Annotated in this window: 41 protein-coding genes and 2 pseudogenes; 13 read left to right on the forward strand and 30 right to left on the reverse strand. The window is 48.4% G+C overall.

The features are described 5' to 3' along the window. Positions 1-517: 517 nt before the first annotated feature. From H6G21_RS22420 to H6G21_RS22485, 15 genes and pseudogenes are all read right to left on the reverse strand, one after another. Positions 518-1,699: a glycosyltransferase family 4 protein gene (locus H6G21_RS22420; RefSeq protein ID WP_199307391.1), complete on the reverse strand. Its 1,182-nt coding sequence runs from the start codon at positions 1,697-1,699 to the stop codon at positions 518-520. Positions 1,700-1,756: 57 nt separating this feature from the next. Next, positions 1,757-3,667, reverse strand: a complete 1,911-nt coding sequence (asnB, locus tag H6G21_RS22425) for an asparagine synthase (glutamine-hydrolyzing) (protein WP_190576205.1) — start codon at positions 3,665-3,667, stop codon at positions 1,757-1,759. Between the two features lie 131 nt (positions 3,668-3,798). Then, positions 3,799-4,245: a hypothetical protein gene (locus H6G21_RS26100; RefSeq protein WP_199307392.1), complete on the reverse strand. Its 447-nt coding sequence runs from the start codon at positions 4,243-4,245 to the stop codon at positions 3,799-3,801. Positions 4,246-4,483: 238 nt separating this feature from the next. Next, positions 4,484-4,669 (reverse strand): annotated as a pseudogene (locus H6G21_RS26385) (glycosyltransferase); the annotation flags it as partial. Positions 4,670-4,696: 27 nt separating this feature from the next. Next, positions 4,697-5,569 (reverse strand): methyltransferase domain-containing protein, encoded by an 873-nt coding sequence (locus H6G21_RS22435; protein ID WP_190576207.1) that lies wholly within the window; start codon positions 5,567-5,569, stop codon positions 4,697-4,699. 92 nt (positions 5,570-5,661) lie between these two features. Then, complete coding sequence (locus H6G21_RS22440) at positions 5,662-6,894, reverse strand: O-antigen ligase family protein (RefSeq protein ID WP_190576210.1); 1,233 nt, start codon at positions 6,892-6,894, stop codon at positions 5,662-5,664. 231 nt (positions 6,895-7,125) lie between these two features. Continuing rightward, complete coding sequence (locus H6G21_RS22445) at positions 7,126-8,124, reverse strand: glycosyltransferase family 2 protein (RefSeq protein WP_190576214.1); 999 nt, start codon at positions 8,122-8,124, stop codon at positions 7,126-7,128. A 4-nt stretch (positions 8,125-8,128) separates the two neighbouring features. Continuing rightward, on the reverse strand, positions 8,129-9,268 hold the full coding sequence (locus H6G21_RS22450; protein WP_190576216.1) for a glycosyltransferase family 4 protein: 1,140 nt from the start codon (positions 9,266-9,268) through the stop codon (positions 8,129-8,131). Between the two features lie 18 nt (positions 9,269-9,286). Next, positions 9,287-10,219, reverse strand: a complete 933-nt coding sequence (locus H6G21_RS22455; protein WP_190576217.1) for a glycosyltransferase family 2 protein — start codon at positions 10,217-10,219, stop codon at positions 9,287-9,289. 336 nt (positions 10,220-10,555) lie between these two features. Continuing rightward, positions 10,556-11,509, reverse strand: coding sequence for a glycosyltransferase family 2 protein (locus tag H6G21_RS22460; RefSeq protein WP_190576219.1), 954 nt, complete (start codon positions 11,507-11,509; stop codon positions 10,556-10,558). Between the two features lie 105 nt (positions 11,510-11,614). Next, the gene (locus H6G21_RS22465; RefSeq protein WP_190576223.1) at positions 11,615-12,691 is read right to left on the reverse strand and encodes a glycosyltransferase; all 1,077 of its coding nucleotides are present in this window, start codon (positions 12,689-12,691) and stop codon (positions 11,615-11,617) included. Between the two features lie 66 nt (positions 12,692-12,757). Beyond that, on the reverse strand, positions 12,758-13,582 hold the full coding sequence (locus H6G21_RS22470) for an FkbM family methyltransferase (protein ID WP_190576225.1): 825 nt from the start codon (positions 13,580-13,582) through the stop codon (positions 12,758-12,760). Between the two features lie 127 nt (positions 13,583-13,709). After that, complete coding sequence (locus H6G21_RS22475) at positions 13,710-14,963, reverse strand: glycosyltransferase family 4 protein (RefSeq protein WP_190576236.1); 1,254 nt, start codon at positions 14,961-14,963, stop codon at positions 13,710-13,712. A gap of 67 nt (positions 14,964-15,030) precedes the next feature. Further along, positions 15,031-16,368 (reverse strand): oligosaccharide flippase family protein, encoded by a 1,338-nt coding sequence (locus H6G21_RS22480; protein WP_190576238.1) that lies wholly within the window; start codon positions 16,366-16,368, stop codon positions 15,031-15,033. A gap of 145 nt (positions 16,369-16,513) precedes the next feature. Continuing rightward, positions 16,514-17,137 carry a hypothetical protein gene (locus H6G21_RS22485; protein WP_190576240.1) on the reverse strand — a complete coding sequence of 208 codons (624 nt, stop codon included), beginning with the start codon at positions 17,135-17,137 and terminating at the stop codon, positions 16,514-16,516. A gap of 738 nt (positions 17,138-17,875) precedes the next feature. Between H6G21_RS22485 and H6G21_RS22490 the strand changes: the two genes are divergently transcribed. Continuing rightward, entirely contained in the window at positions 17,876-18,613 is a 738-nt protein-coding gene (locus H6G21_RS22490; RefSeq protein ID WP_190576243.1) for a cytochrome c biogenesis protein CcdA, read from the forward strand. Positions 18,614-18,775: 162 nt separating this feature from the next. Further along, complete coding sequence (locus tag H6G21_RS22495) at positions 18,776-20,161, forward strand: cytochrome c biogenesis protein (RefSeq protein WP_190576245.1); 1,386 nt, start codon at positions 18,776-18,778, stop codon at positions 20,159-20,161. A gap of 38 nt (positions 20,162-20,199) precedes the next feature. On the opposite strand, the gene H6G21_RS22500 is transcribed toward H6G21_RS22495, so the two are convergent. After that, positions 20,200-22,266, reverse strand: coding sequence for a cation:proton antiporter (locus H6G21_RS22500; RefSeq protein ID WP_190576248.1), 2,067 nt, complete (start codon positions 22,264-22,266; stop codon positions 20,200-20,202). A gap of 482 nt (positions 22,267-22,748) precedes the next feature. Between H6G21_RS22500 and H6G21_RS22505 the strand changes: the two genes are divergently transcribed. Further along, the gene (locus H6G21_RS22505; protein WP_190576250.1) at positions 22,749-23,618 is read left to right on the forward strand and encodes a lipid kinase; all 870 of its coding nucleotides are present in this window, start codon (positions 22,749-22,751) and stop codon (positions 23,616-23,618) included. A 283-nt stretch (positions 23,619-23,901) separates the two neighbouring features. Here H6G21_RS22505 and glmS read toward each other — a convergent pair whose 3' ends face one another. Together glmS and H6G21_RS22515 are read right to left on the reverse strand one after the other, a co-directional pair. After that, a complete protein-coding gene (gene glmS, locus H6G21_RS22510; protein ID WP_190576252.1) occupies positions 23,902-25,794 on the reverse strand; it encodes a glutamine--fructose-6-phosphate transaminase (isomerizing) in 1,893 nt (630 codons plus the stop codon). A gap of 653 nt (positions 25,795-26,447) precedes the next feature. Continuing rightward, positions 26,448-27,200 carry an MBL fold metallo-hydrolase gene (locus H6G21_RS22515; protein WP_347278057.1) on the reverse strand — a complete coding sequence of 251 codons (753 nt, stop codon included), beginning with the start codon at positions 27,198-27,200 and terminating at the stop codon, positions 26,448-26,450. 272 nt (positions 27,201-27,472) lie between these two features. Between H6G21_RS22515 and H6G21_RS22520 the strand changes: the two genes are divergently transcribed. The 3 genes from H6G21_RS22520 to H6G21_RS22530 all read left to right on the forward strand — a co-directional run bounded on the left by H6G21_RS22520 (position 27,473) and on the right by H6G21_RS22530 (position 31,185). Next, positions 27,473-28,957 carry a site-2 protease family protein gene (locus tag H6G21_RS22520; RefSeq protein ID WP_190576254.1) on the forward strand — a complete coding sequence of 495 codons (1,485 nt, stop codon included), beginning with the start codon at positions 27,473-27,475 and terminating at the stop codon, positions 28,955-28,957. 162 nt (positions 28,958-29,119) lie between these two features. Then, complete coding sequence (locus H6G21_RS22525; protein ID WP_190576256.1) at positions 29,120-30,439, forward strand: ATP-binding protein; 1,320 nt, start codon at positions 29,120-29,122, stop codon at positions 30,437-30,439. Between the two features lie 164 nt (positions 30,440-30,603). Further along, on the forward strand, positions 30,604-31,185 hold the full coding sequence (locus tag H6G21_RS22530) for a hypothetical protein (protein ID WP_190576259.1): 582 nt from the start codon (positions 30,604-30,606) through the stop codon (positions 31,183-31,185). Positions 31,186-31,671: 486 nt separating this feature from the next. Here the strand turns inward: H6G21_RS22530 and H6G21_RS22535 are convergent, their stop codons facing one another. Next, positions 31,672-32,637 (reverse strand): PatU, encoded by a 966-nt coding sequence (locus H6G21_RS22535; protein ID WP_190576261.1) that lies wholly within the window; start codon positions 32,635-32,637, stop codon positions 31,672-31,674. Positions 32,638-32,649: 12 nt separating this feature from the next. Then, positions 32,650-33,837: a heterocyst differentiation protein HetZ gene (gene hetZ / locus H6G21_RS22540; RefSeq protein WP_199307393.1), complete on the reverse strand. Its 1,188-nt coding sequence runs from the start codon at positions 33,835-33,837 to the stop codon at positions 32,650-32,652. Between the two features lie 108 nt (positions 33,838-33,945). Between hetZ and H6G21_RS22545 the strand changes: the two genes are divergently transcribed. After that, positions 33,946-34,452: a hypothetical protein gene (locus H6G21_RS22545; protein ID WP_190576263.1), complete on the forward strand. Its 507-nt coding sequence runs from the start codon at positions 33,946-33,948 to the stop codon at positions 34,450-34,452. Between the two features lie 285 nt (positions 34,453-34,737). On the opposite strand, the gene H6G21_RS22550 is transcribed toward H6G21_RS22545, so the two are convergent. Continuing rightward, a complete protein-coding gene (locus tag H6G21_RS22550) occupies positions 34,738-35,217 on the reverse strand; it encodes a GNAT family N-acetyltransferase (RefSeq protein WP_190576266.1) in 480 nt (159 codons plus the stop codon). 399 nt (positions 35,218-35,616) lie between these two features. Between H6G21_RS22550 and H6G21_RS22555 the strand changes: the two genes are divergently transcribed. After that, a complete protein-coding gene (locus H6G21_RS22555) occupies positions 35,617-37,029 on the forward strand; it encodes an MFS transporter (RefSeq protein WP_190576267.1) in 1,413 nt (470 codons plus the stop codon). 60 nt (positions 37,030-37,089) lie between these two features. On the opposite strand, the gene H6G21_RS22560 is transcribed toward H6G21_RS22555, so the two are convergent. The 6 genes from H6G21_RS22560 to H6G21_RS22585 all read right to left on the reverse strand — a co-directional run bounded on the left by H6G21_RS22560 (position 37,090) and on the right by H6G21_RS22585 (position 41,111). Further along, a complete protein-coding gene (locus H6G21_RS22560; protein WP_190576269.1) occupies positions 37,090-37,344 on the reverse strand; it encodes a hypothetical protein in 255 nt (84 codons plus the stop codon). A gap of 256 nt (positions 37,345-37,600) precedes the next feature. Continuing rightward, entirely contained in the window at positions 37,601-38,662 is a 1,062-nt protein-coding gene (locus H6G21_RS22565; RefSeq protein WP_190576272.1) for an amino acid ABC transporter substrate-binding protein, read from the reverse strand. 12 nt (positions 38,663-38,674) lie between these two features. Continuing rightward, positions 38,675-39,478 (reverse strand): TPM domain-containing protein, encoded by an 804-nt coding sequence (locus tag H6G21_RS22570; RefSeq protein ID WP_190576274.1) that lies wholly within the window; start codon positions 39,476-39,478, stop codon positions 38,675-38,677. Between the two features lie 199 nt (positions 39,479-39,677). After that, entirely contained in the window at positions 39,678-40,241 is a 564-nt protein-coding gene (locus H6G21_RS25875; protein WP_242042009.1) for a DUF948 domain-containing protein, read from the reverse strand. Between the two features lie 13 nt (positions 40,242-40,254). Beyond that, a complete protein-coding gene (locus H6G21_RS22580; protein WP_190576276.1) occupies positions 40,255-40,623 on the reverse strand; it encodes a YtxH domain-containing protein in 369 nt (122 codons plus the stop codon). A 137-nt stretch (positions 40,624-40,760) separates the two neighbouring features. Next, complete coding sequence (locus H6G21_RS22585; protein WP_190576277.1) at positions 40,761-41,111, reverse strand: hypothetical protein; 351 nt, start codon at positions 41,109-41,111, stop codon at positions 40,761-40,763. Between the two features lie 334 nt (positions 41,112-41,445). Between H6G21_RS22585 and H6G21_RS22590 the strand changes: the two genes are divergently transcribed. The 4 genes from H6G21_RS22590 to H6G21_RS22605 all read left to right on the forward strand — a co-directional run bounded on the left by H6G21_RS22590 (position 41,446) and on the right by H6G21_RS22605 (position 46,096). Continuing rightward, positions 41,446-43,707: an S-layer homology domain-containing protein gene (locus H6G21_RS22590; RefSeq protein WP_190576279.1), complete on the forward strand. Its 2,262-nt coding sequence runs from the start codon at positions 41,446-41,448 to the stop codon at positions 43,705-43,707. Between the two features lie 214 nt (positions 43,708-43,921). Next, positions 43,922-44,275: a photosystem II reaction center protein Psb28 gene (gene psb28 / locus H6G21_RS22595; protein ID WP_190576281.1), complete on the forward strand. Its 354-nt coding sequence runs from the start codon at positions 43,922-43,924 to the stop codon at positions 44,273-44,275. A gap of 224 nt (positions 44,276-44,499) precedes the next feature. Then, positions 44,500-45,414, forward strand: coding sequence for a homoserine kinase (gene thrB / locus H6G21_RS22600; RefSeq protein WP_190576283.1), 915 nt, complete (start codon positions 44,500-44,502; stop codon positions 45,412-45,414). 190 nt (positions 45,415-45,604) lie between these two features. Continuing rightward, positions 45,605-46,096: a DUF1499 domain-containing protein gene (locus H6G21_RS22605; RefSeq protein ID WP_190576285.1), complete on the forward strand. Its 492-nt coding sequence runs from the start codon at positions 45,605-45,607 to the stop codon at positions 46,094-46,096. 153 nt (positions 46,097-46,249) lie between these two features. Here H6G21_RS22605 and gcvT read toward each other — a convergent pair whose 3' ends face one another. Together gcvT and H6G21_RS22615 are read right to left on the reverse strand one after the other, a co-directional pair. Then, positions 46,250-47,344, reverse strand: coding sequence for a glycine cleavage system aminomethyltransferase GcvT (gene gcvT / locus H6G21_RS22610; protein WP_347278058.1), 1,095 nt, complete (start codon positions 47,342-47,344; stop codon positions 46,250-46,252). Between the two features lie 331 nt (positions 47,345-47,675). Next, positions 47,676-50,051 (reverse strand): ATP-binding cassette domain-containing protein, encoded by a 2,376-nt coding sequence (locus H6G21_RS22615; protein WP_190576293.1) that lies wholly within the window; start codon positions 50,049-50,051, stop codon positions 47,676-47,678. A gap of 452 nt (positions 50,052-50,503) precedes the next feature. Between H6G21_RS22615 and H6G21_RS22620 the strand changes: the two genes are divergently transcribed. Then, positions 50,504-51,745 carry a serine/threonine-protein kinase gene (locus H6G21_RS22620; protein WP_199307394.1) on the forward strand — a complete coding sequence of 414 codons (1,242 nt, stop codon included), beginning with the start codon at positions 50,504-50,506 and terminating at the stop codon, positions 51,743-51,745. Between the two features lie 9 nt (positions 51,746-51,754). Here the strand turns inward: H6G21_RS22620 and H6G21_RS22625 are convergent. After that, positions 51,755-51,857: pseudogene (locus H6G21_RS22625) on the reverse strand (IS1 family transposase); the annotation flags it as partial.

The following is a 51,857-nucleotide window of genomic DNA, read 5'->3' on the forward strand; positions in this document are numbered from 1 at the left end:
GGGATGGTCTGGCTATCCCTCGCAGCGTCCCCCTGGTGTTGTGACGATCGTCAAGGGTCTACAACGGTTTGAAGGCATTTTCTTAGGTTGGAAAATGACTTTCCCCTGACTTGTGTGTACACGGTAGCCCGTCCTGGGAGAGGGATTTAGGGTATTGAGCTATGTATTGATAATAGTTACCAGAGTCATAGACCTCTGACAGACGGTAAGTATCTGACAGACGGTAAGTAATAGAGAACCCCACCCTCGGTAAAATACCTGCCTGGGGTGAGGTTCTTTATAGTTATGAGACTGTCAGATTATCTGAATTCGAGTTCTACTAGGGAGTTTAGAAGAATGGGCGATCGCGCATCGGGTTGAGTCAATTGATCAGATAGCAACGCTAGCAGCATTGAACTCTCTCATTATTCCCCCAGCACTCAAATAGAATATAGCCAGAAGCGCTTGATTACTAAGCGGTTAGGCCATTGGAGTATTGAGCTCTGTATTGACAACAGTTACCGGAGTAATAACTATCTCATGAATCTGTGATCGCCAGTTCATAGACCGATCGAATCCGTTGAGCAATCACAGGCCAAGTATAATTCGCAGCAACATAATCTCGGCAATGTTGCTGATTAGGCAGTTGACGAATGCCGGATAATACTTCTTGGATACCCTGCGCCAGATGTTGGCTGGAAGCACTTTCAAATAGGCAATCCTGAGATAACGGGCTGAGGATTTCCGGAATAGAATCGACGGGAGTACCTAAAACAGGAGTTCCAGCAGCCAGCGATTCGATAATAATTAAACCAAATCCTTCGTAGGCTACAGTGGGCACAACAGAGAAATTAGCAGCGCGATAGGCTACAGGTAAATCTTCATCTGGCATAAATCCTAATAATTGGACATGATCTTCAAGATTGAGTTCTTGAATTTGTTTTTGTAGGGTATCTGCTAGATAGCCTTTACCTGCAATCATCAACAAGACATCGGGATAGGAATAACGAATTTTGTCAATCGCTGCAATCAGATTTTCCAATCCCATTCGTTTGGCTAACCGTCGTACCGACAAGATAATGGGGCGATCCTGTGGCCAACCCAGTTGAGTTCGAGCTTGTTGCAGTGAAATATTGGGATTAAAATGCTGCATCTCAACACCAGGGGGAATGATGTGAATGCGCTCACGAGGAATATGATATTCCTGATGCAATATGTTCTGAAATGCTTGCGAAAGGACAATAAATTTTTGAGTTCGATTGTAGCAAACTTGTTCAAGCCCCTGTCGCAATCGAATTCCCATTGTTTTAGCCCCCCCATGTTCAACTAAGCTTTCGAGTGCCCAAGGGCCCTGGAAGTGAGTAACAAGGGGGCGATCGCCCAATATATCTAAAATTGGGAACGTATAGAGAGCAAAATGAGAAACCACAAGGGGATAGTCTTGATCTAATAGAATTCGTTTGGCAAGCAAGCGTTGCTTATACCAGCGCTGTAATAGAGAATCACTGGGAGGGGCAAAGCTACTGACTATCCGATTCGTATCTCGTTCAATGTTGGGAGATCCCACAACCAGTCCTCGGGCATTGATACCCGCTTGCGGCAAGTGTTGGATGCAGTCAAAGAATACCCGATTGAGTCCTCCCGCTCTTTCAGGAAACCACTCCATACCAATTTGGAGCGTATTGAGCGTGGATAAATTTGTAGAGTGTAGTAACTGCATTAAACTAAGCCTTCTAGTGAGTCAGCATTATTTTGAACAATAGCGCAACCGATGATCTTATATCTCAACCTGTAGGCTATCTTGATTGCTAAACGATCTATCCAAGGTCATACCTGCCCAAATTTCCAAAACCAATAATGTCCAGAGTTGCTGACCCCAATCTACTTGACCAGAAAAATGTTCTTGCAACATCTGTTCAATTGCAGTTGGCTCAAACCAGCCACGATCCTGAAAGGCAGAACTACGCAAAGTGACTTTCAAGTAGTTAGCAAGATGACCTGTAAGCCAAGCACTTGCAGGCATAACAAATCCACGCTTACGGCGATAAATCACCTCTGCTGGAACATAGCGAGTTGCAAGGCGCTTCAGTAAATATTTAGTGGTAAATCCTTTGATCCGAAGATCGGTGGGAATGCGGGCAGAATATTCGATCAATGTTTTATCGAGCAATGGCGATCTCGCTTCCAGTGAAAACGCCATTGTTGAGACATCCATTTTAGTCAGCAGTTGATCAGGTAAGTAAGTGCTAAAGTCACCATATAAAGCGCGATCAACATCATCGGTTGCTCTAGCACGGTTCCAAACCTGGCTATAGAGTAAATCAGGATGGTAATTGCCTAGCTGCTGACGAAATTCTGGGGTATAAATTTGATGACGATAGGAGCGAAAGGCACGATCGTAGATAAACGCTGCCTCAGCGGTAGTCTTTCCTGTTTGAGCTAGCATTCCTAGGTTTTTCAAAGATCCCTGTTGAATATCAGTGAATATTTGTCCTAAAGCGCTACGGAGTGCTGGGGGGAGAAAGCGACGATAGGACTCAGCAGCTCTTGCAATCACTGGACGGGAATATCCAGCAAAGACTTCATCTCCCCCATCCCCATTCAAAGCAACCGTAACATGCTCCCGTGCTGCTTTGGCAACATAGTAGGTGGGAACAATCGACACATCTGCTAGGGGCTGTCCATACTGCCCAATAATTTCAGGTAACTTGAACAGGAAATCGGGCTGCAGGACATATTCATGCAAATTGACTTGATGCCCCAAATGTTGAGCTACTTTACGGGCATAGTTGCGCTCGTCAAATGCCTGATCCTCAAAACCGATGACCACGGCATCCACAGGTTCTTGTCTTTCCTGCGCCATCATGGCAACAACTAAACTGGAGTCTACCCCACCGGAGAGAAAGGCTCCTAGGGGGACATCACTCATCAAGCGACGGCGTACAGCTTGACGAATCAAATGATCTAATTCTTCCAGGATTTCTGCTTCTGATTGCTTAGTTTTTTGGCTATAGTCCACATCCCAGTAACGTTCAAGGGAGAGTTTCTGAGTAGGATAATGATACCTGAGGTAATGAGCTGGGGGAAGTTGATGAATCCCTTGAAAAATAGAATAGGGAGCAGGTACGGCTTGGTAGGTGAGGTAAGCATCCAGGGCGATCGGATTAACATTTGGAGTTTGGGGTAGAAGCGCGCGGAGAGAATTAAGGGTGGAGGCAAAACTAAAGGTTCCATCTTCATAATGATAGAAGAAAGGCTTTTTACCAACGCGATCGCGGGCTCCATAGAGGGTTTGGGTGCGATTATCCCAGATAGCAATCGCAAACATGCCATCAATACGATCGAGCATCCGTTCCCATCCCCAAGCAAGGTAGCCATTCAGGATGACTTCAGTATCCGTACCGGAACGAAAGGGATAATCGGCTTTCAGCTGATTCCGTAATTCTTGGTAGTTATAGATTTCTCCATTAAAGACAAGCATGACTTGACCGTCAGAGCTGACCATGGGTTGATGCCCAGCGGGGCTGAGGTCGAGGATAGCAAGGCGACGAAACCCAAAGATGGCTTGCCCCATTTGGTGAAGCCCAGCGTCATCTGGTCCACGCTCCCACATGCGATCGCGGGCTACTTCTATTTGAGCAAGAGAAGTACGAGATGAAGTTCCAATCAGTCCGATAATTCCGCACATAGATAATCCTAAAAAACTAATAGTGACTGTTAAAAGTTAAATATCTATCAGATATTTGGAGTGAGCCCTTAAACACGGATAGACGAAAGATGATTTCGAGGAAATTCTGCCAGCCCATTACATTTTGATGATCATCTCGCATCTTCGTGATTAATGGGTCGAGCAGGTATACCAACAACTGTGTGATTAGAAGCAACATCACGGGTTACAACCGCTCCAGCACCAATTACTGCTCCAGCACCGATTGTTAGTGTTTCATCCTCACGACTAATAATAGTTACATTCGCTCCAATAGTCACGTTATCTCCGACGATGATACGATAGGGAGATCCGATCCAAGTAGAGGTGGCTAAAGTAACGTTATGAAAAATTTTGACACCTTTCCCAATAGTGACATTAGGATGAATCACTACTCCTAATCCAAAATGCTCTAAACAAATATCATTCTCTACTTCTGCCTCATAGGGGAGAATTGCATGAAAAGTCAGAAAGTTTATCCCCTTCAAGATCCTTGCAAGAATAGTCATCCTAGCATGATAAGCTTGACGACTCAGTTTCCACAGCAGATTAGGATTCATAGCATTCTATTTTAGAAAGTAGATCTATAGACGCAAGACACACTCGATAGAAGACGATTGAACTTTTCATGCACTACTGAAACAGTTCTATTATTTTGAGAATTGAAATAGTTATCAAGGTTGTATACTCCTCCTCTAGTTTCTTGCTCATCAATCAAGATATAATATTCACTATTTACAAACACAGTAGGTAATCCATACACAGTAATCTGTACACAGCAAGTTTTTCTTCAAGAGATCGCTGTTGATTTAGACAAAAATGGACTGCACCATATTCCGTAAGTAAGGTTTCATACTCACCTCCCCCAGAGACAACAGCAACCGTATGCCCTGCTTGAGCCTGTAAGCAAGCTAGATCGACGGCAACGTTCACGATACCCTTACCAAGTCTCTGAACATGATTTAAAATATGAAGAATTCGCATCGTTTTGACCTTAAGTAGGGTGATTGACTACACTCCCAACCAGTTCTTGAAAAGTCGTTTCCAACGCCCAAACTTAGCAATCAGGTAAAACATCAAAACAGGTTTTTGTAAGCCTAGTGAGAACCAGTCATGCAGATTCCATTGATCTGACCGATTCTGAAACTCCATGGGCGTAAATGAAGCATTAGTCCAAGTCAATACTAGACCACGTTTCAGGAAAATAAACGGAGTAGCACCATGGTATTTGAGATTTGCCCCCAGATGAGTTGGCAGATTAGTAGTCACATCACCGAAGGCATCAGAGATTAAGGCAATCCCCCCAAAAGTCAACATGGCAGCTATATCCGCTACTGCTTTTAGCGGATTTGGCAAATGCTCAAGTACGTCAATAGAAATCACAACATCAAAAGAACCATCTAATAAATCATCATAGTTACTGATAATATGGATGGATGAGTTGAGCAAACCATAGGCTTCAAAGCGTTTTGAAACAAACCGATAATTTTGGCTCCCTGGAAAGTCTAAATAGTAAACTGTAAAACCTGAATTGGCTAAGCAAATGGAATCATTACCTGAACCATCCCCTAGGATCAAAATCTTAAGTTGTTTCTGATCCTGACTGGTTTCCCTAGCATAATTCTGAATGCGGTCAATTAGGATATTAGTCAAGTTCTGTCGTCCCGATCTTGCCCAATAGACCATCGTCTCAAATATGAATGCATGACTATCTCGATAGAGATCTTCCATGGAACCGTCATAGTGATGAGGTGTAATGTGATACTTTTCCGCATCTTGACAGACATTCCATCCAATTGTTAAGGCTTCTTGCCAAACTCGCTGCTTCACCTCTTCTCGCTCTAGTTGAGTGAACTGAGTAATCTCATCTACAATGTCATCCATGCTAACTGGAATAGAGATTTTGACAAGGCTCGTGCTTACGTTAGTCATATTAATTACCACGTTAATCATTAATATTCGAGATGATTCAAAAACTATGGAGACGAATGGATGGAAGCCAATGGCACATCAGAGATAAGTTGCGCCGATCTCATTTTGGACTTGTAGTAATGCTCTCCAGCTAAAATGAGTCCTAGAAAACTCCATGCAGCGATGCCAGAGAGGCTCGTCAGTGTCGTAGTCACCCACATTTGCAGACAGCCAATGACACTGATAGCAAATCCTGTACTCAGAAAAGAATCGGCTACCCATCGCTGCTTAATTTTGGCAGCGCTCAACAAGGAAATTAGCAGGCCAATCAGATAAGGAATTGCACCAATCCACCCTAGACTCAGAAACAAGTCAATGAATCCACTATCCACAACTAGGGAAATTATTTTCCCATTCTGCTCAATCCAAGAAGAACCGAGGCCATTGCCCACTGGATTCAGCAGGGCACTAAATAATCCAGTATCATAAATCTCCATCCGTCCAGTTAAACTATTATCTTGCGGATCGGTTAGGGTCTCAATGCGCGTGTTAATTGTCTCTGCAAAGGGATCCATAGTGACGAGCGGAATGGCACACATAATAATGAGAACAATGGAGAAGAGCAATCTTGCTTGAAATTTTGGTTTGAGCGAAGTTACCAGCATCAGTAGACCTGCTCCCCAGCCCAACCATGCAGTTCGTACCAGAGATAGCAAAATTGCAAGATAACCAACTCCACTGATAGGGATAGCGAAGGGTGAGGAACTAGTGAGCAAAAATAAAAGTCCAGCCATAATAAAGACAGCGAAAGCACCCGGTGAATGCATCGTACTCCAAATTCGCATCTTCAGTGGTTCGGGCAGCCCTGCACTGGAGAGCTGCGACTCCCTCAACCAAAGAGCATCCCATTCTGGAGCAACTAAATATTGATAAACACCATACACGCCTGTAATCAGAACCCCCCAGAGAAACACTTGTCGAATCGTTTTTGAATACTCAGGATAGTATCGCCAGTTTTGCAGATAGTAGAGTGCAAAGACGATCGGTGAGAGCCAATCCAACATGGTGCGAAAGACCCCAAAGGGGGGATTGCGTAGTAAACCAATTAACGTTGCATATAGAACGCCAGCTCCTGCTAGAAGTAAGGGTGTTGCTCCCATTCGGTTAAGCTTTGGGATGTTGGAGAGAATACTTAACAGTGGAATGAAGGTGATGAGATAGGGAGCAATTAAAATAATTCGTTGGGGATCCCAGCCACTACGATAATCCACTAGACGGGCGAATAGAGGTGTGAGCATCCAAACCCACCAAACAAAAGCTTGGTAGATCACTGGATATTTCTGGTAGAGAAAAAGTGCTACTGCAACTGTGAGCACTGGATAAAGAAGACGCGTGATTGATCCAATACCAACGAAGCCACCCAGCAAGAAGAAAAGACCCCAAACCAAGAGGAGCAACCAGGCATCAGGCGGATTAGGGATGAAGGATATCTTTTTCACGGTAGATCATCTTTTCGCGGGTCAACTACTCTAGGCTCGTGCCAAAACTCCTTTTACTATTCCTTTCATCGTGAGGTTGATCCGGTGAATCTGGGAAAATAGTGGGCCCAAACCGAGTTGAATTGCTTGTAATCTTAGTCGCAGTTCTAAGCAATCTCCTAATTCCAGCAGGAGGCGAGTGAGTTCCGCTTTTTCTTGGGAGGTAAACCAGGGTTCATAACAGGATGCTGCATGATTTAGGGCTAGACTTCTGCGCGATCGCCAGATTGGTTGAGTGTTCCAGCCACGACGCTGAAAGGCAGGAATCATAGTTTCTTCAAAGGTTCTGATCAGCCCGCGAATTTCTAATCCTTTGCGCCTAGGGCGAGTTCCTTGAGCATCTGTCCAAACTCGGTAGCAAGACAAAATTTTTGGGGAGTAGACATTTCCATAGCCTGCATCCGCGATTCTGACCGAGAGATCATAGTCTTCAGCGAAGTCAGGACGCCCCTCATAGAAATTAAGTTCTCGAAGAACAGGAGCACGAAACATACAGATATTAGCTGCCACTCGATAGCCAGTTACAGATGCTTTGAGTGCTGTATCGCCATCATGATATTCATGGGAGCGATGGACTCTCCGAATGCCTCGTTGGTTACCAAATTGGTCAATTTCCTGCACAGCAGCATGGGCATAACCAGCATCTGGATATTTTTCGAGGAGTGCCAGTAATGTGGTGACGTAGTCTGGCAAGAGTAAGTCATCGGAGTCTAGACGAATGATATAGTCGGTCTGGGGCTGACGCAAAAGCCAAGAGTTATTTCCTGCAATGCCTAGGTTTTTGGGTTGACGATAATAGTGAACTTGTTGATACTGTTGGCAGAGTTGGGCCATTACATCTTGAGTATCGTCAGTACTCGCATCGTCTGAAACCCAGACTTCTAGATTGGGATAGGTTTGCTGGCAAATGCTTTCAACTGCCAAGCGTAGGTATTGGGCTTGGTTATAGGTTGGGATACACACAGCAACGGTTGGGGGAGACGATTGCATGGTTCTACTCTCTCTGTAGCTTTTGCTGATGGATGAACTCAAATAAATCAACGTAGTGTTTTGCCATGGTTGACCAACTGTATTGTTCGGCAATCTTGCGAGCAGTCTGCCCCATCTGATGTCTTAAATTGGATTGTGTCATCAGTTTGTGAGCAGCTTCCGCGATCGCCACCGAGTCTTCGGAATCAGGTAACACAATGCCACAATCGGGGTGAATAATTTCCGAGCCACCTGTCGTTTTTGCAGTAATCACAGGCAGACCGGATGCCATGGCTTCTAATACTACGAGTGTGCAGGCTTCATATCGGGATGGAAAGATGAAGAAATCAACGGCTCGCATGATGGCTGGCAGGTCGCGGCGGTATCCCAAAAAGTAGGTTCGATTGCTGACTCCCAAGTTGATCGCCATCTGTGGGAAAGGACTCTGCTCAGGATTGCCGACCACTGCCAGATGTAGCTCAGGAACCTGTTGAAGGGCTTTGAGAATGGTATCTAAATTTTTTCGGTTCGATCGAATATCGCCAGCGAAAAGCGCAAGGGGAACCGAATTGGGTAACTGCCATTGGCTGCGATCGGACTGACCCGGATGAAATTCATCGAGGTCAACGCCATTAAAAATGACTTGAATCTGGGATGGGCTGATGCCAATTTCAGTGAGTTCCTGTCCCACTTTTTGAGAGACGGCCACAACAGTTCTTGCTTGACTGAGGATGGGATGCTCTAGGAGTGCATTAAATTTGCTGTATAACCATTGATAGCTGCCATACAGGTTGCGATGAATTTGAGCGGGATGGACAGAGGATTGCAGCCAAGCACTATGGACAAAGTGAACTGCATTGACATCTGCCGGATAGGATGTAATGGTGCCGTTAATCTTAGTGACATCATAATGATGAGCATTCTGCTTCAGCCACTGGTGACTGTGATGCATGAAGGCGAGATTTTTGAATAACTCTGTTGGGAGACTTGCAACGGAAATCTTGATCCAATTGAGATTAGGGTGATCTTGTAGCTCAGGCGCGATGCTACTGGCTAGTAGAGTCAGTCGATGACCACGATGCAAGACCTCACGAGCCACTTCGTAATTGACTCGTCCTTGCCCATCTCCTTTAGCGACTTTGTGAGTAACAATACAAGCTTTCATGGTGTCATAGGTCTCACGTTATGAGGGATGGGAGTTCATCCAGGTTTGCAACCCTTGCCAGCGACCCACTAGGCATGACCATCCTTTCTGGACGGCTAGCCAGCCTTCTTGAGGGAATAGTCGTAAGACTTGGATCAGACCAGGATTGGTTCTTGTTCCAATCAGATTTGACCAGATCAGGAAAATTAAACGACGTAAAGGAGAAAGATAGTCGAGCAAGGCTAACACTTCATTATGGGATTGATTAATGGTAGCGATCGCATTGAAGCTACCGCGCTGATCATCATCAAACCGTTGAGCAGGGTAGTGGTTGACAGCAACGGCGGGATCGTAGATGAGTTTCCAGCATCGACGTTTGACTGAGAGACTGAACGCCAGATCGTTATGCACCTGTGCACCTTGTCCTTTCAGACGATCGTCAAACCGTAGTCCTTCGATCGCTTCCCGTCGATAGCTCATATTGGCACCTTTGAGGATGTCAACTTCGCGGGCCTCTCCAATTCCAATGTGATGATTGCCCACGACTCGCCCAAACCATTGAAGAATACCAACCTGATTTTCAGATCCCTCTAGGAGTCGATCGCCTAAATAAACCCAGTCCCGACCACCCACACCACCCACAGTTGAATCAGAGAGATAATGCCCTTTAATTTGCTCTAACCAAGTCGGTGCAGGAGCAGCATCATCATCAGTAATGGCAATTATATCGCCCCGTGCAACAGCCATCCCCCCATTCAAGGCCGCTACTTGTCCCGGCAGCCACACATTAACCACTTGCAGAGGCAATGCCTCAGCGGTAAAACTCCGTAGAAATTCATGAGTTTCATCATCGGTATCACGCACCACAACTAAAACCTCATCAGCATGACAAGACTGCTGTTTGAGGGCTTCGAGGCAGCGCGCCAAATCTCGGCAACGTCGATAAGTTGGAACCAGAACCGATACTTTCATAGTTGCATCCAACATAATTGTATCCAGAGTAAATCAAGGTTAAATCTCTGTTGATACAGCACTTTACTTGACTGATCGATACAGCAGCTCACAGCAGACATGGCTTCAGACATTATTGTATTTGCTCCTTATCGTTACGCAATCTGCTGTAACCCTCTTCTATCAAACTGGGTTCAAATATTGCGTTCCCGTAGGATGAAATGACGTAAAGTCGCCGAAAATCCACAAACTGACAAAAGAGAGGTAAGTAGCTAGGTGGAATAAATGTAGGATGTGTAAAGCCTGCGGCATCCCAGAAAAAACGCTAGCTGTAACGCATCAATAACTTAACACTTCCTACCAACAGAAATTCAACATATTTTCGACAACAGGGAGTAAGTTACCCGGCAGACAAAGCAACACAAAGTGGATAAATCCTTTGACTGACAAACGATTCTGTAACGTATAGTGATCAGACATATATATTGCTAAGGCTTGTTTTTTTCTGCCTTTTTTCAGCAACTTACTCACCGCTGGTGAAGCGTATTGTTGGAGCCTTTCTCTTCTCGAAGGTTCGATCGAGGCTGGCAAGTCAAGCTCTTTAACTAAGTTAAACGTAATATCACTATAGTTGTTATTTCTCAAAATTGAATTATCGGTCAACCGATATGCGGAAACATATTTGTCAATGAAATAGAAAGCTGACTGATTTTTGGCAATCCGTAGGCCAAAATCATAGTCACAAGCATCTCCAACTGTTGCACCATCACGGTAGCCGACTGCTCGTGCAACTTCCGTTAAAATCATATAACCGTTATTTGGAAATTGACCCATCAGGGCTGACCACTGCGAGGATGACTGTAATCCGGCATACTTTTCGGATCGAAAATAATGACAATTCAGTTGGTTGGAATCTTTCTCCAGAATTTTACCATCCATGCTGGCCACAAACTGTTTACCAAAACAAGCGACTAAGTCAGGATGGTCATCCCAAACTTGGATCAAAGTACTCACCGCATCTTCGAGCAACCAGTCATCATCATGAATTAAGACAAGCCGATCTCCTTGCGCTAAGTAGAAGAGTTGATTTACATTACCCGCTTGCCCCAGTGGTTGAGCATTACGATAGTACCGAATTCTATCCGATCGCTGCAACTGAACAATGGCCACCTCTGACAATTCATCCGGCGAATCATCAGAAATAATAATTTCAATATTGTGATAGGTTTGATTCAAACAGGACTGAACCGCACAAAGCAGCAAATCAGGGCGTTTATAGGTCGGAATACAAATAGAAATCAGCGAATTCATACACCACCAAATGAGTAGGAATAGATAGGTGCAGTAAGCAGAGACAGGGTCAGAAAAATCAAGGGGATTAATCTGAGTCGATTATCTGGCAGCCAAACAGACAGATTATTGAGTGGGGACAATCTCACTAGCAGGGTCTAAGATATTCACTGGCGGCCAATCTAAGCCATATTGTTCAATGAGTTGACCAGCCGATTGTGTAAGTTCGGCTTTATAGGAGACAGATCGTAGGCGTCTTAATAATTTCCGGAAAGGATAAGTGGAATCAGTGCGGCAGATCTCATAGATATTCACCGCACAATGAACTGGATCAGGCTTACTGAAAGCCAGTAACAACCTTTCATGAATATATTGATCGAGATTTTTCGACAACAGCTTCCGGAAATCGAGAGGTTTCGGAACCGATCTTATATTCATACTAGATTCTAAAGCAGCCAGATTTTTCTTGGCAATTTCGATATAGTTTATTGAGCCTTGGAGTCCATCAGCGAGAGCAGTAGCTTGTTCGGGATAGAGCCGCCAAGTCGCTAGAAGCTGAGGCAAATAAATCACATCGGAAAATAGCCCCAGACGCATTGACCAATCATAGTCACCCACAGAGCCATATTGCGATGAAAAACCGCCCATTTTCGCAATCAGATTCCTTCTAAATACCAACGAAGTAATCGTCATATAAATAGTGCCATACATGTAATGCATGAATACTTCACACAATCCCGATCTGCGATGGGGAGATCGGTTCACTTCCGCATAGATCGGAAATCGGTTACATACATATTCATCTGGGTCGTATAGCATATCACCCTCTTGATCAATCAATGCGTATTGAAAATGACAGATATCGACATCAGGATGCTGATCAAGCATATTCACCGTACTATCCACTAATGACGGATAACAAATATCGTCACTCGTAAGGATATAGAAATATTCGGTATCGACATGCTCTAGGCTGTAGTTCCAATCTGCATACATGCCCTGCCCCAGACCCCGCTTGAGCAAGAATCGTGGATCATGGACAAATTGCTGCATATATTCCCAACTACCATCATCGGAGTTACCATCAATAAAAACACATTGCCAATCTTGACAGGTTTGTGCCAACATACTTTCAATACAAGCGGGCAAATACTTGATCTTATTCCGGTTCGGGATACAGAACGTAAATTTTGGCTTGTTCATGATGAAATCTAATCAGATAGAGGGATGAGTATGAATCGAAGAAACAAAAACGATCCTAGAGCAGATTTAACATTTGGGAAGAACATTTTTAAGGAAATGGGCAGTACCAAAATTTTCAGAAAATATGTAGTCAGTTTTGCAGATAAAACCAAGGTGGTTTAATTTATCAAACAAGGCATCTTTTGATCCATTACGATGATGTTCCATCTGAATTTCCTGCACACTATTCAAATATTCAGGTGTCATGTTTTGAAACAAATCATGCTCCCCACCTTCAATATCAATTTTAAGTAGATCTATACGTCTATGCCCAAGTTTTTCTTCAACTATATCCAGTAAATCAGGAAATCTAATAGCAGATACAGTTTCTACACCAGTTGCATCTTCGGCTTCAACAAGATGACTCGTAGTACTTCCAAAACCGCCCGTCGCCATCGCACAGATAGCACGCCTAGAACTTATAGCTAGGGGAAGGGTTGTAATGCGCGAACTCAGCTGATTATTAACAATATTTTCCTCAAGTTGTCTGAAAGTACTGGGAAATGGTTCAAGGCAGATAACTTTCACGTCAGGCTCATGCTGAGCCGCAAAAATAGCAAATGAACCGATATTGGCACCCAAATCTACGATAACTTTACAATCTTTCGGAATTTTGTACTCAAATTTGCAGAAAATCACCCAGACAGTCGTTACGTCATAGAAGTCTTTTAAACGAATGGTATATCCTTTCCGAGTCATCACATCAAAAGGATATTGATTGACTAATCCCAAAAAACGAAATAAAAACCCCCACCAGTTTTTGAGATTGTACATGCACCACCAAGCTTCAGGAACTCGTTGCAGGTTGGAAGCAATTTTCGTGAATCTCGAAATCATCAAGCTGAAAGACATGGGTATATTCCTCAAAGAATTGTGTTACAGGTATAACGAAATATGGAACAATAAGTACATTGTTACAACATATAACTCAATGCTAAAACCAATAAACTCGTTGTCATATAAGAAATTTATGACATACCTAGTAGGCAACCGATTCAACCACTTTCTGTAAAGCAGAAATCATTTGATCAGCAATCCAATCAACATTAAAACTCTGTTCTGCAACCTTACGATTGTTAGCAATCACTTGATTACGATCACGATCAAGCTTCTCCAGTGCGGTAATCATGGCATCTTTCAACGCTTCTGGAGTATATTCCTCAAACAAGATTCCTGACTCTCCAATGAAGTCCTTCGTCCCATTGGTTGAACCGAGAACCACGGGTAAACCGCAACAGAGAGCTTCTGCGATCGAAGAACCAAAGTTCTCGGCTTCACTAGGTTGAACCACAACGTCACATTCGTGAAGGAGTTGTGGAATTTCCGATCTCGGGACAAATGGAATGTACTCCATTTGTCCTTTTTGTAGCAGTGGCTCCATCAATTTGCGATATCCTGGTACATGACGAAATCCACCCACAACTTTCAAATGCACATCTTGCCGCTCCTGTAAGAGTAATTCATAAGCTGCAATCATCAAATCAAATCGCTTACGAGGATCGATTCGCCCTAACCACAGAAAAGTTTTCTTATCCGTATTGCTCTTTAGACTCACTTTCTGTGGTGGCTGAAAGAGTTCTAGATTTATAGGGTAGGGCAGTATTCGTAAACGCTCTGGAGCAACCCCATACTCAATCATACGATCACGTGACCAAGCACTTTCACAAATCAAGAGATCACTATTAGCTATTTCTCGACCAACTTTAGGAGCTTCCAATGTGTAGTGAACAGCCGCCTTTAGATAAAAACCTGAACCACCGTATTTAATGATTTGCGATCGAAGTTTCTGAATATATTGCCATTCTGTTTGAGGTGTTCCCTGCAACCAACTGACGATCGGTAATCCCTTCACTTTAAATTTAGAATTAACACTTAGAAACAGCATCACATCATAATGCTGAGAATGATGTGATAAAATAATTTCTTCTTGCAAATATTTTTGATCTATCCGACTATCAAGGAAAACATGAACAGCAGGCCACAAATACGATTTATAAATCTCCTTTAAAAAGGTTGGAAGACAACTATAGATAGAACTTCCAACCACTCCCTTCGGTAGTTCAATGAACTTGAAATTAGAATAATCTAATAACTCATGAGGCTTATTAAAGCCATCCCAACCAAAAAAATCAATCTCAAGTCCCCGCTTCAACAGCTCTTCCAAAATCAGAAAGTTAGCACCAGCAACACTTCCCGTATTCTTATACACATAACCGTAACAAGCAATTTTCATCCTTCTACTCCCTTACCAACCACGCAAAGATTAACTTCACCAAAATCTAGTCAACGCTGAAGACAGTTCACGATGAAGTGCCTGTCATTACCAAGTGATAAATCCGTACAAAGTCCGCTCTACCAGGAATTAAATTGGGAGATCTCGACTTTAGAACGATCGGATAACTGACCATCACTGCAACTAAACGAAAGACACCTGAGATCAGGAGCGCATAAACCACCCCATACACTCCATAGGTTGGCACCCATAGAACAAACATCACAACATTTAGTCCTAGCCCTAACGCTTGTAAAAGTGTTGCCATTTCCGGGCGATCCAGTGCCATGAAAGGCTGCATCAAAATCTGTGTTGTTCCTAGCAAAATAGTGTAACCAACCAGCAATCTAAAAATGGGTGCCGCCGCTACAAACTCATTCCCATACAGTAACTCTAGTACCTGTGGCCCCAAGAGAACAACAGTTGCCCCCCCAACAATCGTCAGCACAAGCGTCACACGTGCTGTTTTTGCTGTCATCTCTACCACCTCATTCACAGGTCGTGCAGAAGCTTTAGGAAATAGAATACTTCCAGCAGAGATCTGTAGCATAGCAATCACACTCGCTAAGTTTAACGCTGCATTATAAATTCCAACTTCATAAGCCGCTAAAACCCCTACGATAAAAATCTGATCAATTTTGCTAGCTAGAGTCCCCAGTAAATCTAATCCATAGGATCTCAGACCATACCTAAAAAGATTTCTAAAAGATGCAGATAACCTGATAAATTTTGGCTGAATCTGTCTGCAAGCATGAACCAAAACCCATAGAACTAATATCACCTTAGGAATTATTCCAGCAATGATAAAATTAACAGGATTAATTATATTAAATTGAATCAAAATCCATAATGTAATTAGCGATAGCAGCGGAGAAGTAATATATCGAATTTGATTAGCAAAACCAAACTGCTCCTCAGCTTCCAAGGCAGCACAGGCTATCCCGTGGAGCATATCGAGCACCGCAGTTAATACAAACCATCGTGCAACTTGAATTACAATTTCAGGGCTTTTCGCTAGCCAGACTGGAATACAGAAAAAACCAACGATCGATGCAGCAGTTCCCAGTAAAGAGCCTAGTATTAAAGCAGTACCAAATAACTCGGATTTTTGTTCAGGATACCGCTTGAAATTATAAATCAAAGAATTGGTTAACCCTAAGGTTGCCATAAAAGCTAACAATTGCGGCCAAAGACTCATAGCTGCTAGCTCACCTCGCCCTTCAGGACCTAGATATCGTGCAGTAATCATTCCTGTTACGATCGTTAAAGCCATGAAGATAAAGCGAGCCAAAAAGGTTTGAGCAATTGTAGATGCACCATCTTTGCCCTGTAGAATCCAACGAATTTTAGCGTGAATCAATTTCACTGACCTTGACCTCTGGCTTGTTTCCGTAATTCTTAGTGGACTCCATAACCTTGGCAAACTGATTACTTATTAATAGTAAAATCGCTAAAACAACCCCTAAATAAAGGTTTCAAGGATCTTAGGACTTATCAACCGACCGCTCTAATCAACCTTGAGTTGAGATCGGATTAGACTTTTCCACACTCTCAAAATATGCAGCCGGTAGACTCACTCGTCCACGCAATTCATTCAGCCACACCAACAACTGCTGGCGCAAACCCACTCTTTGAATTAACCCACATAGTCCACTTGCTTTCAAAATGCGACCATCATAATTCACATAAAATTGCAGAGACTCACCCATCGCAGCAGATTGTTGGGAGGCTCGAAACAGGTAAGCAGCAATAATCAATAAACTATTTACACTAAACCGAACCATTTTCCCGAGCAGCGTATAGGAAACCTTTTGAGCAACCAATCCACAACTCTTCCCCGGCTTTAAATTGACATAAATCGGCTTACCCGCACGGTGAGCGACTTCCGCCCAGAATTGCAAGGCCGCCACACCCAGCTTGACATCTACCAATACCAACTTCACCGGCGACTTTCTCACCCGCTCCACTAGCCACTCCATCGGCACCGTCTCCGGAACCACGATCGCACTACGAGACGGCGCACGGCGCACAACCAACTTCTTCTGCCGCCACACCAGCGCATACCCTGCCATCGTTGCAGCCGAATTGATAGAAGGAACAGACGTTGAAAAGACAGGAGATTTTGTGTACATCATTGTGAACCAACACCGAATGTGAAAGGGCGTAAAACCAAATTTAAGGAAACGTATTTATAACCGAAACTTACATCCTTTGTCCGCTGTCGGAATTGAGACGAACTCGCTGATTAGCTTTTGCAGGCTCCTTCCAGAAAATCCTGAGAGTTCATCAGAACTTTGTAAACTTCTCCATCCACCTTTACAAAAACCCGATCGAGCCTGAGCCAAAACCATGGGTTTTACTTAAACTCAAACTGGAATTCTTCATAATTCTTATTCATAGCTGTTATTTCTCCTTTCCAATCTGTATTACCCAATCCGGGAAAATACGGAACAATCTTGGAATTAGAAGAAATTAACTTGCTCAGAACACCCTATTCAGTCAGCCCTGACCTTCTGCAGAAGCGGGTTTCAGAAGTCTCAGTAGATTCACGGAGTCGCCATTCACCGACAGACTCATCGAGAGGTTGCATCTGGTCGCATCTGGTCGTATCTGCACAGATCGATCGCGCAATACACCTACCGCCGTCAGGACTCGATCGGTCTCCCCATTGTTCCCGATCCCCCAAAAATTACAGCGAACCTTGCTACCAACTTGGATCCCATCCCTGGCCAACCCTACAACCCCCTCCAACCCTCCTAATCTTCCCCCCTTCCCCAATAAGACCAATCGTCAAACACAAGCGCATCCCCGCACTTCGGTAGAATGGGAAACGAAACTTGTTAAGTCTCGTTAAGAACCGGGGTTCTTCACCCATGCTCGACGCCATCCAAACCCAGCTCTACAGCCTGAGCCAGACCGCCAACCAACTCGTGCTCAGCCAACTCACCCACCTGACGATCGTCAGTATCGCCATTATCTTCGGTGCCGGATTGCTCACCAGCCTCACCCCCTGCACCCTATCCATGCTGCCCATCACCGTCGGCTACATCGGCAGCTACGAAGCCCAATCCCGCTGGCAAGGAGCCATTCAATCCGCCTGGTTTGCCCTCGGCCTTGCAACCACACTGACCGGGCTAGGGATTGTCGCCTCATTATTGGGCAGAGTCTATGGTCAGGTGGGACTGGGGTTACCGATCGTCGTGAGCCTTGTAGCAATCCTCATGGGCTTGAACCTCCTGGAAGTTCTCCCCCTCAGAATGCCCGCAGGTTTAGGACTGGACTGGATTTCCCAAGATTTACCCACCGGCGTGCGATCGTACCTGATTGGGCTGACCTTTGGCCTAGTCGCCTCCCCTTGCAGCACCCCCGTCTTGGCCACCCTGCTAACCTGGCTAGCCAGCCACCAAGACCCCCTCCTAGGCGGAGCCTTGTTACTGGCCTACACCGCAGGTTACGTGGCCCCCTTGGTGATTGCCGGAACCTTCACCGCCGCCATTAAGAAAATCCTAGAAATTCGCCAGTGGTCTGCTTGGATCACACCGACCAGTGGCGTTCTGTTACTGGGATTTGGCATGTTTTCCCTCGTCTCCCGTTTACCGTGGCAGTTTTAATCAAAAGCTACCGAGTAATCTGGTGACGAAACCGTTCGTTTTGTCATTGAAAAGCGTTATTTCCTCAAAGCTACTTCGCATTCCTGCCTTCATCACCAGTATTCCTACATTTATAGCAAATCCCAATTCCCATCCTATTAGCTGTTGATAATCCCTGCTGCCATGTCGATCGCGCCTACCAATCCTCCCATGAATCCCTTTACCGTTGTTAAACGCTTTATCAATCGAGAGATTTTACCTGTTTTAGGCAAATTACAACTCGCGATCGTTTTACTGTTAGTCATTGCCCTCTTCAGCATTTTGGGCACCGTCATTGAGCAGGGCCAGTCCGTTGCCTTCTACCAAGCCAACTATCCCGAAAAGCCTGCCCTCTTTGGCTTCCTGACTTGGAAGGTTGTACTCATCGCCGGACTGGATCACGTCTATCGCACTTGGTGGTATCTGTCTCTGCTGGTTCTGTTTGGTGCAAGTTTGACAACTTGTACCTTTAAGCGTCAGTTACCTGCGCTGAAATGGTTCACCCGCACCCAAAAACTCTACAGCCAACCCCGCCAATTCCAGAAATTCGCCCTGAGTGCGGAACTTACGCAACCCTCGATCGCCCCCCTCAAGTCGCTCCTGGAAAGTCGCAAATATACGATCGTACAAGAGGACAATCGACTCTATGCTCGCAAAGGTCTCATCGGTCGAGTCGGGCCGATTATTGTCCATGCCAGCATGTTGATTATTCTGCTCGGCGGGATCGTGGGAGCCATGACAGGCTTTGTCGCCCAGGAACTCATCCCCAGCGGCAATACCTTCAAGGTTCAAAACATTACCGATGCGGGGCCATGGTCTGGTTCCCAAATTCCCCAAGACTGGTCGGTCAAAGTCAATCGTTTCTGGATTGATTACCTGCCCACGGGGGAAATTGATCAGTTTTACTCCGATTTATCGGTGCTGAACCAGGCAGGAGAAGAAGTTCAACGCAAAACCATCCATGTCAATGAACCGCTGCGCTACCAAGGCGTAACGCTGTATCAGGCGGATTGGAATATTTCTGGGATTGCAGTCAAACTCAATAACAGTCCTGTTTTACAGTTTCCCATGGGACAAATTAAAGTACCCACGGGCGGACGGCTATGGGGTTCCTTTGTCCCAATTAAGCCCGACTTGAGTGATGGCGTCTCCCTAATCGTCAAAGATATGCAGGGCTTAGTCTTGGTCTATGGCATGGATGGCAAGTTGATTTCGACCGTGCGCAAAGGCATGGCCGTCGAAGTGAAAGGGATTAAATTGGCGATCGTCGATGTCACTGGCAGCACAGGGCTACAAATCAAGGCCGATCCGGGCATTCCGATCGTGTATTTGGGCTTCGGCTTAATGATGATTAGCGTCATTCTCAGTTACGTTTCCCACTCCCAGGTTTGGGGGCTGTGGCAGGAAGGCAAGCTATATATCGGAGGAACGACCAACCGAGCTCAGGTTGCCTTTGAACAGGAGTTCCTAGGCATTCTTGAACAGTTGAGTGCAGCGGAAAAAGTGGAGACCCTAGCAGGAAAAAACTAGGGATCGCTGCAAGAGTAGGCGTCTGCACTGCGGCTATCCTAGGCCCGTTCTCCGAACAGGATGAAAGAACAAGGGGCTTCCTGCACCACTTGACTGGTAACATTACTCACTTCTAAGCCCGCCGAAGTGCGGTGACGAATGGTATGGAGAACAATCAAATCGCAGGTTCGTGCTTCTTGAAGAATCGCAACTGCCACATTGTCGTGGGCCAGGGTTTTCACCTCAATGGTTGAGGCTGTTTGATCTCTAGCGACAAAATTCAATAGATGCCTCATAAATTGCTCCATTTGCATGGACGCAGTCCGGCGCGGAAAAATATGCAAGAGAATCACCTGTGCTTGATTGACATCCGCTAGCACTTGGGCAAAGCGGACTGTTCGCGCCGATTGCTCCGTCAAACCATCCACAGGCACCAAAATGCGGCGAACGGCGGCTGGACTGATCCGTAACTTAGTCACTGCGACAGGACAGTGGGAAGACCAAAAAACTTTGTCAATCACCGAGCCAAACAACCGAGCCCGCAAGCCCGTTGTAGAACTCCAACCCATCACCACAAGGTTGGCTTGCACTTCCCGACTCGTGCGACTGATGCCCAGGGCAACTTCGTCATCAATCCGAATTTTGGTGGTGACAGGTACCCCGAAGTCCTCCCCGATCGCGATCGCCTGATCCAGTAATTGCTGCGTTTGGGTCAGGGTGGTTTCCAATTCCGGGGCATCCATGTGGATATGGGCCTTCGCGATCGCCAGTGTAACCACTTGACCAGCCTCATGACTCGATAAGAGAGCCGCCAATTCCAGTAAATTGCGTTGGGTTTGAGGGTTATAAATCGGAACTAGCACTTTGAAAGTGCGCTGGGTACGATCGCTGATATCACAGTATTGATCCTCCCACCAAATCGAAGGAGCACCATGAAGAGAATCACTGGAGGCAAGGGGCAGTTGATTCGCGAATTTAGCCGTTAGAATGGGGCCAAGAATTGAAGTGACAATCATTAACACGATCACACTGTTCAAAACGGTTTCAGGAATGAGGCGATCGCCCGCAGGATTCAAGGATTGATAGGCAACCAACGTCGCCGCCAATGTCGCTGCAACCTGCGGCAAAGAAAGCGACCACATCGTCAGACCTTCATTCCGGCTATAGCCGTACCATAGCTTCGCCAACCAGGCCGCCACAAATTTACTACCAATCAATCCACCCACGATCGCGGCTGTCAGCCCCAGGGATCCGAGGGTTTTGAGAAAAGCTGGAATATCAATCAACAGACCCATATCCACAAAAAAACAGGGAATAAACAGCACGCTTCCCACAAATTCTATTTTTTCGCGAATGGGGCTGCGTCCCAGAACATCATTGACCGCAAGTCCCGCTAAAAAAGCACCAACAATTTTCTCAACACCAATCACCTGCGCCCCCACCGAGGCGATAAACAGGGCTAATAAAATAAATAGAAACTGTTTGCCTTCTTCATCCCCAGACCGTTGGAAAAAGGCTTTTCCAGCCCAATCCAGACCAAACAGAATCGCAACCGCGTAGATCGCTAATCCCGCTAAAAGGGAAAACAAGCTCAAGGACGAAAATCCCCCCGCATGAATCCCGACGCAAATTGCCAACACGAGCAACGCACCGGTATCGGTAAAGATGGTAGCTCCGATCGTCACCGTCACGGCTTCGTTAGTGACCACCCCTAAACGGCTGACGATCGGGTAGGCCAGTAAAGTATGGGAGGCCAACAGTGACCCAATCAGGAAAGACGCATTCCAGCCAAAGTGAAACAATTGCCCAATCCCAATCCCAGTCACCAGCGGAACAATGAAGGTCAAAAAGCCAAAACCGATCGAACGATCGCGAGTTTTACGAAACTGGACCAAGTCAATTTCCAAGCCCGCCACAAACATTAAATAAATTTTGCCAATGTCCGATAGGAGTTGAATGGTGTCCGACTCCGAATTGAGGAGCCGCAATCCGCTCTGCCCTAGGATCACACCAGCCACCAAAAGGCCCACCAAACCGGGTAGCCGTAGCCGCTCAAAAACAGGCGGAATGATGAGGATTGCCGCAATTAGAATTGTAAAGGAAATAATTGGACTATCGAGTGGCATAGACCGTCCCTCGTGCAGATCAAACAGATCAAAGCTCCACCTTATTCCATGACCATTCCAACTGTGGAGCAATTTTAGAGAACGATATTGCCCCAGCGCCCAACCAATGGTCAGTCCCCAACCAATAGAAAATTACAGGATGGAAAATTACAGGATAGAGTCTGCATTCAGAATAGAAAAAAAAGAAAAATCCTGGAAGCGAGTCCTCGGAAAATCTCTACAAAGAAAGACAAAGCCTGACAAGGCCCTATTCTTTAAGGAATAAGCTTTTAAGAATCAGCTTTTAAGGAATCAGCGGCTTCAGCCATCCGTCCGGCTTGAAGGCCATTGGATCCCATTCTATCCAGAATTGATTACACGGATTGCCAGTATTCAGACGTGGGAAAATGATGGTATCGATCGAGAACTTGAAATTGTCCGATACAGTGAATCTGCGGTAGATTGGGTAGTCTAAAGGGTAGCCGATCGAGTTAACAACCACCATGAAGCAACGAGCGCTGTTTTTGGTCAATCGCCATGCTCGTCGAGGGCAAGAGAAGTTAGACTTGGCGATGAAGTCTTTGCGGGGTATGGGTTTTGACCTGGTCGAAGCATCGTTTAATCACCCAGAGGAGTTACCCCAGGTGATTGAGCAATACCGCAATCAAGTCGATTTGGCCATTATTGGGGGCGGCGACGGGACCCTCAATGCAGCGGTGGAAGGACTCTTGCACACCCAGTTACCACTGGGTATTTTACCGTTAGGGACAGCCAATGATTTAGCGCGGACGTTGGGGATCCCCCCCACCATTCCAGATGCTTGCCGAGTCATCGCGGCGCGAAACGTGGAAAAAATCGATTTGGGCTGGGTGAATGGTCAGTATTTTTTTAATGTTGCAAGCTTGGGCTTAAGCGTCCAAATTACGAAACGGCTATCCAAGGATGCAAAGCGGCGGTGGGGGGTCTTGGCCTATGCCGTGGCAGCGGTACAAACCCTATGGCAAAGTCGTCGGTTCGAGGCAGAAATTCGCTGCGGCGATCGGGTGGAGCAGGTGCGCAGCATTCAAATTGCGGTGGGCAATGGCATTTACTACGGTGGTGGACTGTCGGTCGCGGATGACGCTGCCATTACAGATCAGCGGCTAGATTTATACAGTGTAGAAATTGATCATTGGTGGCAGTTAGTGAAGTTATTACCTGCCCTGTATCGTGGAAAACACCACATGCTGCCCTTCGTACATTACCAGCAGGGTCAGGAGTTTTTTGTTACCACACGCAAACCCAAGTCAATCAATACGGACGGAGAAATTACAACCCAAACACCCGCCCACTTTAAGGTCATTCCCCAGGCTTTGTCGGTTCTGGTGCCGTAGGTATTGAGCGCTGTAGAGATTGAGTACCGTAGGCGATCGGGAAGGGGAATTGCTCCCAGTGAAGTTTCAGCGGATTGCCCAATGTTACTCATTCAATGACTAGATTGATAACTTTTACAGTCCCCTTTTCAATTGGTAAGCTTGATGGATATCAATTATTGATCAACAAAAAACCATACCCCGCAGAATCGATTGCGCTCTGCCAAAGTATGGCTTTTTGAGTGATTAATGAGTGATTAATGAGTGATTAGTAGCTTATGAGCAATAACGACCCATCGATCGCTTACTCAACCGTCACCGATTTTGCCAAGTTACGCGGTTGATCCACATCCAAGCCGCGTCGGGCTGCAATGTGATAGGACAACAACTGCAACGGAATCACCGCCACGATCGGCGATAGAATTTCCTCCACATGGGGCACCGGAATCAGCGTATCAAAGGTTTCTGCGGCCTCCATTTCATCCATCGGCGTGACACCAATCAACCGAGCATCCCGCGCCCGCGCTTCCTGGGCATTGGACAGCACTTTTTCAAACACCGTTCCCGGCATCGCGATCGTCACCACCGGAACCTTCGCATCCAACAGCGCGATCGGGCCATGCTTCATTTCCCCAGCGGGATAGCCTTCCGCGTGAATGTAGCTAATTTCCTTCAACTTCAGCGCCCCTTCCAGCGCGATCGGGAAATTAATCCCACGACCCAGGAAGATAAAGTCTTGGGTTTCGGCAAAATCGTGGGCTAGTTCCTCGATGTACCGTTCCTGACTTTCCAGCACACTTTCAATTTGGGCCGGGAGCTGACGCAATCCCTCAATCAGTTTTTCAATCTGGTCGATCGCGATCGTTTGTCGCTGATAGGCCAAATCCAAGGCCAAGAAATAAAACGCCATCAACTGCGCCACAAAGGTTTTAGTCGCTGCAACGCCAATTTCAATCCCGGCTTGGGTATCAATCACATGATCCACCATCTGACCCAGCGTACTTTCCGGGCGGTTGGTAATGCCCAACGATCGCGATTGGAATGCCGGATCCAGGGGCGATCGGCGGTTGCGTTCCATCTCCAAGGCCGCTAGAGTATCCGCCGTTTCTCCCGATTGGGTCACACCAACAATTAAGGTGTTGGGCGTCAGTGGGGGCGGAGAATAGCGAAACTCCGAGGCATACTGCACCGTTGTGGGAATACCCGCCAATTGTTCCAGTAGATACTTACCCACGAGGCTGGCATGCCAACTGGTTCCGCAGGCAACAATTTGGATCTGCTGGAGATCTTGCGTCAAAGCCACTGGCAAATTGAGTTGAATCGGTGACACTTGGGAAGATTGGATCCAGTCAGGCACCAAATAGGCTTCCAAGCAAGACCGTACCACCCCCGGTTGCTCATAGATTTCCTTCAGCATGAAATGGCGGAACCCTTGTTTTTCCACCATGACTGGATTCCAGTTGAGGGTGCGGGGAGCCTTACGCAGACGGTGACCATCAAAGCTGTAGACCTCGACTCCCATGGGCGTCATGCGGGCAATTTCGCCATTTTCCAAGGGCAGCACTGCACGGGTATAGGGCACCAGCGCAGGCGTATCCGAAGCGCAGTAGAACTCACCCTGCCCAAAGCCAATCACGAGAGGAGCTTGCTGGCGAGCCACGATTAATTCATCGGGAAAATCCGCCGAAATGACCGCGATCGCGAAGGCTCCTTTCAGGTCATTCACCGCCAACCGCGCTGCTTCCATCAACCGGGACACGCCAGAAAAGTCCTCAGGGATCTGCTTCAGATACTCCGAAATCAGGTGGGGAATGGTTTCCGTATCGGTTTCCGATCGAAACACACAGCCCTTGGCCTTGAGGGCTTCCCGCAGCTCCACATAGTTTTCGATAATGCCATTTTGCACGACTGCCAATCGCCCTTCCGTATCGCGGTGGGGATGGGCATTGTGTTCCTCCGGCTTACCATGGGTGGCCCAGCGGGTATGGCCAATGCCGATGCGAGAGGGATTATCTTCGCTTTCCAGCTTTTCTTGGAGGTTATTCAGCTTACCTTTTGCCCGCACGCAATGGAGGTCGCCTTCTAGGATGGTTGCGATCCCCGCTGAGTCATAGCCACGATATTCCAGTTTCCTCAACCCTTCCAGCAGAATACTGCTCGCAGCCTGGGTTCCGATATAACCAACAATTCCGCACATAGGTCGCTCCTATCTTGAGAGATTTCCTCACGCTGGGGTACTTCTTAGTCGTTCTGAGCCATTCCAGAATGAACTCAGGGAAGGGTCTAGGGGGAATCTCCCTCACCAAAAGACCACAGCGGTGAATTAGAGAGTGTTTGAGAGGGTGTTTGAGAGTGTATGTGAGAGTATATGTGAGAGTCTGTTCCAGGAATTACCTGAGGTGACCTGAGCAAACTCCAAGGCTGGAAGTCCAGATCGCTCGGCAAGGCAATCGCCCCAATGCACTGAGTTTTGTGCAGCAATTCCTTAAGGTTCCTGGTTCTTGTGGGCAGCCAGGGTTCACCAGTCGTGATCCTTCGTTTGAAAACTGGGGATCAAGTGCCAAAATTTTAGCGCTTTAAACCCTGTTTGAAAGTAAAGCTGGCATCACCTCAGGTCACAGTCATCTCATCAGTCATCTCTCACAGTCATCAGAATCACAGTTAGCCCGATCGTGGATTCCGATCGGGTATCTTGCATCGAGCCGCCCCCTGGGGATCAGGTCGCCCCCAGGGGATCAGGGCATGAGACCACTGTTCCCTTCATGCAGCTTAGCCAACAGTAAACCCTAGAACAGGGCTCAGCTGTAGATATCCAGAGCAATCTCTAGCCTCGTAGATCTTTAGAAATCTCTAGAGTCCCGGAGCCATTTGTTGTAACGCCGAAAAATCCAATGCCGTCAGTGCAGAGTAGGCTTGGCCGATCGCCGTGGCCCCTCGGAGATAGCCTGTACTGGCACCGGGACAGATCCAAGCAAGGGTTTCTGGCGAGAATGCTTCGATCAACGTTTGGATGTTGCGCAGTTGTCGGGGCCAGTGAAAAGTTTTAGAAGTTCGTAAGGGAACAGGTTTTTGCTGGCGATCGGGCAATAGATGCCGACCGGAGAAGAGAATGCCACCGCCCCCTGGGTGGTATAGACAAGTAGAACCGGGGGAATGGCCGGATGTCCAGATCGCCCGATCGCCGCTGGGTAACTCAAAGGTGTGCTGGAAGGCCGTCACGTTCACCTTGGGTAACAGATAGGCTTCCTGCTCTTGAACAATCACCTCACAGTGCAGCGCTTCCTGGAGTTCTCTCACCTTACCCATGGCTCCCCGATGGGTCAGAAACAGCCATCGCACCCCGCCCTGGGCCTGAAGAAAGTCCCGGGTCGCCCCATCCCAAGCGGGACTGTCAATCAAGAGGTTCCCCTGCGGATAGACCACAAGATAGGCCGTCCCACCCAAGGTGTCCCGGTTGGGCGCAAAGGCATAGATCGGGTACGGGAGAGCCTGGTCTGGCAGGACAGGACGGGGCGCTTTGCCAGGGGGCGGGGGATTGGCCGGAGCGTTGGCCAAGGAATGGCTAGGGGGGTGAGACGCAGCAGAGGGGGGTTCCGAAATCACGATCGCATCCGGGGGTGTAAGGTCATAGCTGATTGTGCCAGATCTAGGGTGTCGTGCGAGAAGAACGCTCGATCTAGCCCCTGGGTTGCCCATTCCAGATCATCGCAATCGCCTCAAAAGCTTCTCAGAGCAGCCCGTAAAAACAGTGATCCGGGTGATCCTGTCAGAATTGGGCAAAGATACACCGGAATCAAGTTCTATAATTTGCTATGACCTATCTCCCGGTATCTTATGAAGTCCTCCATGGGACAGGTGCCCGCTGAACGAATTGCATGATTTGGTTTTTTCTACTCTTGGGATTTCTGGGGCTAGTCTCCTACTCCTTCATCGTGAAGCGAGTGACTAGCGTCACTCGGACACCTGCGTGGTTACTGTGGCTGGTGGTCATGACACCTGCCTTCAGCTTGATGGTGTGGACGGTTCTGTTTGGCAGAACCCCGATGCCGATCGGCTTGGCAATTGTGCTTTTTTTGGGCTGTTTTTTACTCTATCTCTACCTGATTCAGCGAGGACGGATTACGCCTGACCCTCGCAGTGCAACCCAGGAAGGCGAGCCCGTGCAGTCCTCCGAACCCCCGATCGAATTGCCGACAGAACCTGTAATGACCCGCCCGATTAACAAAGAGGAGGAAGATCACCTCAAGTCTTGTTTCCCGTGGTCGGTCTATTACTTGCAAAATTTGGAGTATCGCCCTCAAGCGGTCATTTGTCGGGGACAGCTACGATCGAAGCCGGAGGTGGCCTATCAAACGATTCGGGAGAATATTGAGACCCATTTTGGTAAGCGATTTTATGTCGTGTTCCAGGAAGGGGGCGATCGCAAACCCTTTTTTGTGCTGGTGCCCAATCCCTTTGCCCAGTTGGACTTTTCACCCCGTGCCCTGCGACGACCTAGGGTGGCGGCCATTTTAGCGATCGTGACGGCCTTCACCACCACTTGGGCAGGGCAGCAGCTTTTGCAGCAGGTGGGGCTCCGGGGCAATCCGAGCTTTTGGGAAGGGGTGCCCTATGCGATCGCGTTAATGGGCTTTTTTGCGATTCGAGAAGGGGGGCATTACTGGACAACCCTGCGCTATGGCATTCCGGCGACATTGCCCTATTTCATTCCCGTGTTACCGCTCCCCCAACTGCCGATCGGAACCGTAGGGGCGTTTTTACAAATTCGGTCTCCCATCCCCAACCGCAAAGCATTGTTTGATGTGGGGGTGTTTGGGGCGATGGTGGGGCTAGTCGTGGCGGTGATTTTGTTGGTGGTTGGATTAACGCAATCGCAAATTGTCAATGCAACGGAACATCCCAGTGTCTTTAAGTTTGAAGCATTGTTACCGCAGTATTCGCTGTTGTTAACCCTGGCCTGCAAGGCGGTGTTTGGCAATGCGCTGGCCGCTAAAAGTGCGATCGCGCTGCATCCGATCGCGGTGGCAGGCTGGTTAGGCATTTTGTTCACGGCATTTAATTTAATGCCGGTAGGCCAGTTGGACGGTGGCCGGATGGTTCATGCGGTGTATGGGCAACGGGCTGGGGCAATGATTGGTCAAGTGGCGCGCTTGTTGCTGCTGGTACTGGCATTAATGCAACCCCATTTGCTGTTATGGGCGGTGTTGTTGTTCCTATTACCGACGATCGATGAACCAGCCTTAAATGATGTAACAGAGTTAGACAGTTCTCGGGATATGATTGGCCTCATCGCGCTGTTTTTACTGATTGTGATTATCCTGCCGACTCCCGGCGTTTTGCTCAATGCGTTAGGTATGTAGTTTTTAATTCTTTAAAAGCTGCATACCTTTTGATTTCTATGGCTTTCATTTCTAGCTTTTAACCGTGTACTTGTACGCAAGCAAAGTACACAGAGCGCAATCAGCATTGAAGGTTGACTTTAGATTGAATTGCAATCCTCAAAGAAAGTTAGGAGTCATCATATGGTAAAAGTCACGCAATTACACCGGGACTTGATGTCATTAACGCTGTATCGATCGACGTTGGAAGATCCGATCGCAGCAGCATTTGTCCATTTGTTGCGATCGATTCGTCAATCTGCAACCCAACCCTCCTGGGACGGGGAAGTACTGGTCTTGGAAGCCTATAGCGCATGGTTTCAGGCGATCGCGCCCCTATCCCTCAGTTGGGGAGGCTATGTTCGATGGTTAGTGCTAAAAGCAGATAATCCATTGACCCGCATGCTGCAAAAATACCCGATCGAGCAAATCAACCCAGCCGTGATCGAAGCTGCCCAGCGGGACTTAACCATATTGCAGGGATTAGCAGATCTCACTGGGGAAACGATCGGCGCAATGGTCAACAGCATCGTCGCCAATATAGAACTTCCCGTTTGGATCAGCTTTGACAATCCAGCGATCGTGCCAAATCAGTCAGATCCCCCCGTAGAGTTATTATCTGAAATATCAGACTGGTCAACGCAATTACAGGCATTGGGGGAATATTATCGACAACATGGAACAGGACTGTTTGCAACGTTTAAAGCCTTTACTTGGCGCAGTGGAGAACTCATCGGAATTCCCAATCCCGATCCCATTCAAACCCTCGATTTAATTGGTTACGAATGGCAGCGGGACGCATTATTGCAAAACACAGAGGCATTACTAGCAGGGTATCCGGCGCTCCATGTGTTGCTCTACGGTAGTCGTGGATCGGGGAAGTCATCGCTGATTAAAAGCTTGCTGCAAACCTACGGCGATCGGGGATTGCGCTTAGTCGAAGTCACCAAAGCAGAACTCTTGTCCCTACCGCAAATCGTAGAACAGTTACGGGATGTCCCCCAGAAATTCATTATCTTTGTCGATGATTTGTCCTTTGAAGAAGATGATGACGCCTACAAGGCGTTGAAGGTTGTCCTGGAAGGCAATGTGACGGCACGGGCACTGAATACCGTTGTCTATGCCACATCGAATCGGCGACATTTGATTCGCGAATTTTACGGCGATCGGCCCCGCCCCAAGGATGCCGATGAAATTCACCAATGGGATACCGTACAGGAAAAACTTTCGTTTAGCGATCGCTTTGGCCTGACGCTGACCTTTGAACCCGCAGATCAGACCACCTATTTAGCCATGGTGCAGCACTTGACCCAACGGGCAGGCATCGAACTCCCGCAGGCAGAATTAGAGTTTCGGGCCTTGCAGTGGGCCACTCGGCATAATGGGCGATCGGGGCGATCGGCAAGGCAGTTTGTCGATTTTCTCATTGCCGATTTAGCCCGATCTCCCTTACACACAACCTAATTTTTGGGGATGATGCATAAGCCGATCGCGCCATCATCTATGCAGGGTGTAGGCTCAATCAAGATGACCTGCTTGTAATGTGATGTAGGATTTCGAGGAACTTGCCTATGACGTTCCGGACATTATTACCATTGGCTAGTTGTTTAAACATCGGCATGATAATCATGGCCCCCACTGTTGCCCTGGCAAATCCGGTCGTATCAGCTGATGCCCAACCATCCAATATTTTTCAACTAACCACGGCACAGCAGGCTGTACAAAAAATTCAAGCTTTGCCAGAGATTCAGGCTTGGCAGCAATATATTACCGAGAAATCTTTAGTGCTAGAGAACGGTAAGAACATCCGGCCAGTGTTGCGAGTTGAACCACGACCTGTCGAGGTTGCTGGGAAATCCTATTGGCTCGTCCATTTTCTAGAGAGCCATGCCATCCATGATCACCATTGGCAATCCTTTTGGGTCAGTCTGCATGACGAAGGAATTTTAGCCGATGATACTAGTGGGAAATATTTAGATCTGGATACTTGGCGTAAACAAACAAACCCAATGCGACGAATTCGCCAAACAGTGAAGTTGAAAGATGGCACGTATATTGGTCGTGGGCTGGATGATTACTTGGAAGTAGACGGCGATCGCTGTCGCTTGAATCTATCGGGTGCCGTTCATCCTTGGCGATCACCTTGCGATTTGATTCAAATTGATGCCGATCGGATCTACGATGGTTACCAATATTGGCATCGGCTATAGAATTCATTGGAAATCTTTCACTAGCTCCAGTTCCAGGGGCGAATCCATCTGAGATCATGACGGGCAGCAGGATAGATACTGCGAGTCATCAGCGGCCAGCAGAACTCGCCCTAAGTATGGGAGTAAGCCTTGCAGCTTTCAACTGCGTAACTCTTATTTAAATTTTTGAATTACTCTCATTCTGTAATCATCGAATACATAGGCAATGCGGTAGTTAATCTAGTGATTAATCTGGTGATTAATCTGGTGGTTAATCTAAAGCGAATCTAAAGTGAATCCAATTTTGGGATCTGAAGGTGATGCGTTGCCTAGACATACTAAAAATCTAGGCAGGTAGAACCAGGCTTCTTTGACTAAACTGACGCTATTCCCCCAAAAGGGGTAGATTGAGTCCCTAGTTGTCTAAGCTAAATTAATCTGCGTTCAGAAGTTATCTGCATTCAACAGTTATCTGCGTTCAACGGTGTATGGAAATCATCCAAACCATTACGCTGGATCGATCGAAAACAGCAATACGTCATCTTCACCCAAACGCACCTCTAACTGAGCCGACTGACCCGGCAACAAATCGTGTAATTCCACAATTACATTGCCTGCATCAGCCCGTTCTGCGATCGATCTACCCTGTTCACCTTGTAGCGTCAAACTGCCCCCGCAGGGAAGCTGCCCTTGAATCCGTAGGGCCATTCCCCCATCCTGCGATCGATAATCGGTCTCCAGCGTCAATGCACCAATGTCCGTCACCCATTGATGAGACTGGATCTGATTCGGCACTACTGTCAAATTTAAAGCGTTCAAAATTTCCCGTGCTGCCAGCATAGACAGCAGCATTTGCTGCGGCGGTAACGCCGTGGTGTAGCTATCGGGCACATCATCGCCCAATTCTGCAAGGCGCTCCTGCAAACTGGCATAGCCAGACCGTGCGGGAGACACCATCACCACCCCCGCCAAGCGATTGAGTTCCAAAAACTCCCCTGGAAAGAGAGCTTCAACCGATTTCACTAACTTAGCGCCCTCCCGGAGCGACGCCTGCGTCAATTGCTGGCATTGCGCCAATAATTGACCTAATAATTCATCCGGCAACGCCACAGGCAACGCGAGCCGACGCAATTGGGCCAGCCATAGGGAATTGGGCTTCACCCCAGCCATCACCGTCTCGCCTAGAGAATCAGCCTGGTAATCCAGAATTTCATCTTCCCAGGGGAATAACGGCGGCTTCCGCTGAATTTCGGTCTGTAAGCGATGTTTTAACAACGCATAAAAACGGTCTTGCACAGCAGGTAAGTCTCCTGAGTTCAGTGGTAATTCCTCGTTTAATTGAGGGAGGAGGGCTTCGGCTTCAGATGACTTCATGGTCAAAAAACGCTCAATCTCATCCTCTGAAAGGGCAAGCTTAAGGTCTTGAACCAGTCGGATAAAAGCGGCTTGATAGGCTTCTGAGTCGTAATCCATCCTGATACACCCTTATTCATCACTAGATAAACCCGCTCCGGATATTTGGGAATTTCGAATTTCCCAGGCAATTTCCAACAGTTTGAACCACTGTTTTTGCAACTGGTTGACCGTGCAGCCCACCGATCGGGCAATGTCTGCATCCGGGGTTTTTGACTTTTTCAGCTGGACAATCATTTGCTGCTGCTGGGTGAGCCCTCGATTAAAATCATCCCACTGCTTGAGGGAAAGACCCAAGTTGCGATCGAGGTCAATTTCCAGCCACTGATGCACCAACTCCCAGCGGTGGGTAAAGGTAAAGCGCACCAAATGGTACTTAAACCGCTGCTGGAGATAATCCCGCTGACGGGGAGTCAGGCCCAAAATTTTCTCAATTTCATTGGCGGGCAAATCCTGAAGCCGCAGCACAAAGTAGTCCACACAATCCTTCTGGTTGCGCTCTTCCAGATAGTTGATCAGCTCCTGCACAACATTTTGGCGCAGGGTATCCTCCGCTGGTTCCGTCTCCTGGGCCACCATTTGTTCCCGCAGTTGCTGGATGGAAGCCATGTTCCAAGAGTCTTCCCCTTCTATGAGGGACCCTTCCGCGGCCCGCTCAATATCAACCAGTGCCTCATTGGGCTGCTGCTGCGAGAAAGTTTGTGCCCGTAGAATAATTAGCTGCTGGTTGCGCCGACCCGGTAACGGAATCCGCCGTTTGGCATAGCGCTCCGTAAACGCCATGTATTCCGCTAACTGCAAGACAGTCTGCGGCGAATAGTTAGTAGGCAATTGCATCTCCCGCCGGAAGGCATTCAGTGCCTCCATGTAAAAACTTTGTAAAAAGTCTTCAATCAGCGTCAGTCTTGCCTGGTAACTGTATTGGCTTTTAGAAGGAGTGATATATCGATACACCACAGCACTGAGCGTACTGTGTAAATCAACCCGACCCCGACGAGAGCCCAGCTTGTAATAGTGAAGGCACTGCTGCAAGCGGTGGCGGGCTAAGGCCGTGGCCCATGCGATAATCTCCCCAGAGTCCTGGATGCGTTTGCTCTCCGAGCAGATCCGGGAAACCTCTTGGCTGAGGCGTTCGGCTACTTCTCGGCAAATGTGCTCAGAAGCTGTGGTAGCCTGTTTCAGTTCGCTTAGGATTAGCTGAAAAGTTGCATCCACGCTCTGGCAGATTTCCCCCGTGATGTCTAGTGTCTGGTATGTCAAGCGACTACTCTCAATTCTGTCAAGATGGTCTTTACAGCGACTGCTTTAACTGTCGTCGATCTTGAGGTAGAAATCCCTGACTCGTAGTATCCAATAATTAAATGGTAGATGATGAGTATAGAGCAACAAATTGATGCCCTAATTCAAGATGCTCCCAATGACGGGGAGATGCGACAACTTTTAAGACGGATCGGGCCAGTTTTGCAACGATTTGCAGGGAGGCTCCGACACCTTCACTACTATGTTGCCCAAACAGGCGATGCTGATCGCGGCAACTTGGCTTGGGTTAGGGTAACCCTTAACCATCGTACACAATCTAATGTAGAAAAAACGGTCATTTATGGATTTTCTGATCCTAAAGATATTAGGTCTGGAAGTCTCGCCCAGAATACGCCCCATTTAAGAGCGGGGAAAGTTCCAGTTATTGATCTCCTCTTTCAAGTTTGGGCACTTAACTTGTGTGATAGCATTATTTTTCTTGAGACGCCAGGGAATTGCCAAAATGGCACAGAAATTTCACGATCGTCGATCGATGCTGCCATTCAACAACAGTTGCGCCAAGACCTGCGCCAAGACCTGCGCCAAGACCTGCGTCCGCCGATCGACTATGCATAAGGCCATCGTTTAGTCAGTTATAGATCCTACAAAAATTAAGTGAAGTTGGGATGCGGCGATCGCTGGAGCCCGCAAATTTTCTCCTACCATCCCCTACAAGGGAGCCAGAAGTGATGTCTTCTGGCTCCCATTTTTATTTTCTTTTTGACTCAAAATACTTCATGGCTCCGGGAGCCTTCTGGCAAACCCGAAGGGAGCGACCCACAGAAAACACCTGGGCACATTTTTTTAACACAATCTTTATGGTGTCGGGATTTATAGGGTCGAGCTTGATAGGGTCAAGATTTATGGGGTCGAGCTTGATATCGAGGCCGCTGACGACAGCTGGCACAGCATAAATTGATGGGCAATCCCTAGGTAATAAATCACATCCCCTTGGGCTCGGAAATCAAAACGCTCATAAAAGGAAATCGTATCAGCTCTGGCCATGACCCGCACTTGGGAAAGGCCATCCAGTCTAGCCTGATCTAGCAATGCCTGAACCAAACGGGTGCCGACCCCTTGGCGTTGAAACTCGATCGACACTGCCACGTAGGACAGACTGCCCAAGGTAGGCGTGAGGTGGCAGAGCCGTGCTGAGCCGACGATCGCTTGGTTGCAAACAGCAATTAAGTGGTAGGCCGTTTGTTCCAGCGAATCTAACGGTTGATTGGGTTGTAGCGAGCATTCCATCTTGAGAGGATGTCTCAGGACTGTCCAGCGCTGGGCATACATCGCCTCAAATTCCCGCAATGTACTGGCAGAACGGATTTCAACGGGATACATTCGCCATTCCCACAGACTGCCACAACATTGAAGTCCCCAAGCTGAAGTCATCTCTTTTTAAAAAAATTCTCAATAATGAGGCTATAGTGCCTGGAAGAAAATGTCAAGATTGCGCATCAGAAAACCCTGATTCAACTGAGCTTCTGGCAAATTAATGGGCCAACCAGCACGGTTTATCTTCATCTGTCTACTAGATAGTTGCCATAAAGTTTCAGTAATTCTATAGAGTTTTTATATCAATCAAAGTCTATTTATTTAATAGCTTTTAAATGATAATTTGCAGCAATGATTGTTTCAGCATAAATGACAGCTGAGGGGACAACGAGTCGAGATCCCCAACCGCCTTGAACGATCGCTGCAAGCTTTAAACTGAATCATCTAGGTTCCACCCCATTGTTCATGCTAAAAATCCTTACCCTGTTGTTGACCAGCACCATGACCATCATGGCCGGTGCAGCGATTTCGCCAGCTTTGCCCAAAATTCAGGAGCATTTTGCCGAAATTTCTGACGCAGATTTTTGGGTCAAGTTATTGCTGGCCTTGCCTTCCCTATTTACCGCGATCGCCGGTGCGCCCGTCGGGAGTCTGATCGATCGCTATGGGCGACGACCTTTTATGGTGGGGGCGGTGTTGCTCTATGGCATTGCGGGCAGTGCGGGCCTGCTCCTGGAGAATTTAACTGGGCTGCTGCTGAGTCGCGCCTTCCTAGGGATTGCGGTTGCAGCAATTACGACCATTTCCGCAGCATTGATTGCGGACTATTACACCGGAGCCACTCGCGCCAAGGTCCTGGGCTGGCAATCGGCGGCCATGGGGTTAGGAGGAGTCGTTTTTGTTCTATTTGGTGGATTTTTGGCAGAATTCAACTGGCGGATGCCATTTTTGATTTATCTAGTCGCTTTTATTGCCCTACCGTTGGTGTGGCTAGCGTTACCGGAGCCAGTGCATCTAAAAACGCGATCGCGCCAAGGCCGACCCTTACCACCAGATCCATTGCCTCGACCTAACCCGTTGCCGACCCAGAGTGCAGCAGCTAACTGGGAGGAGCCCCAAGGTTCCCGGCCAACCGTCTTTAATCGATCGGGACTCCCTCGATCGGTCCCCAATCGAGCCACCTTAACTAGATTAGGACTCCCTCGATCGATCACAACGGAAGTTGCCCCCGCCGATTTACAGCCCTCCCAGGAATCACGCACCACCACCACACCGTCCGCCAGCTTTTCCCTAACACCAGAACCAACAGGACTTTCAAGCAGCGTGATGGCCACGGTCTATGGTTTAACGATTCTGACCATGGTGATGTTTTACATGGTGCCAGTGCAGTTACCGTTTTACCTGAAACAGTTGGCCCTAGGCAGCAGCCGAGAAGCGGGCATTGCGATCGCAATTTCCAGCGTAGCAACAGCCATTGCCGCCGTAGGGTATGGCAAACTGAATGCCAAGCTCAGCTTTAGCAAAGTCTTGATTCTCCTCTATGGCCTGATGGGAGCGGGATACGGCATCATTGCCACCGCCCATAGCTACGGTGGAATTCTGGCAGGACTAGTCCTTTCCGGGTTGGGCGTGGGATTAGTGTTGCCCAATATCAACGTCTGGCTCAATGAAAAAACGCCGATCGCCCGTCGAGGCAAAGTGCTGGGGGGATTAACCAGTTGTATCTTTTTGGGCCAATTTTGTTCGCCCATTGCCTTGCAGCCGATCGTGCAAAACTTTGGCATTCAAACCGCCTACACGACGGCCTCCAGCATTCTCATCGTGCTAGCGATCGGCCTTGCGACCCTCACTTGGAATCGTTGGATCGAATTAGACTGACGCCCGTTGGATAAACCCTGGGGGATGGAGTGATGAGTGAAAAGCTTCCCGATCGCGCGTTCAATCATTGTCGCTGGGAACAAGATAAGCCACAAATCCATCCCGACTACGTTCAATTTTTATACTGGATCCGTCGTCGTGACGGATATAAGCCGTTTGGAGATCTTCTGAAGGGAGCGATCGTTCAAACAGCGTTTTCAACGTAATCACTTGAAAGGCCACCGTCGCATATTGACTCAGGTGACGTGAGGTCATGATCGGTAACCCCGACGAATCAAATTGGCCAACACAAACTAGGGTGTTGTCTTGATCCATAAAGTCCATTGCATATCACCTGACATTTGCGTCATGAGAGGAATTGAGTGACCAAAATTGATCCAGCTAGACCGATGAGTGGGTCAATGCATGGGTCAATGCATGGGTCAATCAGTGGGGCGATGGGTTGTTAAGAGCAATCCTTGAATGTTGAGTTGATCCTTTTGAGCTGATCCTAATGTGGATAGAATGCCCAAACTCCCGCGATCGTCCATCGTTCACTTTCAACCAAGCCCATCCTGTCCACCCTAGGACGCTAACGGAATGGCGGTGCGTACATCAAGCCACCCTGACTCCACAACTGATTTTGCCCCCGAGGCAGATTAAGGGGCGTTTTGCTGCCCAAATTACGATCGTAGATTTCCCCATAGTTACCAACATGGCGAATAATCCGCGCTGCGAAATCATTGGGTAATCCCAAGCCTTTGCCCAAATCTCCTTCAGTCCCCAAAAAGCGCTTCACCCGAGGATCTTCACTCTTCAGTTGCTGCGATACATTCTTGGAGGTAATGTCCAACTCTTCCGCTTCAATCAGTGCGTAAACCACCCATTTCACCACATCCTGCCATTGGGAATCCCCATCCCTAACTGCCGGAGCCAACGGTTCCTTTGACAGCGCTTCTTCTAGAATGATGTGCTCCGTGGGATTGGGTAATTTAGTCCGCCGGGAGACCAGTTGCGATCGATCGGCGGTGACCCCATCGCACCGTCCGCCCCCATAGGTACCGAATACCGTATTCACATCCTCAAACACGATCGGCTTAAAGGGAATATTGCGCCGCCGCATTTGATCCGTCAGATTTTGCTCCGTCGTCGTGCCAATTTGAATGCAAATGGATTTATCTTTCAGATCCGCTAATTTGCGAATACCGCTCGACTTGCGCACCATAATGGCCTGACTGTCATAGAACACCACGGGGGCAAATTCCATGCCCACAGAAGTATCTCGACTCAGGCTCCAAGTGGTATTGCGGCTCAGGATATCCACCTCCCCGGTTTGGACTGCGGTGAAGCGTTCCTTCGCGTTCAGGTTGCGGAATTCGACCGCATTGGGATTGTCAAACATGGCCGCCGCGATCGCGCGACAGATGTCCACATCTAACCCGCTATATTCGCCATCTTGGTTCACGAAGCTAAACCCGGGCAACTCGCCGCTCACCCCGCAGACCAACTCGCCCCGGCCCTGTACCACACTCAGCCGCGCACTCTGCGCTGATCCCGCCCCTGGAAGCGAGCCACCCGTATCAACCTCAGCACCACATCCCGCTAAGGCCACTAGGACTCCGACACCGCTCAGCCACCAACGCCGCTTCCCCATGGATATTCCTCTCTAAGATTCTGGACTAGAGGGACGACTGAGCACTGGAGTCAGATAGGCCACCAACGCCCCGATCGCAAATCCCGAAAAATTCCGCAGCAACGGCAACCAATCGGTTGTGCGGGTCACCACTGGGCCAATGCCAAAGGCGATAAACAAAATTCCCCACAGGGGTGAAAAAATGAGTGCCCATTGCCAAGCAAACACTTGCCCTTCCTTACGAGGCTGGGACGCAAAGCCAAAAATCACCCCTCCCACGATCGACGTCACCAGGGTGAGAATCCACTGCTCGCGGGGTAAACCGGGTACCACTTGACACCCCCCTTGGCGGAGGCAGGTTTCTAAGGTTTGAACGGTTTGCAGAATCGACTCATCTTCACCGTTATCCCGCACGAAGAACTGATTGCCAAACCGGGTTTGTAGCTCAATCCAAAAGGTCCGGGGCAGCAGGGAATAGAGCGCATCTCCGACACTGAAGTTGAGTAGATTGCCCCCACGGGGATCCGCCACCAGCATCACGCTCCTCTCATCCAGCCCCCAAAATTCCTTAACCGCCCGACCTGGGGTGCGATCGTACTGGGTCAGTACCCGGAGTTTCCAGCCTGTCTCCTGCTCAAAGTCCGCCAATTCCTGGGATAGCTTTGCCGCTTGCACCTCCGTCAGAGCTTTAGCCAGATCGATCACATTGGTGGGTTGATCCGGCAGTAATTCGGGATTGTTATAGGCTTGGGCAGCGGGGGCGATCGTCCAAACCCCTAGCGCCATTACACAAGCCACCAACACGCTAACCAGACGACGAACAGGCAAAAACTTCATTGGCTCAGGCTGCAAATGTGGAACAAGAGCAAGCAAACTTGTGAAGATCATGATACGGGACAACGTCTACATCCCAAAGGCATCATTTTCTTTACATTTGTTAACTCTACTCTCATCTTACGAGTGGGCGGCCATGGAAGCAAGGGTGCCCACCGGCCTCCCCCTGGGGACAGGTTGGGATTGGGAGGTAGGCCGTCATCTAAAAATAGTCCTCTTCCAGGTCAGATTCCATGTCAGATCGATCGCCCTCGGTAAGCGCTGGGGGATTGGGCGATCGGAGGGGCCTACGGGAGGAAGCCTTGGACGATGGGGGCTGGGAGGCAGGCGGGGAAGCAGACGGGCTGGGCAGTGAACGTTCCGACTTCGTGGACTGGGCGGCGGTGCGGTCTGCATCTAAGCCTTCTGTCTCCGTCAGGGTTTGCCAAGCGGCTTTGACCCCCGCAAAGAGGCTAATGGTTGTCACTTGGGCTTTTTGCGCCTGTTCCTTAAGCCCCGTAATGCCTTCGTCTACCTGTTTAACAACTTGGCTCGCATTCTGCACCCCTTCGCTCATGTCATCGGTCAAGTCACTAATTTCTAGGCCAGTCAACCGAATGGCCTCTAGGGTGGGCGGTAGCTCCCGATTTAGAGTGTCGAACAGTTTTTCCGCACTGCGAGCCGCCCGCCCCAATTCTTGGATGGCCGGAACCGCGATCGCCAGCACGACAGCAATACTGACTGCCACCAGCAGAATAGAAGCCCCTAGCCAAAAAATAGGATCCATTACGTGAGCTCGCCTACTTAATCTCGCTGATATAGCGACGGGGAGGAACCGGGGAGGCTTCGGGTTCTGCCTCGTCTTCTGGATCGACCTGCAAATCTTCCCGAACCCGTTGGCTGGCTTCTACGCCAGCGGCGATCGCCACCCGCAGACGATTTAAGGTTTCGTCCCAATTTTTCAGGGCAGTTTCCGATAGGCGATCGGCTTGAATTTGTACCGTGGTGGATAAATCCTCAGCGAGTTCGGGGAGGGCATCCGCAGACTTTTTCAGCAATTTGCGGGTTTCGCGTCCGGTGCGAGGGGCGGTGAGTAATCCCGCGATCGCCCCAGCCGCCGCGCCAATAAGCAATCCACTAATAAAAGCGCCTGAACGATTTCCTGCCATAGAACTTCTCTCGACAATCCCTTCAACACATCAACGACTGATGAGTACTGGTTAGTACTGATTAGTAACGAATTAATTGATTTAGCAAAAACAAGTTATTGAAAGCACGATGGGTTGGTTAAGGGGGTGTTTATGAATTAATGCTGCGAGAATTTTTGGGAACGGTGCAGCCGCTGAGAAACCTGCTGAGAAACCTTGAGTTGGCCTAAAAACAAGAGTTGCCCTAACCGTACGATCGACAGAGCTTTTTCTGCTTGCCGCAGATTAACTTCCAGTTGTCGATAGCGCTGGCGTAATTGTCTGGTACTGATTTGGCCTTGCAAGATCGCTTCTGGAGCATCCTGCAAAACTCGGTGGGTCGCTTGTTCCGCCGTATCCAATGCCGCAGTCGCTTGAATCAGCACCCGTCGAAACTGCCAAACACGCCATGCAATGTAAAAGCAGAAAGTTGCCAAGAACCCATTCAGGATCAGAATGACAGTGAGCATAGGTTGCCTCGTGGGGATGCAAATGTGCTGCATCGATTCGGTGCATTCGGTGCATCAATCATACCGAGTATTTAGGGGCAGGATCAGCCGCTTTGCAACATTTCCGCCCGCCGCTCCGTAAACAGATGTTGCTCAACTGACCCCGTCCCAGAAAGGACTCGTTATCATGGGGAGCCTATGCCCGCGAGGCCCGATCGGAGGGAAATCCCGGAATGGGGGGTTCAGAGGTTGTTGATGCCCCCAACGGGGGTGGCTGATGGGCCTCGATAAAATCCACACCCACACTTTCCCCCTGACACATTGCCCCCTCACACAAGGTTCAGACAAGCTAGCTATGGTGCAATCTTTCTCAGCGACACTCTACGTCAATCCCGCCACGGGGAATGACAGCAATCCTGGCTCCCAGGCTGCTCCATTCAAAACGATTACCGCTGCACTGCGACAGGCGAAGTCGGGCACGGGCATTCAACTCGCCCCCGGCACCTACAATACGGCCAGTGGAGAAGTGTTTCCTCTGGTGGTGCCGACCGGCGTGGGAATCCTTGGAGATGAAGCCAGTAAAGGCAATGGGATCGTCGTGAATGGCGGTGGTAAGTACCTTAGCCCGACCTTCGCTGGCCAAAATGTTACGTTTAAATTGGATAGTAAAGCCCAATTACGCGGTATTACCGTCATTAATGGCGAAAGTCGGGGAACGGGCGCATGGGTAGAATCAACGGATCCAATAATTACTAACTGTACCTTTACCAATTGCAAACGAGAAGGCATTTTCACCACTGGCAGCGCCAAGGCGATCGTAACGGACTGTGTCTTTGTACAAAATGCAGCGAATGGAATTTCGATCGTGCGGGAATCCAAAGGGGAATTCCGGCGGAATGTCTGTCAAAATACGGGCTTTGGGATTGCGGTGGGGGATAGTGCAGCCCCCTTACTCGTGGAAAATAAAGCCTTTGAAAATCGATCGGGCGTTGTGATTTCCCGAGCTGCGCGTCCGGTACTACGCAACAATACGATCGAGCGTAATACCGAAAGTGGTTTAGTTGCCCTGGAAACCGCCTTCCCGGATTTGGGCAGCAGTCAGGAACCTGGCGGGAATTTGATGCGGGACAACGGTGAAGTAGATCTACAAAATGCTACGAATCCGCCAGTGACCTTTATTTCCGTGGGCAATCAACTCAATCCCGCCAAGGTACAAGGGCCGATCGATCTGCAAGCCAATGTAGTTCCGCCGTCCGTAACGCCGCCAGTCACACCCCCCGTTACTCCACCGGTGACGCCACCCGTCACTCCGCCCACGAATAACCCACCCACGAATAACCCGCCCACGAATAACCCGCCCACGAATAACCCGCCCACGAATAACCCGATCGTTGATCCACCTTTAGTCGAACCGCCGGTCACGCCACCCGTCACACCGCCCGTCACGCCACCCACGGGACTCTCGGATATTCAAGGGCATTGGGCCCAGGCGTTTATTCAAGCGCTGGTCAGCCGGGGGTTTCTCAGCGGCTTTCCTGACGGGACCTTTAAACCTGAAGCACAACTGACCCGTGCCCAGTATGCAGCGGTACTAGCGAAAACCTTTGATTTGCCAGCGAAACGCAACGCCACAAAATTCTCCGATGTGCCAGCAAATTTCTGGGCAGCGGAAGCGATTGCCAAGGCAGATCGTATGGGCTTTATTGCCGGATTCCCCGATGGCACGTTTCGACCGGGGTTGAACCTGACGCGGGTACAGGCGATCGTGGCACTGATCAACGGATTAGGGCTGACCGGGGGCCAAATTACGGCCTTGGGGGTTTACAACGATCGGGCTCAAATTCCCAGCTATGGCGTCAATGCAGTCACCACGGCCACCATTCGCCGGATGGTCGTCAACTATCCCGATGTCAAACAACTCAACCCCAACCGCGATATCACCCGCGCGGAAGTCTCTGCGCTGTTGTATCAAGCGTTAGTCTCGATTAACCGAGCTGAAGCGATTTCTTCGCAATACATTGTCAATCCAGATGCCACAACGATTCAATTTACCGATTTGAAGAATCACTGGTCTGAGAATTTTGTGTTGACGATGGCGCTACAGGACTATATGCGGGGCTTTGCCGATGGAACATTTAAGCCGGATGTTTCCATTACGCGGGCACAATTGGCGGCAGTGATTGCAAAAGCGTTCAATCCATCGCCCAAACGAAATGCCGTGAATTTTAGTGACGTGCCGAGCGACTACTGGGCCAAACCCGCGATCGATCAAGCCTATCGTGGCGGGTTCCTGAATGCGGCAGCAGATGGCACCTTCAAGCCCAACCAAAACGTGACTCGCTTGCAACTCATCCAAGCCTTGGTCAGTGGATTGGGGCTGTCTGGTGGCAATTTGGCAGTGCTGAACAATCTGAGCGATCGGGCGGCAATTCCAGCAGAAGTGCAGACGATCGTTGCAACGGCTATCCAGCAACGCCTGGTTGTCAGCTACCCCGACACCAAAAAGCTCAATCCCAATCAGGATGCAACCCGTGGGGAACTGGCGGCCATGGTCTTGCAAGCGTTAGCCAAGGCAGGACGGGCTGTTGCGGTCAATTCGCCATACATCATGGCCTAGGGATTGGGAAGAGGAGAGCCGGATTGCCCAGGCCCTCTGCCCAGCTGGTAGAGGGCCGTAGGGCGAGGGCACAATGCTGGGATCTGAGTAGAATTCTGGGATCTGACAGGTCATTGGAAGCCTGTTGGCCTTGCGGGGCCAACCCTTCCCCTCGGTAGCACTTGATGGGAAAATAGAGTTTGGCCGAATACATTTTTTAAGAAGCGCAGGACTTATGGCAGAGATTCAATTTTCCCGAGGTGTGACTGAGACGGTGATTCCCGATGTTCGCCTGACCCGCAGTCGGGATGGATCGAAGGGAACGGCCAGCTTCTACTTCGAGAAGCCTGATGCGCTAATGAGCACCAGTATGGATTCCATCACAGGGATGTATCTACTGGACGAAGAAGGCGAAATTTGCTCCCGAGATGTCAAAGCTAAATTTATCAACGGCCAACCCGAAGCGCTAGAAGTGCTGTATATCATGCGGTCTCCTGAAGAATGGGATCGGTTTATCCGGTTTATGGAGCGCTATGGTGAGCAGAACGGTCTGGTACAGCAGCGATCGAGCGATAACGAAGAAGCTTAAGAGACTCAACTTGGGGACGCTCGTTTCTCTGAGATACTAACTTTCTTTGAGACGCTAACTTTTTGAGACGCTAACTTAAGGTGCAGAGGGGTGGGGCGCAAATTTGCGCCCTTCCTGCTGTTATCCCATGGTGGGAAAAGAAATCCCACGGTTGGAAAAGAAGATATGTCCCTAGCCGATCGCAGGTTCGATCAAAGTCAGCAAATTTAGCGAGGAATGCCACTGTGTCTGTTCGTGTTCGGGTACCAGCAACAACGGCTAATATTGGCCCTGGGTTTGACTGTTTGGGGGCTGCACTAACGCTTTACAACGAATTTATTTTCTCTCCCCATCCCACCGGACAGACCTTGGAAATTACGGTAACGGGGGTGAATGCCGATCGGGTCGGAACCGATGGGGACAACATGGTGTACCAGGCGTTTCTCAAGGTGTTTGAACAGCTAGGCCAGCCCGTTCCACCGCTACGGTTGGAGATTGCCATGAATGTTCCCCTAGCACGGGGTTTGGGCAGTTCTGCCACGGCGATCGTGGGCGGGTTAGTGGGTGCTAACGAGCTGGCTGGTAAACCGCTGTCTTCTGCGGAATTAGCCGCGATCGCGACGGACATTGAGGGCCACCCCGATAATGTCGTCCCAGCGCTGTTGGGGGGCTGTCGGTTGGCGGCTTCTGGCGTGGTGCGGGATTGGGAGATTTGCCAATTGGCCTGGAATCCAGCGGTGGTACCCGTGGTGGCGATTCCCGCGTTTGAGCTATCCACCGAAGCGGCCCGGAAGGTGTTGCCCCAGGATTACAGCCGTGCCGATGCGGTGTTTAACATGGCCCATTTGGGCTTGTTGCTGCAAGGGTTAGCCACGGGAAATGGTGATTGGTTAAAGGCTGCGTTGCAAGATAAAATTCACCAACCCTACCGTAAATCCTTGATTCCAGGCTATGACGCGATCGAACAAGCGGCCCAGGCTGCCGGAGCCTATGGGGTCGTGATCAGCGGGGCAGGCCCGACGGTATTAGCACTGGCTCCCGAGGCGGTCGGGGAAACGGTCAAAACGGCTATGGAGCAAGCCTGGGCTAGCCAAGGAATGACCGCTCAGGCGATCGTTTTGGCGTTGGATACGCTGGGAACTGTTGTCAGCAACGATTGACGCAGAGGGTTCATGCAGACGGTGACAGAGGGTTGATGCTGCCGTAGCATTGATCAATCCATTGGCAATACCGTTGTTGCTGGGTTCGCGCAGTAGTACGAAGTCCATAGAAATTCGGGGATACAGCGACAGAAATCCAGAACAGGAATTAGATTGGAAGGGACATCGTGCATTGATTCAGCAAGTTTCTATGAAATCCATCTTTTTGCCTGTTATCGTGGTTTCGCTCGTGGTTCTGTTGGGGTTGGGGTTGTTTACTCAACCTGCTTGGGCGGGCATTTTTTCGGGGCAACGTCCGAATACTCTAGGGGTCCAAGCGGGGCAATTAGCGCCCTGTCCCGCCTCCCCCAATTGTGTCAGTAGCCAGAGCGGGGATGGGAGTCACCGAATTGAACCCCTCCGTCCCAGTGGGTCGATCGAGGAAGCTTTTACCACCCTGAAACAAGTGGTGCAATCCCAGCCTCGTACAAAAGTTGTCTCGGCTTCGGAGGATTATCTCTATGTGGAGTTCACCAGCCGTTTGATGGGCTTTGTGGATGATGTGGAATTTTATGTCGATCGGGAGGCGGGGGTAATTCAGGTGCGATCGGCGTCGCGGTTGGGTGAGTCTGATTTGGGCGTCAACCGCGATCGGATCGAAACTTTGCGGCAGGCGTTACAAAACCAAGGTTCCGTCGCGTAATTGGCGTAAAAAGCCGGGGAGCTTGGCAAATTAGCCAAGCTCCCATGGGATTCACCCACAACCCCGGCTTTTGCGAACTTTGGGATAGATGCGATCGTGCTTGAGATTAGGCGCGATCTCACTCTATTTACCGACTCGCTTTACCGACTCGCTTTACCGACTCGCTTTGTAAAAGGGCTTCTTCACGATCGTGGCAGGATAAGCCTTACCCCGAATACTGACCTCTACCGTATTGCCGATCGTTGCCAGTTCCGTCGGCACATAGCCCAAGGCCACCGGATAGCCCAAGGTGGGCGACAGCGTGCCACTGGTCACAATCCCCACCGTTTCCCCCGCATTGAGAATGGGATAGTCGTGGCGAGCAATATTGCGGCCTTCCAACTGCAACGCCATCAGCCGCTTTTTCACCCCCTCCGCCTTTTGTTGCTCCAACACCGATCGGCCAATAAATTCCCCCTTTCGATCCAAATGCACTAGCCAACCCAACCCCGCTTCTAATGGCGTCGTCTCATCATTAATATCCTGCCCATACAGGCACATCGCTGCTTCCAGCCGCAGGGTATCCCGCGCCCCCAATCCACAGGGCGTCACCCCTGCCGCCAATAGTGCCTGCCATAGGGCTCGTCCCACCTCCGGCGCACTCATAACCTCAAAGCCATCTTCTCCGGTATAGCCCGTGCGTGCCACGAAAATGGGTTGTTCGTTAAAGCTAGCTTCCGTATGTTCAAAGGCTTTCAGGGATTCGATCGAACCTTGAACGAGCGCTTGCAGTTGACCAACGGCCTGTGGGCCTTGCACGGCAATTAGCGTTTTATTTTGCGATCGATTTTCCAATTGCAATTGATTTAGATCAAGATTTGTCTGCATCCAATTCCAATCTTTTTGCATTGTCGCAGCATTGACGATCGTAATCCAAGACTGTTCATTTCCTGTTCCGCCTTGATAATAAAAAATTAAATCGTCAATGATGCCTCCCTGGGAATTCAACAATACGGTGTACTGTGCCTGTCCCGGTTGCAACCGACTCAGATCCGAAGGCACCAATCTTTGAATTTGCTCCAGCACGTTGCCTTTCAGCGAAAAAGCACCCATATGGGAAATATCAAACATCCCCACAGCCGTTCTGACCGCTTGGTGTTCTTGGGTGATGCTACTGAACTGAACGGGCATTTCCCAGCCAGAAAAGCCGATCGTGCGGGCATTGCCCATCAGGTCAAACAGAGGAGTGCGTTGCAGGGTGTCAGTCACGGGCGTTCGGAGAACTCAACAGCTTCTATTATCCCGCGATCGCTGGCTCGATCGGACAAGGAAAATCCTAAGCATCCCAGATTGAAGAGGCTTTCATGGGATGACAATTCGATTGTGGGGAGTACTGAATTCGACGACATAAACGTATCCAGGAGCGATCGGACTTGAGGGACTCATTTGCTCTAGTTTCATTTTAACCCGAGATTTCAGGATGCTTTCCGAGCCACGACGAATTCCTGAGACTTCGAGACGAATTCCTGAGACTTCGAGACGTGCTTTGCGTTGAAAGACAGTTGCAGGATGTTCGATCGAACTAAACTAAAATTAGACATTAACAAATATCTTTACGCTTTTGGAAGAATCCTGCAAGACATAAACAGACCACAATATGAATGCATAATAATCCCCAGTTCAGTGAGAGATTTGACCAATTCGCATCATAAACAGCACTAGGTTCTAACGGTCGAGGTAACAAACTTCCATCTGGTAATTTCTTTTGCTCTGGAATTAGAGCATTAAGATTGATCAGTGTGCCATAAGCTCCCACGGACCAACGACCCAACATAAACCAGCCTAAAATTTTAGCCGCTCCATCGGTTGCAAAGAGTACACCAGAAAAAATGATTTGAGGAATTAAAAGTAATGGCAATGCACTATTGGCTTGAGCAGTACTTCTGACTAAGCTGGAAATTAGTAAGCCTAGACTATAACTGGCAATTAAAGTCAGAAAATTGGTGACGGTTAATCCAATAGGCCAAGAGATCATCTCAGAAGTGGGAGACTGAAATACTATCATTACGACGATCGACATCAAGAGTGACTGAACCATTGCAATAGCTGCAAGAACCAAGACCTTTGATCCCAAGTAAGCAGATAAGCTCAAATTGACCAATCGTTCTCGAATGTAGATCGGCGTTTCTTTGACAATTTCTTGTAATGCACCCGAGAGGCCAACCCATAAGGAAGCACAGGTAAAAACAAAGAGAATTTTGATCGCTAGAGGAGCCAAGGTTGAGTCGGGAACTTCTGGCTTTAAAAAGGCTGCGTTATTTTTGACAGCAAAACTGATTAGACTAACCCCGATCGGAGCAGTGATAAGAGAAATGATGAGATTAGCCTGATCTCGAAGGACTAACTGCCAATAGCGTTGGGTTAGGAGTTTCGTTTGTTCAATAAACGAGGGTTTTGCTTGAGTTGGTACAACAAAACCTATGGGAGCATTCTGTTGAAGACTCAAGTGATTTCGAATATAACGATCGTAGTAGCTGGATTGACTGTAGTAATTTGCACAGTTGATGATATCATCTTGGTTTTCGAGTTTTGTATAAATGTCAGCGAAGTCATCTTCATTGAAAAATTCATGGGCTTCTTGAGGTGGACCGAAGAAACAGAGAAAGCCACCGCGTCCCATAAAGGCGACTCGATCACAGAGTGTGACATTGGCTGTTGCATGCGTGACAAGAATGATGGTGCGACCTTCATCGGCAAGTTTTCGCAGGAGTTGCATCATTTTTTTATCCAACCCCGGATCAAGTCCTGAGGTTGGTTCATCTAGGAAAAATAATTTTGGATCTGCAAGTAGTTCCACACCAATGCAAACACGCTTTCTTTGCCCACCGCTGAGGAGTTGAATTTTTGTATTTTGCTGAGCGGGTGTGAGTTCAATTTGCTCTAATGTTTTGGCTACAATTACATCAATATTGGCATCTGGAGGAAGTCGAAGTTTTGCTGCGTAGGTGAGGGCTTCGAGAGCGGTTAAATCACGGTGAATGATATCATCTTGAGGGACGTAGCCGATTTGAGTGCGGTAAATATTGAAGTTCGATCGCAAGTCACAGCCATTGATTAAAACCTGCCCAGAAGTTGTCGGTTCTAACCCAAACAAAGCTTTCATCAGGGTTGACTTGCCTGCACCACTCCCACCGACTAAAGCAACAAATTGTCCTGGCTCGATCGCGAGGGTGACATCATTTAAAATCAGTTTAGTATTCTTGGCTTCATCGAGGACTTGCCGTTTTAATGAATAGGCATCTAGGCGAATCTGGGTTCCTGAGTCTAGAATGCGGAGCTGATTGTTTTGAACCATTAAAGTAAATGGCCCAATATTCACGGTCATGTTGTCTTCGATTGCAATGGAACTCTCCACCCGGCGACTATTTGCAAAGATACCATTGACACTTTTGTCACATAACACATATCCAGAGGCTCGCTTTTCTATGGTGGCATGGATACGAGAGATTGTCGGAGCATCAAGCACTAGGTCACAGGTGGAATCTCGTCCGATCGTGATGACTGAGCTATTTAAAAGAATAGATCGTGGACTTAACGTCTTAAGCTGGGTTGAGGCGGAAGGATCACAGTAAGAGAGGAGAATCATATTACGGGGATCTTGCCCGACTTTAAGTGTCGTGCCATTTTTCAATCTGAAGCTTTCGGATACGGTGATTCTTGTCTGATTTATAAATAATCCGTTGGTGCTGGGTTTATTCCCATCGCCGTCCAAAATTTCATAGTTATCTCCGATTCTCTGCAAAATTGCATGACAGCCAGAAATCACATCCCAGTCTGGCGGCACTACAAGGTCACAAAGCTGAGGATTACGCCCCAAAACATGACGATCTCTGGTGAGGTCAAAACGGCAAACTTGGCCTTGTTTTTTCAGTTCAAGGTAGGGCGCTTGTCCAATGAGGGTTTCAGGGTGTGTCATGGGCAGTTTGGCAAAAGGAAATGACGATGGCCACTTTTACTTTAAGCGAAAAATCCACCGTCAAACCAGAGGAATAAAATCCCTAAAAGACTGTTGTACCAAAGCTTGTGACCACTGCTAACGGTAGACAAAACGATCCGGACTTTATTATTCTTGTTTAACAAATTTTGTGGATTTTACTGTTGTTTTGTAATTTTTTCTTAAAGAAAGTCTATTCGTCAAGCCGAATTTAGTTTTTTCGGTAACTTGAAAGATGATTGTCACTCTAGTGTAGAGATTCTGAGGCTAGATGTGGGCTAACTAAGGTTTAAGACTTGAGGGGCAATATATTTTTCAGGAATGAGATTTCTTGCTGATGTAGTTCGGAAAGAAACTCAAACCAGGTTTGAGTTTCGAAATCTTCAACATAAAAGCACTTACAACGTATTGATAGGTGGATAGGGGCAATCGCGATGATGATGGATTTGGTGAGCAATCGCTATCGGGTGGTGCGTGAGCTGGGCAAGGGAGGTTTTGGAACAACTTCGTTGGTAGAGGATACGCAGCTTCCTTCGGGGCGGCGCTGTGTATTGAAGGAGTTGATGCCTGTAGAGAGTAGTCCTGAGATTTATGCGTTGGTACAGCAGCGGTTTGAGCGGGAAGCCGCGATTTTGGAAGAGTTGGGCAATTTGACGCTTCAGATCCCGAGTCTTTATGCGTATTTTGCGGAGAATGGGAAGTTCTATTTGGTTCAGGAATATGTAGAGGGAGAGACAATCGCAGAGCGGGTGCAAACTCAGGGTGTGATGAGTGATGCGGCGGTGCGAGAGTGGCTGATGGGGTTGCTTCCGGTACTAGGGCTGGTGCATGAACGTAAAATTATTCATCGGGATATTAAGCCGGAAAATGTGATTTTGCGGCAGCGGGATCATAAACCTGTACTCATTGATTTTGGTGCGGTGCGGGAGACGATGGGGACGTTGATCAATGCAAATGGTCAGAGTACTCAGTCGATTGTGATTGGAACGCCTGGGTTTATGGCGAGTGAGCAGGCAGCGGGTCGGCCAGTATTTGCGAGTGATTTGTATAGTTTGGGTTTGACAGCAATTTATGCTTTAACGGGTAAGATACCGCAGGAACTGCCGACGGATCCGATGACAGGAAATATCCAATGGCGTCAGTTTGCGCCGACGGTGAGTGCGGGGTTAGCGACGGTGATTGATCGGGCGATTATGCCTGTAAGTCGCGATAGATATCAAACGTCAGGGCAAATGCAAAGTGAGTTGATGGGATCAAATGAATCAAATCCTATTCCAGGAACAGTTATTTCGATGACACCAGCAACTATCTCAAATCCTATGCCTGTAATGACAGTACCTCCTGTCGAGCAATATCCTAATACTAATAATTCTAATTCTCAGCCTACTATTGTTGTAGCCCATCCTCTAAGTTCTTCGTCACAACCCATACAACCGCAGAGCCCACACAGTATAGCTGTTACACCGAAACAAGGTCTGAGCGACTGGGCTAAAGCCATGATTATGGGTGGACTTATTGGGACATTCATATTAATTGCAATTGTTCTCACTCGTCCACAACAAACCACGCAGGCTTCGAATAACACTCCTACTACTGCAACTACACCTGCTGCTCCCTCCCCATCACCTTCTACAGTACCATCGCCTGTTGCTACAGTTTCCGGCGTTGCTGAATAGGGATATGATTTACTGTGGGACGGGCACATCACCAAATTTGAGATAATGCAGTAGCAGGCGAATTGAGTGCTTCAGCATTTCTACAGATTTGGAATAACACAAGGTCTTACGA

The organism is Alkalinema sp. FACHB-956, assembly GCF_014697025.1.
Classification (GTDB): Bacteria; Cyanobacteriota; Cyanobacteriia; order Leptolyngbyales; family Leptolyngbyaceae; genus Alkalinema.

Excerpts from the sequence above, each read along its gene's own strand:
- H6G21_RS22585 (WP_190576277.1), bottom strand. The coding sequence starts at position 41,111 with ATGCTCACTGTCATTCTGATCCTGAATGGGTTCTTGGCAACTTTCTGC.
- H6G21_RS22530 (WP_190576259.1), top strand. The coding sequence starts at position 30,604 with ATGGCCCCCACTGTTGCCCTGGCAAATCCGGTCGTATCAGCTGATGCC.
- H6G21_RS22505 (WP_190576250.1), top strand. The coding sequence starts at position 22,749 with ATGAAGCAACGAGCGCTGTTTTTGGTCAATCGCCATGCTCGTCGAGGG.
- H6G21_RS22620 (WP_199307394.1), top strand. The coding sequence starts at position 50,504 with ATGATGATGGATTTGGTGAGCAATCGCTATCGGGTGGTGCGTGAGCTG.
- psb28 (WP_190576281.1), top strand. The coding sequence starts at position 43,922 with ATGGCAGAGATTCAATTTTCCCGAGGTGTGACTGAGACGGTGATTCCC.
- H6G21_RS22465 (WP_190576223.1), bottom strand. The coding sequence starts at position 12,691 with ATGAACAAGCCAAAATTTACGTTCTGTATCCCGAACCGGAATAAGATC.
- H6G21_RS22420 (WP_199307391.1), bottom strand. The coding sequence starts at position 1,699 with ATGCAGTTACTACACTCTACAAATTTATCCACGCTCAATACGCTCCAA.
- H6G21_RS22590 (WP_190576279.1), top strand. The coding sequence starts at position 41,446 with ATGGTGCAATCTTTCTCAGCGACACTCTACGTCAATCCCGCCACGGGG.
- H6G21_RS25875 (WP_242042009.1), bottom strand. The coding sequence starts at position 40,241 with ATGGATCCTATTTTTTGGCTAGGGGCTTCTATTCTGCTGGTGGCAGTC.
- H6G21_RS22570 (WP_190576274.1), bottom strand. The coding sequence starts at position 39,478 with ATGAAGTTTTTGCCTGTTCGTCGTCTGGTTAGCGTGTTGGTGGCTTGT.
- H6G21_RS22455 (WP_190576217.1), bottom strand. The coding sequence starts at position 10,219 with ATGAAAGTATCGGTTCTGGTTCCAACTTATCGACGTTGCCGAGATTTG.
- H6G21_RS22450 (WP_190576216.1), bottom strand. The coding sequence starts at position 9,268 with ATGAAAGCTTGTATTGTTACTCACAAAGTCGCTAAAGGAGATGGGCAA.
- H6G21_RS22545 (WP_190576263.1), top strand. The coding sequence starts at position 33,946 with ATGATGAGTATAGAGCAACAAATTGATGCCCTAATTCAAGATGCTCCC.
- H6G21_RS22435 (WP_190576207.1), bottom strand. The coding sequence starts at position 5,569 with ATGGATGACATTGTAGATGAGATTACTCAGTTCACTCAACTAGAGCGA.
- H6G21_RS26100 (WP_199307392.1), bottom strand. The coding sequence starts at position 4,245 with ATGAATCCTAATCTGCTGTGGAAACTGAGTCGTCAAGCTTATCATGCT.
- glmS (WP_190576252.1), bottom strand. The coding sequence starts at position 25,794 with ATGTGCGGAATTGTTGGTTATATCGGAACCCAGGCTGCGAGCAGTATT.
- H6G21_RS22565 (WP_190576272.1), bottom strand. The coding sequence starts at position 38,662 with ATGGGGAAGCGGCGTTGGTGGCTGAGCGGTGTCGGAGTCCTAGTGGCC.
- H6G21_RS22470 (WP_190576225.1), bottom strand. The coding sequence starts at position 13,582 with ATGTCTTTCAGCTTGATGATTTCGAGATTCACGAAAATTGCTTCCAAC.
- H6G21_RS22580 (WP_190576276.1), bottom strand. The coding sequence starts at position 40,623 with ATGGCAGGAAATCGTTCAGGCGCTTTTATTAGTGGATTGCTTATTGGC.
- H6G21_RS22485 (WP_190576240.1), bottom strand. The coding sequence starts at position 17,137 with ATGATGTACACAAAATCTCCTGTCTTTTCAACGTCTGTTCCTTCTATC.
- H6G21_RS22615 (WP_190576293.1), bottom strand. The coding sequence starts at position 50,051 with ATGACACACCCTGAAACCCTCATTGGACAAGCGCCCTACCTTGAACTG.
- H6G21_RS22520 (WP_190576254.1), top strand. The coding sequence starts at position 27,473 with ATGATTTGGTTTTTTCTACTCTTGGGATTTCTGGGGCTAGTCTCCTAC.
- H6G21_RS22535 (WP_190576261.1), bottom strand. The coding sequence starts at position 32,637 with ATGGATTACGACTCAGAAGCCTATCAAGCCGCTTTTATCCGACTGGTT.
- H6G21_RS22555 (WP_190576267.1), top strand. The coding sequence starts at position 35,617 with ATGCTAAAAATCCTTACCCTGTTGTTGACCAGCACCATGACCATCATG.
- H6G21_RS22550 (WP_190576266.1), bottom strand. The coding sequence starts at position 35,217 with ATGTATCCCGTTGAAATCCGTTCTGCCAGTACATTGCGGGAATTTGAG.
- H6G21_RS22490 (WP_190576243.1), top strand. The coding sequence starts at position 17,876 with ATGCTCGACGCCATCCAAACCCAGCTCTACAGCCTGAGCCAGACCGCC.
- H6G21_RS22560 (WP_190576269.1), bottom strand. The coding sequence starts at position 37,344 with ATGGATCAAGACAACACCCTAGTTTGTGTTGGCCAATTTGATTCGTCG.
- H6G21_RS22500 (WP_190576248.1), bottom strand. The coding sequence starts at position 22,266 with ATGCCACTCGATAGTCCAATTATTTCCTTTACAATTCTAATTGCGGCA.
- H6G21_RS22440 (WP_190576210.1), bottom strand. The coding sequence starts at position 6,894 with ATGCTCACACCTCTATTCGCCCGTCTAGTGGATTATCGTAGTGGCTGG.
- asnB (WP_190576205.1), bottom strand. The coding sequence starts at position 3,667 with ATGTGCGGAATTATCGGACTGATTGGAACTTCATCTCGTACTTCTCTT.
- H6G21_RS22495 (WP_190576245.1), top strand. The coding sequence starts at position 18,776 with ATGTCGATCGCGCCTACCAATCCTCCCATGAATCCCTTTACCGTTGTT.
- H6G21_RS22525 (WP_190576256.1), top strand. The coding sequence starts at position 29,120 with ATGGTAAAAGTCACGCAATTACACCGGGACTTGATGTCATTAACGCTG.
- H6G21_RS22475 (WP_190576236.1), bottom strand. The coding sequence starts at position 14,963 with ATGAAAATTGCTTGTTACGGTTATGTGTATAAGAATACGGGAAGTGTT.
- H6G21_RS22445 (WP_190576214.1), bottom strand. The coding sequence starts at position 8,124 with ATGCAATCGTCTCCCCCAACCGTTGCTGTGTGTATCCCAACCTATAAC.
- H6G21_RS22460 (WP_190576219.1), bottom strand. The coding sequence starts at position 11,509 with ATGAATTCGCTGATTTCTATTTGTATTCCGACCTATAAACGCCCTGAT.
- H6G21_RS22605 (WP_190576285.1), top strand. The coding sequence starts at position 45,605 with ATGAAATCCATCTTTTTGCCTGTTATCGTGGTTTCGCTCGTGGTTCTG.